Genomic DNA, 46488 nt, shown 5'->3' on the forward strand with positions numbered 1-46488 from the left:
TGAGTTGTCCATAACGATCAAATCCTATTTTTGCTTCAGGAATGCCTGACAAAGCAACACAACAGCCGCAACCAATACACAGACCCTCCTCAATCAATTTTTTAGGGCTTACCCGTTTATTGGAATAGTCCATATTAAACCTTTAATGCCTCATCAAGAAAGGCATTAGATACTGCCTTTAAGAATTCTATTTTATGAATCATTTTTTCTTCAGGTAGATTACTGAGCAAACCATTGAAAACCGTTGAGGGAGTATGGTTGTAGACAATGTGGTTTTCACCGTCTAGTAACTCCATCAAACACAGCAATTTGATGCTGCGATAAGAAGTGGGTTCACAAATAAAAGGTTTATTATTCCTCAAAGCAAAAATACAACCATGGAAAAAATTGGTGGCTACTGCTTTTGCTTTAGCCATAAATAATGCAAAATCATTGGGATTGGCCGTTATCCATTGCTTATCAGCCCAATCATTACGATACCCAATACTTATGAGTGTCATATTTTTTTGTTTTGCCCACTTTCGCAACTTTGCTATAAAAGAATTGGAGAAATGATGACCATATATGGCAATAAAGTTATCTTGCAAAACCGCCGTTTTGCCTCCATCGATTTCTAAAGGAAAAACCAAACACGGGTCCAGTACAATTTCCGGATTAAAATTTAATGCATGTCGAAAAATAGCCTGCGCATTCTCATCTCGTACGGAAATTTGGTCTAAATTTTTTAGCTGTTCTATCCAGTAAGGCTCCAATCCATTCCAGGCACTGTAGTTTCCAAAACTTGCGGCATAAGAGATAATTCGCTTGGCGAATAATCCTTCTCCAAAAAATATCGGGATTTTTCCATACCAAGGATGGGTCAAATTCCACACCTCATCACTGCCTATGACGATCACATCATACGCCTTCATCTCTTCAGGCTTGTTGATATTAAACGGAGACGACAGTGGCAGTGATTGGAAAGCACGAAAGAAACCCTGTATTTTTTCTCGGTACAGAGGATAATCGGCTCGGTTTAATTGAGTGGGAAGGAGAGGGCGATAAGCGCATTTCAATTCCGCAATATTGATACTTGTTGAATGGTGGTCTAGAATCGTGACCTCATGTCCACGAGCCTGCAGTCCTTTAATCAAACATTTGGCTTGCCAATAACTTCCATAATTGATGCATTTATGGAATGTAAGAATTCCTATATTTAAGCTTTCCATATCACTTTTTTATTGTGAGATCTTGGTTTATTTCATCTGAAATAGTACCAAACACGAGATTAGATAGAAAAAAAACAGGATAATATGTCTTTAGCTCAATATCTGAAATTCATAAAAACCTTTTTTGAGTCCTCATTTACCTTGAGCGCTATGGAGGAAAATAAGTGAATCAAAGCATTAAAATCTTGTATCGTGTATTTTTATAAGGAGGACATGTTTTAATCCTGTTCAACTTTGTGGAAGTAGGGCCGTATTTGTGAGTGAATAATCCATCATTATTCGTTGAGTATCCTATAGTCTTTGGATTTGATTTTTGATACGGGTTGGCCAATGTCTCTAATTTTTATGCCAGAGAGTAAATTTTTTTCGATTTTTTCTAAAGAGATACCTGTAGTCTCAGGAACGAATAGATAAATAAAGGTAAATGCCAACACACATAAAGAACCGAATAGGCCAAAAGTGCTGGTAACACCTAAATTTTGGTACAGAGACAAAAAAGAGAGGGAGACGACAAAATTTGCTGCCCATTGCACTACGGTGGCAATACTCATGGCCAGACCGCGAACGGGTAAAGGATAAATTTCAGAAATTAAAACCCAAAACAAGGAACCAAGGCTAATACAATAACCCATCACATAAGTCGATAAAGAACATAAAATCCAGAATTTCTGCCCAAAAAAATCCAGTCTAAATATTATCCCACTGACAAAAAGACTCAAGGCCGCAATCAGGGTACCGCTTAATAGCAAAAACCGTCGGCCTAATTTATCGATGCAAAATACAGTGACTATCGTAAATAGGAAATTGATTACCCCCATCCAAAAAGTAGCCAAAATTGCGTTCGAGATTGGGTAAAAACCCGCTGATTCAAAAATAACAGGTCCGAAATACATGAATGCGTTAATTCCTGTTAACTGTTGAAATATTCCCAAAAGAATACCTACTGCCAGCACCAAGACAATGGGGGCTTTAAACAAACCCCGATTATTTTGCGTGCGCCGGATACTTTGCTGAATTTCAGCGATTTCCTGGTGAATATTATATTCGGGCGGGCGGATACGTTTTAACAAATTTAGCGTTTTCTCCATGCCATATTGACTCATAAGCCAACGCGGTGAATGCGGTGTAAAATGGATTCCAAAAAATAAAATGAGTGCAGGAATGCTTTCGAAACCCAACAGAAAACGCCAACTGTCAGTTGAATAATCGTGTAGGAAGTATCCGATAAGGTAAGCTATTGCCTGACCAAAAGTAATCGTTAAACCATTGAGTAATACTAAAGTACCCCTGCGATTTGGAGGCGCTATTTCTGCAATGAATAATGGTGCAATATACGATGCAATTCCAATACAAACCCCTATAGCGAAACGGCCAATGAACAAGAGAATAAAACTATGGGTTAGGGCACAGAAAACTGTCCCTAAAAAAATACCTGCAGCAGCGATTTTTAAAAGGAAACGCCTACTGATTCGATCTGCAAAATAACCGCTCATCGGAATGCCAAATACACAACCAAGTATGCTAATACTCACTGTTTGCGACCATTGCCATTCGGAGAGTGAGAAGTGAACCATCACCTGGTCTTTCACATCTGCAATTACGCTGGAGTCAAAACCAAATAAAAATCCACCGAATCCTGCGATTAATGCAATAAAAAAAATAAATGAATTGAGTCCGGAATTCATTACTTCTTCCTTGAATGAAGTCTAAATGAAAATGTTACCATTTCCCTCTTCCTAGAAAATACAATCAGAGGCGCTTCAATGAAATGGCTCTCTGCACGGACTCAGATTTTAAGAATTAAAGCACAGTTGTACTATCATTCGAAAGATTTATTTTCGACTTGTGTTGGCAGATTTTTTTTGTCGAGAGATAATCCTTGATGGAATACCATTTGCCATCTGTCTTTATTCTTTCTCCAAATTGAAACACGGCGTGCAAATTTGGCATTTGAAAACGGGTTTGGTCTTATTTCACTGATATAGGCTAATAAAATAATCTCTTCCGACAAGCATTTTGCTTCAAATTCTACCCCTTTTATTTCAGATGAATTTTTTTCTGCTAACCACCGGCCAGCCTCAATTTTATCATAAACTGCACCACTACTGCTGAATTCTATAAACTCATCATCGATCAGATGGATTAAATTTTCAACAGGCTCACTCCTCGCAAGTAACCGTTTTTCAAGATGGATTATTTTATTTATGAGTTCCATTTAAATTTCCTTGGGTATTTTAGGGTGCCAATGGCTGTATTACGGAAATAAGCCGCAACTCCATTAGGAAAATATTGTTTTAAAGTATGATAATATATACATCAAGGAATGATTCAAAGCCCAAGTGTGAATTTTACCTCATAAGTAAATTTCAATTTCTTTTTGAGTGGTTTGAATAATGAGTGAAAAACTTAAATTTTTGGCCCACTCCCAAGGTAAGATTATGAAAAAAAAACGACTCATAATTGGTATAACTGGAGCATCTGGAATTGTTTATGGTATCCGTTTGCTTGAGTTATTAGCCAATACAGAATATGAAACTCATTTGATTGTTTCCAAAGCCGCCCATCAAACGCGTGCCTATGAATCACAACTTTCTGCAAGTGATCTTTACCATCTTGCAGACAAATATTATCCAGTTCATGATGTAGCGGCATGTATTTCCAGTGGGTCCTTTATTACTTCGGGCATGATTATCGCACCATGCTCCATGCGAACATTAGCGGATATTGCTTGCGGTACCACTTCTAATTTATTAACTCGCGCAGCGGATGTTGTTTTGAAAGAACGCAGACGTTTGGTATTAATGGTTCGCGAAACGCCATTGCACCTGGGTCATATTGAAAATATGAAACGGGCTACAGAGATAGGAGCCATTATTGCCCCCCCCGTGCCCGCTTTTTATAATAACCCGCAGACAATTGATGATCTTGTGACCCATAGTGTGGGACGAGTCCTTGATTTATTTGACATAGAAACCCATTGCATTAACCGTTGGAAAAATAAAGAAGAATAAACGGTTCTATAAGGAGATTAGCATGCAAGGAATTCAATCACCTGTGACAGAAGCATGCCCAAATTTACTCAATGAAGCAAATAGCGAACAGTTCATTATCGATGATTTTCAGTTAAATAATGGACAGCATATAAAAAACCTGAAGCTTCATGTGATCACTTTGGGGAAGCCCAAATTAGATGCGCAGGGTGAAATAAAAAACGCCATTATGTTATTCCACGCAACCATCAATGATGCAAGATCATTTTTGAAACCTGCGTTTGCCTCTTTGTTTCAACCTAATGGACTTTTCGATTTAGAAAAATTTTATATTATCATTCCAGATGGAATAGGAGTAGGTCTATCCAGTAAACCATCCGATGGTTTATTAGGTACCTTTCCTGAATATGGTTATCTCGATCAAATTGCTGCTGCAAAAACCGTTCTTAATCTGCTTCAAGTAAATCATCTTAAATTGGTTTTGGGCACCTCCATGGGTGGGATGTTGACTTGGTTGTGGGGAGAAATACACCCTAACTCAGTAGATGCACTCATTCCCATTGTCGCAATGCCATTACCGATATGCGGATTAAATTTTATTTGGCGTGAAATTATTTTGAATGCGATTCGGCATGACCCCTTATGGAGTAATGGTAATTATTCTAATGATGCCAAACCTTATGTATGGCGAAATACGGTGGGACCTTTAAAAGCAATCATGTTAGAAACAGCAGCAATGGTGCAGGGAAAAGAAAAAAACAGAAAATCTTCTTTAGAAAAATATGATGAATTGGTGTCATCTATGGAACATGAGGATCCCTGTGATTTGTACTATATCTTTCAAAGCGCCTACGATTATGACCCTGTTCCTAAATTAGAGGACATCCAAGCTGAAGTATTTGCAATTAACTTTGCTGATGATTTAATTAATCCCCCAGACATGATTCAATTGCCTCAAAAAAAGAACATGAATCATATTGTACTTCCAGGGGGATATGGCCATTTAGGATTGGAACATCCGGAACTTTGGATAGATTCAGTCAAACAATTTTTAGAATCATTACCTGATTGGCCTGTATAGAATTCCATGCTTATATTCAACCTCTTTATTTTAAATTAAGTCTGTAGAAGCCTAGCTATATTGGTAGCAATCAAATAAGCAGTTGCCATAGGTGTGCCATCCATAGCTACAGGTACAATGGAGTCATCGGCAACAATAAGATTTTGTACCCCATAAACATGACCTGTGCTATCCACTACACCTCCTTGATTCAAAGGTGCCATGCGGCAATGGCTTTGGAAACACATATTCGATGCCACTTCCTCTTGAAGAAAATCAGTCAAGCGGTGCGTATCATTCAATATGGATGGGTCGGGGTAAACCATTTGGTAAGAAGGATCGATAGATTGCAACTGCACATTAATATTTTTGATGTAATTTTGAAATGCGCTGACATAAAGATTGAGATCAGCCGCATTTCGAAATTCCCCTAAATCCACATTAGGTTCTGCAAATGGATTGTTACTCTTAATGCGAATCGAACCACGGCTTTGCGGTTGCACCATATCGAAAAAGACAATCGAGATACCTGGTATTGGATTAATTGTCGCGAAACGAAGTGAACGCACTGCAGGGTTTCCATTGGGTGCAGGTAACCAGGCAATTTGTGAAAATAAGCCATTTTGTACATTCAATTCAGCGCCAATATACTTGATGAGTTCCCGGCCAACAGGTGTATTTGCTGCAGCGTTGATAATATTCCCCAGCATGGTTAGGGGAATGCCAGCTGGCGTATCGTTCGGATTTGAAGTGTAAATGAGAATAACATGGGGTTGATCAGCCAAGCCTCTGCCTACATAAGGATTATTATAAACAACCGGAATATTCAGGGTTTGCAATAAGGAAGCCGGACCTATCCCAGAGCGCATTAAAAAAGAGCTGCTTTTAATCCCGGCACTCACAATGACCCCTTTATTGGCATAAGCTTTTTTGATGACGCCATTCTGAGAATAGATCACCCCAACAGCCTTGTTACCCTGCCAAATAACGCGATCTGCAGTTGCATTAAATAAAATTTCTAGCTTGCGTCCATTGACCCCATGGCCCTTTTTATCCATGACATCAGGATTCAAAAAGGTATTTGAACTACTGGCGCGTAGTGCACCATTTAAACCTTTTTGAGTGAATTGAACTTTAGCAGAAGCCCCAATAGGCGTATTGGGGTTATTGTAATCTAAAACATAATTCACACCGGTTGCCTGGACAATTGCTTTCGTGAATTTTGTAGAAACCGGAGTTGGATTGGTTTCCTGACGAATAGGGAGCGGGCCATTATAGCCATGTACCGCAGGATTGGTAGTTTGCCCGTGGTAATTTTCCAATTCATTATATATCTTCTGAATTACTGCTGGAGACCAGTTTGGGCCTGCAATTGCACCCCACTGTGAAAAAATCTGGTTTGTGCCTCGGCACCACACGCCTGCATTAATTGATGAAGCACCGCCTAATGGCAATGCGTACACCCAATTCAAAAGCCGATTATCAATAAATAATTGGTGTATGGTTTCACTCAGCGCATAGAGTGGAGGCCCTATTAAGCCCAGTGGTACAGTGATGATGCTGTTTTTTGAAAGAGCAATCAGAGGATCATCATCCAAATTGGGTCCATTATGCAATGCAATCACTGAAGTTTTAAAATCATCAGTTAATTTTTTTGCCAATACGGCACCCGCAGTTCCTGCACCTATGATAATGTAATCCGGTGCATTGATTTGAATCATTGCAGGTAAAGTATGACTTACTGAGAACATACAAAATCCATTGCTTAAGGGAGCGCAACCTTGTCCCACATTGGCAATAGAGTAAAATGGTGTATTGACTCTAATACCTGCATAAGGATAAGTATGGTTTGCTTTAGTGAGAATACTGAGATTAACAGCAGAAACATCATAGTTTTGACAACTGATAGTTCCCTTGGCATTCAAACATAAGGTGATGTTAACCTCGGCAGGTGCACCACTACTGGTAATTGAAAAAAAATTACCTGCTGCAGCCCAAATATTTTGAAAAATGAAAAATAAAAAAAAGACACTCCCTATCCTGATGCTCATATCTGGCTCATTGTATATTTAGTCCCTCTCAACATTGTGATATAAACGTAATTAATGAGCAATAAATAATAAAAGAAAACCTGCAGGATGATCGCAACACTCCTGTCAACGAAAAAGACGATAAATATCCAGGAACCCAAAATGGCAATGAAAGGATTCAAAAAAATTCTATTTATTTTTTGTTGTGCCGCAGTATTTCTCATTTCTTGTAAAAGCATGTCTCAATCTGATGAGAATGTAAGTACTGGTGAAGAGTATGGTTTAAGTGAGCCAGATTGGCGATAGAAGAAAACTTCAACCACACAACCGAAACCTTTCTATTGGGGTTTTAAATTTCGATTCATCTCAGGATAAATGTTTACGCCGATTGAACCTAAATCAAACAAAAATAAAAATTTTCTAATAAATACAATAATTTACTCTGCAAACCTCCGAATGGGCTTTTTAACCTGAATACGCTCAGAACTATTTATCCTTAGAGGAAGCCTCATTCCTAATTAGGAAAAACTCAATTTTTTCAATATCCTAGAGTGATTTTTTTTGATTGGGCCACCAATAAAAACTGCACAATTTTAAATCATTAAATTAAATATCTTCTATAATAAAAGAAAGATAATGAAGCATCCTTCACTTAAGCTTTACGCTGTAAAATAATGGAAAGGGCTAAATGATTTCTATATCCGGATATGCATTAAGAGAAAAAATGCGGCATAACCATAATATCGATACTTATTATGCCTTGCGTTTAAAAGACAAGCGGCGAGTTCTACTTAAAACGCCCAATAAATTCCATTCGAGCTCTGAAAATTTAGCCATCTTACAGCATGAATTTCATCTGCTAAATACCATTGAAACACCGACCATTATTAAAGCCTATGATTTTTTACAAAATACTTATGCACCGGTTTTAATCCTTGAAGATGTCAAGGGACAATTACTCACCTCTTACCTTTTAATACACCAGCTGAATCTAGATGATTTTTTTAATTTGTCATTGCAACTTGTTGATATTGTTGGTGAATTGCACCAACGGCAGATCATTCACAAAGAAATTAATCCCTCAAATATTGTAGTTGATCCCGATAATATGATTCTTAAGCTCGTAGACTTAAGCGCGTCAACAAAACTTGCTGAAGAGACATTTGACTATCTTAAATTAGGCGAGTTCGAAGAAGGGTTAGCCTATATTTCACCGGAACAAACTGGAAGAATTAACCGCCCGATTGATTATCGTACGGATTTTTATTCACTAGGGGTTACTTTTTATGAAATGTTAGCCAATCAATTGCCCTTTCAAACGGTCGATGCGCTTGAATTAGTACACTGCCACATCGCGAAAAAACCGCCTACAGTGCTCCAGGCAAGGCCGGATACTCCTAAAATGCTTGCAGCAATCATTAATAAATTACTAGGTAAAATGCCTGAGGAACGGTATTCAAGCATTATCGGATTAAAATATGATCTTCAAGAATGCTACCGGCAGTGGCAACTCAATGGATCAATTAATGAATTTGCCTTAGGCACCCGAGACATTCACGACCACCTTAGCATCTCTCGAAATTTATATGGTCGGGAAAAGCAAGTAAGCCAACTTCTGAAGATATTTCATCGCGTGAGCCAAGGGGCTAAAGAGATAGCCTTTGTTACCGGGTATTCTGGAATAGGCAAAACCTCCCTGGTTAAAGAGGTTCATAGACCCGTGATACAGCACAAGGGTTATTATATTCAAGGGAAATTTGATTTGGTCCAACGTAGCATTCCTTATAGCGCCATTGTCACTGCGTTTAAGAATTTGGTGAAACAAGTCCTTTCTGAAAGTGAAGAAAGATTAGAAAAGATTAAAAAACTTCTTATGTACTCATTAGGTAATGTAGGACAGGTGGTTATCGATGTCATTCCCGAAGTGGAATTAATCATAGGGAAACAACCTCCAGTACGTCCTTTAAGTCCTTCTGAGGCGCAAATCCGTTTTAATTTAGTATTTCAAAATTTTGTTCGGGTATTTGCGCAAGCGGAGCATCCATTAGTGATATTTTTAGACGATCTCCAATGGGCTGATAATGCATCTTTGAGTTTTATTGAGAATTTACTTCAGGATCGTGAAACAAATTATTTACTAATTATTGGCGCTTATCGAGACAACGAAATTGTCGAAAATCATCCACTCCAACTGAGCATCTACAACTTATATAAAAATAAATCCAACATCAATACCCTGACTTTAAAGCCCCTTCGGTTGAATAATATTCAAGAGTTGTTATACGACACCTTATCTGGTTCACAGAGAAAAATTCAAACGTTGGCTCAGTGTATTTATGACAAAACACAAGGAAACCCATTTTTTATTAATGTATTTCTTAAAATTATTCATGAACAAAAAATACTCTCTTTTTCATATGAACGGGGTGCCTGGGTCTGGGATTTAGATAAAATTCAACAGCAAAGTGTTACGGATAATGTCATTGATTTATTAACCAATAGAATTCATTTACTTCCTCCCATCACTCAGGATATTTTAAAACTTGCCTCATGTTTTGGCCATGAATTTGATTTTAATACTCTGCAAATAATTAGTGGTGCATCGACCAGTCAAATCGCTGAGCAATTATGGCAAGCAATTAAAGCAAACCTGATATACCCGCTTGAAGAAAGCTATAAAACCTTAGGCCTAATGGGATTAAAAGAAGACGTTACTGCCCTTGATACGAGTTCTCTCCATTATGGCTTTTCTCATGATCGCATTTTGCAGGCATCTTATGAACTTATTTCCATACAAGACAGGCCCAGCATTCATTTAAAAATAGGCCGATTGCTATTAAAGAATAAACCGCTAGCAGAACATGATGATCGTTTATTTGACATACTCAAACATTTTAATCTAAGTATTCCTTTAATTCATGATCCCAAGGAAAAACTCCAATTAGCCCAATACAATTTATGGGCAGGACAAAAAGCAAAATTGGCTTCTGCGTATTACTCAGCAAATGAATATTTAACAGCAGGTATTGAATTGATAAAACCCGATAATTGGGAAAAAAATTATAATTTAACTTTTAATATTTATAAAGAATTAGCGGTATGTAGATACCTCATTAGTGATTTTAAAGCTGCAGATAAATATTTTTCCGAGTTATTACGCAATGCAATGGATCCACTGGATAAAATTGAAATTAATCGATTAAAAATTGAGATGTTATCTACCTTAGGGAAACATACCGATGCCTTGGAAATAGGCTTAGATACATTACGAACTTTTGGCATTAAATTGCCTAAAAAACCCAATATGGTTCATGTAATCATGGCCATATATAAAGTGAAATTGCAAATTAAACATACTCCCATTGAATCGATAGACCTACCTTTAATGAAAGATCCAAAACAAATTGCCCTGGTCAATTTACTGACTCAATTATTAAATAGTTCCTTTATCACCAATCAACAACTGTTTGTTATTTTAACCTGCAAAAATGTGAGCATCAGTTTAAAGCATGGTTATACTGAGAGTACCTCAATGGCACTTCCTGTATATGCATTTATTATCATGCATTCATTAAATCTATATCATGACGCCCTTTCTTTTGTTGCTCTCTATAACAATCTAAAACAAAAATACGGCGCCTCAAATTTTGAAGGGAAGAATCAATTTGTTATAGGATCTTTTATAGAGCCCTATCAAACTTCGATTCATTTATGCAATAACACGATGATTAAAGCATTTAGACTCTGTTGTGAGGTAGGGGATCTCGTCTATAGTAATTACAGTAATATCCTGTTAGTCATTCATTCCTTTTCACGAGGGAAAAAGCTTGAGGAAGCCCAAAAGTACATCCAATCGACATTATCATTTATGTCTCGGGTTAAGATTTCTGATTTTAGTGAAATGGCTAAATTCTGGGACTATTTGAGTCAATGTTTAGAAAAACCAGGCTTCACCCAATTCAATCAAATTTCCTCATTTGAAGAAAAAATCATCGAAGGGAAAAGTAAAACTGAGCTAAGCTTCTTTTATAGCTCCTTAACTTTCTTACATTTTTTATTAGGCAATTTTACAGAGGCAATTAAAGCCGGAAAGAACCATGAACTGGCCTCGGAATATGATAAAGGCTTACTCAGTCATTTAGATGGTAAGTTTTTTTATGCATTGGCCCTATTTTGTCAATGGCCCTATTTACCCAAATCATCCCATCGATCCACTTTAAAGAAATTAAAAAAATTGGCTTCTAACATCAAAAAATATGCCCAATGGTGTCCAGAAAACTTTAATGCGTGCTCTTTACTTCTTACCGCGGAATTATCTCGCACAGCCAAGCATTATGAGAATGCTCTTGAGCTGTATGAGCAAAGCATAGAAGCTGCATTGAATTCAGGTTTTATTTTAATTGCTGCAATTGCCAGTGAACGTGCCGCGTCTTATTGCCTCCATCTTAAATTAAATCAAATCGCAAAAATCTATTTGCATAATGCGCATTGTTATTTTAAAGATTGGGGAGCCGATACCAAGGTGAAATTAATAGAACAAATTCACGAAATGATTCCCTCAGATGCCTCCACTTCTCCGCAAATGCTTGCAACAAATCAAACTAGAGTAAAGAATCACACCATTGATATGCTGGCTGTATTAAAATTCACCCATCTTATTTCGAGTGAAATACGTTTAGACAAATTATTGCAAAAACTTTTAGTCATTGTATTAGAGCATGCAGGAGCACAACGCAGCATTATTTTAACTAAAGATAATGAAAAATGGATTATTGAAGCAGAAGGCGATTTGGAACAACAAATTATTTATCTTGTCGGCTCTGAGGAGAGTAAAAAGGAAATAAAATATCCTTTAACTATTTTAAATTATGTACAACGAACTCAAAAACCTATTATTTTAAATGATGCAATTCAGTCTGAATTAACATTCCAGGATGAATATGTCCAGAGAGAGAATCCCCGTTCACTTTTAATGATGCCCTTGTTCTACAAAGGACATTTATGTCGCATGCTGTACCTGGAGAACAACAGCACGAGTCATACATTTACACCAAGCCACCTTGATAGCCTGCAATTACTTGCATCACAAGCGATGATTTCACTCGAAAATGCCAAACTCTATTATCAAGCCACTCATGATCCTTTAACTGGATTAGCCAATCGAAATATGTTGTATGAATTTTTTCAACAAATGACGAAACAAATGGCCCATTATAATGAGACAATTGCTCTATTATTCCTGGATATAGATTATTTCAAAGTAATCAATGACACCTTGGGGCATGATAATGGGGATAAACTATTAATCCATATTGCAAAAACCATTAACTCCTGTTTGCGGGAATGTGATTTTGCCGCACGATTGGGCGGAGATGAGTTTACTATTATCTTGTCTCATATTACTTCCAAGGATCAAGTCACAGCGATAGTAAAACATTTATTTAGTGAAATTTCTAAACCGGTTCCTATCGATGAACATCTCATTCAAATTGCATCGAGCATGGGAATCAGTATGTTTCCAAATGATGGTAGTGATATTGATACCTTGCTCAAACTTGCAGACACTGCCCTATATCAAGCCAAAGAAAAAGGGAGAAACCAATTTCATTATTATTCCACAGAATTATATGAAGAATACAAACAAACTCACGGCTTAAGTAAGGAGCTGCAGCAAGCCTTTGATAAAAAAGAATTCTTTCTTATGTTCCAACCCTTTTACACCACCGATGGACAAATCATAGGCCTTGAATCATTATTACGTTGGAACCACCCTAAAAAAGGAATCATCGAAGCCTCCAAATTCATTCGCAGTTTAGAAAAAAGTTCATTAATGATTCCAGTAAGTGAATGGATTATCAAAACTGCATGTCATCAAGCAAAAATATGGCAGAAACAAAAAATTCTCCCTGGGCCTATCGCAGTCAATATATCAACCATTCAATTTATTCGACACTCGCTAAGTCAGATAGTGGCCGATGCCCTGGCTGAAAATAATCTGGAAGGTTCTTGCATTGAATTGGAAATTACAGAGTCCATTTTTATTGAATACAATGATACTTTGTATCAAGAAATTAATGCCTTAAAAAAAATGGGCATCAATTTAGTGATTGATGATTTTGGTACCGGTTATTCGAGTTTATCCTATTTAAAAAACTTACCGATACGAAAAATAAAAATTGATAAAGCATTTATAAATAACTGCCACCAAGATTATTTAGATCAAACAATTATTAAAGCCATAGCAACAATTGCCCACAATTTAGGTATTCAAGTGGTGGCAGAAGGCGTTGAGAATCAACAGCAACTTCAATTCTTGTCTGAACAAGGAATTGATAGCATACAAGGGTATTATTATTCTCACCCAATAACGATCGAGGCATGTGAAATGCTTTTAAAAAACATGAAATTTCAAAAAATGAAGAAAAATATGTAATGAAGCAATGCAATTGGAGGAATGAATATGGATAAGGAATCGTCATGGATCAGGCATTGTATGTTTGTTTTACTTTATTAAAAAGAACATCCTATTATCATATAAAGACATCCAAGTTATTTCCGCATTTAAAATTGCTGCCGCAAGAGTATTGACATGGAACGCTACGAATCAACACAGTGGCGATCCATTGGAATTTTAGGGATTGCAATGTGTTCAGGAGTACTGGTAGGGTACGTCACAACAGTCATAGCCGGAGTTCTTCCTCTCATCAACAAGAAATTTCATCTTGTCGTGTGGCAAGAAGGACTTCTAGTCGCCATTATTTTAATAGGAGGTTTTGTTGGTTCTTTATTGTGTAATAAAATAATTCCTGTATTAGGCCATAAAAAAACATTAGTCTTAGTCGCACTTGCTTTTATTGCAGGTTCTCTATGGAGTGCCTTTTCAATTAACTATTTATCACTCCTGTCTGCCCGTTTTTTTAGTGGATTAGCAGTAGGCATTACCACAGTCATAGCACCCATGTATGCCGCAGAAACATCATCCGATCACACTCGGGGATTTTTGGTCAGCAGTGTACAGCTGGCAATTACTGTAGGCATATTATTCGCTTATATTATCAGTTATGTTTTTGCCCCAACGCACAATTGGGAAATGATGTTTGCCGTGGGGGTATTTCCAGGTATTTTATTGTTGATGTTGATCCCTTTACAATTGGAAAGCCCTCGATGGTTATTTCTTAATAATCGAGTTGATGAAGCAAAAAGCGTTTTTTTTAAGTTACATGGCATCCAATGGGTAGAGGTAGATAGAGTTCACTGCCATCACGAAATACAGGGACGCTTTAGAGATCTCCTCCATCCTTATATTTTTCCTGTGCTCCTGTTCACTTCAGGATTATTTTTTTTTCAGAATTTAAGTGGTATTGATGCCATTTTATTTTATGCACCTATCATTTTAAATCAGTCAGGTTTTACAAGTCTACAGAGCGGGCTTGCCGTTGCCATAGTGATTGGATTTATTAATATTTTGGCGACTATTTTATCCATGTGGCTTATCGATCATCTCGGCAGAAGACCGATAGCACTCACTGGTTTGTTTTTTATGGTTGTGTGCCTCATTGGTTTTAGTTTTATTCACCCTTACGTGACAAGTGCTCCCATCATGCCGTGGTTAAGTGCATTGATGTTGTTATTATTTGTTTCATTTTTTGCAGTCAGTTTAGGCCCTATTCCCTATGTTCTAATGTCTGAACTTTTTCCTATTCGTATTAGAACCTTGGGTATGGGGATTGCATCAGCTACTGCATGGGGAATTAATGCTTTGGTTACATTTGCTTATCCTATCCTCACAGAATACATGGGAATAAGTCGCCTATTCTTTTGTTTTTCTATTATTTGCGCGATTGCATTGTGTATTTTCCTGCTATTTTGTCCTGAAACGAAAAATCAAACATTGGAAAACATAGAGGCAAAACTTCAAGGAGGAGAGAAATTAAGAAACCTGGGATCAATTTAATTTCATAGCAGAATTATTATATTCTGTACATTTGCACTAGAACAAAACATCTAATATAGTTAAATTTCAAGTTGGTATGTTGTCCCCATGAATCCAAAATTTTTTGTGTATTATCTTGGACTATGGAGTCTAAGAGTTCGATTATCTTTGCATGAAATAGAGACAGAATTCGTTATTTGATGATGGAAGGGAGTTTCATTAATGATGCCCTAACTTTCAAAAGGAATGTTACATGACAAGACTAGAAGAACTACTTTATTCTTTAGTTACCGTTATCGTTCTTTATCACGACAGCCAACCTAGAACAAAAAAGCTGATTGTAACTACAGACGGAGAAGTGATTCAAGAAAAATCACTTCAACACGCGAAACAAATTATTTTTAATCAAGATTTCAATATCAGCTTAAATGAAATCATCAAACAGTGTCCAGATAATGGCCGAAGGCCATTGTTATATTATCTTTTACATGAAATAAATTTTTTAAAAGAATTTTTGGATAGAGAAAAATCACTTGAACCTGACTCCCTGGATGAATATACAAATCAGATTGTACAGTTATTTCTCAACTTCAAGTTGCTTTTAGAAACTCCGAAACACAAAACATGTCGAATAAACCTGATTAAAACAGAAGACAAGAAACACTCCTCTATTAATTTGTCTGGACTCAAAAACGATGGGTATCTGGGAGGTGATTTATGTAACTCAGGGGAGATATTAAACCATTTGGTTTTGAATCGTTTTAATATCAATGGGGACACTTCCGATGATCGAATCATGGAAATAGCGGAACAAATATGCAAAGAGCATCAGCATACCCTTCTGATACAAGAGCTTAAGATCCAAAATGAACAACAAAAAAAATTAAACTTGGAACAAGAAAGTAAATATGATTCTTTATCTTGTAAAAGTAACCAAATACAAAAATCCATAGAGAGTGTTTCTAAAAAACAAAGATTGGCCCTGTATGTATTTTATTTTCTCTTTATAAGAATACGTGCAAAAGAAGAAAATCAAAGAAAGCTGATTGAGGAGCAAAAAAAAACAATTGAGATAATGGAAAAGAAAATCAGTGAGTTAACCGAAAAAGTTGCGCCAAAGTCCCACTACAGATTTTATTAGTTAACCTCCGGTAAATAATCGCATACATTGCAAGCAGAGATGTAAATTTTATGCTAAATCATATCACGTGCAGGCAGGGCTTCACCTCAATGAAGTGTTTCATTGTCTATAATTTACTTAGGTAATAAAACTCAGATAGGTGATAGTCGTTATGACTCAATCTAAATATTGTCCTGATCCAACTGGGAAAGGGAAAAAAGTGGTCCACAGAAAAGATCCTACACCCCTCTTTCCTAGTAGACTGGAAGTAAATCAGGTTATCCAAGGTACGGGTAATTGCTTTCTTTTGTCGGCTATAAATTCAATTCTTGCACTTGAGGGAGGCGAAGACTTAATCCGCAGACATATGGTTGAAAAAGACGATAAAGTTCATGTTTTGCTTTATGATGACAATTATAAACCTCAATGGATTGTCATTGATAAATCCCTTCCCACTTCAGGATTCGTCAGTAATGGGGCTAATTGGGTTAAATATCTTGAAAAAGCTTATACCGCCTTTCACTCCGGAGATTATACTGAAAGTTTAAGTCATGGAAAAACGTCACATGCTTTGCAAACATTTCTCGGAAGGCCATCAAGTAATCTGGGATTCCCCTATCAATCCCATACGAAATTAGCTGATCTTTATAAAAAAAGTATTGCTGGGGGTAATGGGAAAGACATCTATACATTAATTTTTCTATTAAGACCTACTCCAGGAATGAAGCAGAATTTGATAGAACACGTTTTTGATGGGGATGAGGCCTCTTTGAATGACTGGTGGAAGTGGGTAAAATCTCATAAAAAGGATTGGGAGAAGTTATTAACTCATAATCCATTAACTATGGAAAAATTCCTGGCTCATTGGGATAAAATGCAATTCAATCAAAAAGAGCAATGTCCAAAAGAAGCAATCCAAAAGATAATGGACTGGATTCAGAGAAACAAAATATTGCCTTCAGAAAATAATTACAGCTATGAAGAAGAGCGTTTATTTGATGAAATAAAAGATGCCATTCAGAGCAAGCAACCTTTAACCACCGATTCTAAAGACAGTCCCTCGCGAGGAATTGTGCCTGGACATTCTTATGCCATAATTGGTGTTCGTGAAAATCCTGAAACAAATAAAAAATTTGTTGTTTTACGAAATCCCTTCCCTGAGGAGCGCTCTTTTTTTTCTCATTTCCTGCTTTCAGGAGGACGGCATGCCACCGAAAAAATCGATCCCAAAACTGGTGAGACGAGATTGTCTATTAATACCACAAAAAGTTCTACTTTTGTAATGGAACTTCGTGATTTTACGCAAACGTTTCAATATTTAGATAAAGGAAATGCCTTAAATGAGGTACTGGAACCAGAGGAGGACAGTGTATTATTAGCAAGCAAAAAATAATGAATCGGGCAGTTCCACAACAAGCATCTCGTTTATTTCGTTCAGAGCCTGAATAAGATACCTATTCCTTGAAAGTTATCTATCAGATCTTCATATATCATTTTTTTCTATGCATTGAGCGCACAATCCTTTAATTTCCACAGTACAATTAATAATTGAAAATTGAATGGAGTTTGCAAGCTCGGTGACGCATGAAAAATCAATGACACATTCTAATTCTTTGACAAAGTCACAATGATTACAAATTAGAAATTGGGCCTGCCCTAAATGGTGTCCATGCAAGCAGGCAACATAAGATTTAAGGCTATCAATACAATGGATAAACCCTTCCTGATGCCAAAATTGAATCGCCCGGTACACTGTAGGCGGTTTAGGATTTTCAATTTGCTGGGATAATCTTTGCAAGATTTCATAAGCGCCAAGAGGTTTTCTTTCATTCACTAATATTTTAAGGACACGTTCTCTCGGTTCTGTAAACCGATAGCCATGCTTGATGCAATGTTTATAGGCCTTGTCCAACAAATTATATTTCATGAATCATTTTTTCAATTGAATTACTTTATTGTACCACAGCCTTATTTTGCTGAAAAATAATTCACAAATGGCACCAATATCAGGTATAAACTCTTTTGGCTTAAAATTTATTAAATGTGACTTGTTCTTTGGCAACATAATGTTACAATGTAACACTTTTGAAATATCCATAGTGGGCTTTACGAAAGTGGGACAATAGTCCCCTTTCATGTGTTTAGGTCCTTTAAGTGGAGAAAACCCCAAATGTACTTAAATAACTATAGGTTCTACCTTTCAGATGAAACGCAAGTTATTGATCCAGAAAGAACTGCGGCAAGAATTGAAAGAAATTTCATTGCAACAAATCAGTTAGAATTGGTACGCGTTGCAATAGATTTCGACAGCAAAAATAAAAGCATCAGTTTATTAAGTAACAATAAAAACTCTAAAATCGTCCAATCGATATTATGTCAATTATTGCTGCAAGAGGGAATGACATTACAAGAGGCGTTTGAAGAAGAAAGTTTATATTTTGAAGAAGAAACCGAACGTGGAGAAGTAGATAAACTTGATCCTGTCCATTCTCCTGACTCCCTTAAAAAGAAAAGAAAAAAGAAGAAAAAGGATAACAATCACGCACATGGCCATAGCCATGCCCATGACCATGACCACTCTCATGCTCATGCACACGCCCACCATTCCCATAGCCATACTCATGGCCATGGCCACGATCATACTCATGGCCATGAAAATCATTGGCTTAAAGCAGCACTGGGATTACTTTGGGGTGTCGGCCTGCTCATTATTGCCATAGGAAGCTTTAATATACCACTCATAGCCTATTACATCATCACTGGGCTAACAACCTTAATGACTCTCTATTTGGGCTATACCATTTATCAATCCTCATGGTATTCCTTACTCGAAAAAAAATGGGACACGACCACCCTATATACGATTAGCACCTTAACCATTGTTGTTGTATCGATTGCGAGTATGTTTATTCCTGGCCTTCCGATGATGTTTGAAGCAGCGCCTTTGGTATTGGGTTTTTGGCACTTGGGAGAAGGTATTGAACATACTTTAATTGGGAAAATTTCCAAAAAACTGGATGTCAGGGATTGTATCGAACCAACGGTTACATTAAAAGGTAAACCCAACAGCCAAATATCTGTTAAAAAATTAATTCCCAACGATATTATTATCATTAATAAAGGTGGCGTTATACCCACAGACGGCGTATTAACGCAAGAAGCATTTCTTTTTACGACACGAATTGATGGTTCTTCCGAGCTCAAAAGATTCGGACCAGGCGATGAAGTTAAGTCTGGGATGCAATTAGCAGCTCATAGTTCTGAAGTCGAAATGCGTGTTAAGAAAACTTATCAAAGTTCATACCTTTCACTATTGGCACAAAAAATCAACAAAGCCGATGAAGAAAAAGCACCGGTTGAGCTCTTCGCTGATAAAGTGTTGAAATATTTTATTCCCGGATTACTGGGTATCGCCCTCCTTTCCGGGATTATCATAGGCTGCTTTTTTCCTCCCGCGCTCGCCATTCAATGTGTGGTCGCAGTTCTTGTGAGTGCTTGTCCTTGCGCATTAAGTTTGATTACGCCAATGGCAGTAAAAATAGGTATGAAGAAAGCATCTGAAAATGGAATTGTTTTTAAAAATGGGAAGGCTTTACAATCAGCGGCTGATATTGATACGGTTGTTTTTGATTTAAATGGGACACTCACCCAAGGAAAAGTAGAAGTCCAGTCTTTTTCTATTCAAGATAAAAGCTTTTTGAGTTCTATCGCATTGTTGGAGGAACATGCGGATCACCCTGTGGGAAAAATAATTGCTTCCTACATTCGAAATACAGAAATTACCCAAGAAGAAACAACTTTAGAACTAGACTGTTTGGATAAAAGCCATCATTCGGGCATAAAAGGCATCATCAATAATGAAGTCTTTATGGTGGGTAATAAGGATATGCTTTTAGCTAATGGAATAACCCATATTAGTCCACCTTATGATAATCCTGACAATGGTGCCATTTATATAGTGCGCGAGGGAGCAATAATCGGCCAAATAGCCTTAGCCGACCCTTTGCGCGAAGATGCTGTGGCAACAGTGAAACAATTACAACACCTTGGGAAAAAAGTACATATTTGTACTGGTGCAGATAGAGCCACTGCAGTCAAATATGCCAAGCTATTAAATATCCCTGAACAATATATTTTTGCAAATACTGTGGGTGTGATTACCCGATCCGGAGAAAAAGAGAAATCCAGTTATATTGAACAGTTAAAACACGATGGTCATAAAGTAGCTATGGTAGGCGATGCAGCCAATGACCTTGCGGCTCTTGCGTGTGCAAATATAGGAATAGGCGTAGAATCATCAATTGGTGATACCATTACCCAACAACAGGCGGGTATTGTAGTTCAGAAAGGTTCACTCTTTCCAATAGCCACTGCATTTGATATCGCAGGAAAAACGAAAAGCAATATTTTTCAAAACCTTTGTATCAGTTTGACTTATAATTCAATCATTACTTTAGTGGCGGCAGGATTATTTGTAGCGATAGGATTTGCGCTTAACCCTGCTCTGGGTGTTGCCCTGATGGTACTTGAATCTGCACTGGTTTTAGGCAATCTATATCGTTTTAAGCAACAAGAAATTGTTACTTCGGCATCAGCGACTAACCCTGCAGAAATAGAAGCTTCTAAAGGGACTACCAACGGTTTATTGAACTCGTTAGGCTATAAGTTTCAACCTAAAGCCTATCTCTCACAAGAATCAGAACCTCAAGACGTGGGTTATCATGATTTATTCAAACCGAAACGGAGTAGCTCCACCCCTTCGAATCATGCCACGCAACTTAAGGATTCATTTCAAATGTGTTAATTAATTTTAATTAAAAAATACATTGTTTTAGGGTTTTGCCTACTCTCGTGATCCTTTCGATAATCAGGGCGTTTGATTCATGGGACTTGCCAAAGTAAAGATTATTGCTTTATTGTTCTGATTCAATAGAACGAGGATGGCTGCGCTGTTCAGTAAGCCCTCCCAAATTCCGATTTCCCTGAATGAACCCAAGGTCCCTATGGAAAATAGTTTTTATCGAAACATATTATTTATTCATTAAGGAATTTATGTGCTGGTTTTTATTCCGAGTTTGCTATGATTCATGCATTCCCCTCTTTTTGAAATGAGACATTTGTAAAATTACACCCATAATTTAGAAATGGACATTCACATGAAAAAACTGCTTAGCGGTGTATTTTTGATTTTTATTGGTCTTGGTTTTCTGTATCTGGTTCAACCATTTTTTGGATTTAATATCTCTGCCTCTGAGTTGTTTGGTCAAGCTTTGCCTTTTTTAAAATCTAAAACACCATTACATCCTGAACTTCAGAATCATTATATTCTAAAAACCTATATCCAGCACTTGGATAAACCCCGTTTTATGCTGGTCACTGAATCAGGGGATCTACTTGTAACCGAACCGGCAAAAGGCAACTTGCTTCTCATCCCTTATAAAAAACCAAATCAAAAAAGAATACTCTTGAATGGTTTGAAAAATCCGCACAGCATTGACATTTTTGAGCATTATTTATATGTCGCAGAAGAAAATGCGATTGGCCGTATTGAATATAATGCCCTTGAAGGCAGAACCCTAGGACATTATGAGAGAATCATTACAAACCTACCTGATGATGGGGGACATTGGACTAGAACAATTAAATTTGGTCCTGATGGCTATGGTTATGTTTCTATAGGTTCATCGTGCAATGCCTGCATTGAAAAAAATCCTTTGAGGGCTTCTATATGCCGGTTTAAGCCAGGAGAGAATCATTTAAAGGTTTATGCAAATGGATTAAGAAACTCTGTGGGATTCGATTGGTCGCCAACAGATGGCGGGCTTTATGCAACAGAAAATGGTCGTGATTACTTGGGAGACCATTTTCCACCAGATGAATTGAACTTAATCCAAGAAAATCAATTTTATGGATGGCCTTATGCCAATGGAGACCGGGTACCTGATCCAAAATTTGGAAAAGGACAAGAAAAAAAAATCAGTACCTCACAAAAACCCGTTTTTAATTTCGCAGCCCATCAAGCAGCATTAGGAATTACCTTTATCAAAGATCCAGGCTCTCCATTGTATAAAAAAGCATTGGTTGCATTTCATGGTTCTTGGAATAGCTCCGCTAAAGTAGGTTATAAAGTAGTCAGTTTAACTTTTAAAGACGGAATTATCTCACAAAATGATTTTATTACCGGTTTTATAAAAAATGGGAAAGTATTGGGAAGGCCTGTTCATCTTGTTGAAGGTAAGGAGGGCGAGATCTACTTATCAGATGATTATAATGGGACAATTCATCTTATTGAACAGCAAAAGGAAGATAAAAAAACGCTTTAACTATGAACTAAATGACTTTATATATGTATAAAAAACGTGCATGAAGGTCATTTTTGTGCTAAATTAGCGCTCATTTTTCAATTATTGGTTTATAAAAGATGAAATTTTCTCGTTTAGATTTATTATTTATCGCATGTGCATTCATGATATTCCAACAATCCGCGCACAGCCATGGACTTATAGAAAAGCCCATGTCTCGAGAATATTTTTGTGGCAAAATCACCCAGCCTCATCACATTGAGCCTGGAAACAAGCTTCCTTATGAGGCCTGTCGTCCGGTCTTGACCAAATCAGATGGTAGTTACAATCATGACGTCTATCAATTTATGAGTGTATTAAGCCATACCCGTGGTTACTATCAAAATTCAAATCTGCCAAAGCATGTTTGTGGTTATGATAGCGAAACATTTAAAGGAAAAGCCACGCCTTGGGATGCCCCAATTAATTGGCCAGCAGACAAGATAACAACACACAACCAGGAATTTATATGGGATGTCTCCTATGGACCCCACTTCAGTGACACCGAGCATTTCCGCTATTGGATAACGAAACCGGATTATCAATTTAACAAAAATAAACCGCTTCAATGGAGTGATTTCGAAACGGAACCGTTCTGTGAATACGCCTGGGATGACAAATACCCGCCACAAGATAAAAATACAATCTGGGCAGACAAGATAAAAAATAAATTTCATATGACCTGTAGTGTACCAGCGCGAACAGGACATCATGTCATCTATGCGGAATGGGGAAGAGATCAAAGTACTAATGAAAGATTTCATTCTTGCATTGACGTAGCTTATTCATAAACACTCCATTCAATTAAATAATGGGCTCCATTTTAATGTGCCAAGAAATGTTGAGCCATTTTTTTACCTCTTGATTTTTTCCCGCCTCAAGCGGGAATCCATACTCAATCAAATGGATGCATCAGAAACAGTATTTTCGTTCTTCGTCGAATTTAAATTAGACCTTATTGTTGTTTTGAAGAGATCTGGTATCACCAAGTTTAATTCCCTTGAGTGCTTTTTCGAATACCTCAAAATTACGCGCGCTTTGCGTGTCGAGAATAGGAAACATGAGGTGTTTAAAAAAGCTGGATCTTCTTTCAATTTCTTCCCCATAAATATCGGATACCAGTTCAGGCTCATTATGAAATTCTCCACATCCCCACGCGCCTAAAATAGCATTAGGTTGATCTGCAATAATCAGGGTGTCTAATTGAGAAGAAATGCGTCGACGCATTTCCATAATACGTTCATTAATCGGTACCTCATGCTGAGATTTAGTAATATGTTCAGGGGCAGCTGACCTTAGCTCATAGAAAGGGAAAATCTGGTGTGTAGGAAGAAACATGAAGCTTAATTCAGGATTTGGGGTATATCCTCTTACCATGAATTCATCTGTAGAGGAGGGTAAAAAATAAACTTCAGGACCTCTAAAGCATATTCGTGGTTCTTTACTGTAGAAAGTTTTATAAGCTATCCTGGTAGAAGAGAGTGCATTAGGACAGCGCTCGCTTAAAATATCAAGTTCTGCCTCTGTCATTTTTATTTTACCCTCTACAAACGCCCTTCCTTCTTTGGTATATAAAAAAGTTTTCGTATAGTCCTTATCAAATTTAATCCATTTATCCATTAATGAAAGGGGACAGGTACTACGATGCCACATACTTTCTTCTTGAGCATTACCTCCTTCAAAAACAGCCCCGCCAGGGAAATGGGAATTGGCCATGTTTAAAACCATATAAATTTTCCCAGCTTTTTTAGTAGCCTCCAATGCTGCTACGAGACAGTCTTTAGCGACAACATCGACTGAAAGTGGAAAATCTGCTCGAGCTTTTGACCAGTTGTGCATATTTGTTTTAGAGTGATTCTTTAATGTCTTATATTCTTCTGGATCTGTAATTGCGCGTACGGTAAGACCCATACTTTCATATCGATGTCCATTCCCTGATAAAGCTCCTTGAAATAAACCAGGTTTTTGAGCCATGTAGGCTTCGCGAATTTTATTTGAGCTTGAAGGAGGAAGCCGTCCGAAAAATGCTCTCATAATGCAAATCCTAAATTATTTTATTTATAACATTTAAAATTAAAGGTTCTTTTGTTAATCATTTTGATTGTATTTTGATCATAGCGAATATCAGTGAAAATTCAAGGTGTCGTGAAAACTCACGAAAGATCATCATGGTAATTAGCGGACTTTTAATGATTCACTCTTTTTGGGTGATCTATTTGTAATCTTTATGGTATTATTATGCACTGTTTATTCTTTTTTTAAGATTTCCTTAATGTATTCAGTTTATCATGGTGCCCAAAATTACTACAAATTATCATAAAATTTTAGAGAGGGTAATCTGTGTTTAGCAAGCCTGTAAAAACCAAAACGGATCAAGTCAACGAAAAAATAGCACGTATCTCATCTGCCACAGAGGTACAAGACGTACGATCCATACCTAATTTTAAGGAAATATTGAGCCAGAACCCTGGTTTAGATAAGGTTCTGGGATATTTTGTTGAAATTCCCCTATCAGAGTATGCAACTTGTGTGCCCAATGCTCCTAAATTCCCTGATAGAGAAGGGAATTATTATGAAGAAGGTCAATTTGATGCGCCACTATTTACATTAAAGGAATGGCGTAACAACTGGCCCAAAGTACATCCAGGTGCTGCCCAACCCGATTTATTAGTCAATGCGAACTGGTTTAATGTCTGGGATAGTGGCGTTGCAAATGTTGGACAAAAAATCAATCCCAGAACACAACCGCGCACCTATCTCATTGGATTATCAATAAGTGACGGCGAGCTAGTCTCCACCCATAAAGTGCTCGATCAAAATAATGTTGGTTTGGATGCAGTTGTTTTTGAAAAGAGATTAAAGACAGCGCAATTTATTTCACATGACGAAATCGATTTACAATTGCAAGATTCTAATTTCTATGAGAATAAAGATGCCGTATCCGGGTTTTTAATTTTGAAAAATTCAAACAAATTAAAAACACCAGATCTAAATAATAATCATTTTAATCGATTACCACGAAGTGGTATTGGCTATAGAAATGATTCAAACACTATCATACTGATGGTAATACATAATCCTGATAGGAGCTGTGGCGTTACGGCAGAAGAATTTGCGAAATTATTTGAAGAGCTCGGTTGTACAGATGCAATCAACTTGGATAATAGTGGTTCCGTAGAGTTATATTACGAAGGACTCGGTTCATTTGGTAAACAAGAGGTCACCGTTCAAACACAAACTTGTGATGCCGGAGCAAAAACTGAACGCCCCAAACCCAATTGTTTGGGTTTTAAAAATGTAAGCCGCCCTACTTTCTTTGCGAAAGATGATTCTGATCTGCCTAAAAGAGCCAAAACGGCTCCGAAAGAAAAGCCATCAGCAAAGGGTGATGAGTCTATCGATTATACCTATTATATTAAAAGCTAGATTGGCCATCCAAAATTACTCTCAGCTGTTTTCATTTTCTCCTCAGGAGACATTGCATCGGATGAACAGACATCCGATGCAATTTTTAGTGTTAATTCAATAGGAAATCTTTCCATGCTAAAAAAACTATTCCGATCCCGGTAGCTTTGAGCCAGCATAAGGGAAGCGTGACGAATTTGATAATAGCTATTGAAATACGGACACTGGATGGCAAAGTAAAATTTAGAAGCAGTATCAAGGATCCGTCTATCATTCACATATAAAGAACAATCATTATAAGATGAAGAAACGAGTTTTGTTTTCGTTAAGTTGAGAAGATGAATAAAGGATTCTTTTATTTTGACAGTTGGGAAAGTAACAACTAATCGTTGGTTTTCCGAAAGAGATGCTGGGAAAAAAACCTGATTCTCGTGAATCACAAGCACTCCCCTCTTTTGATATATACCGAGATTCTTCAAAAAAATATTTCGAATTTCAGAATTAGGAAACGCAACAACCAAGTATTTTCTTTTGTCTTCAATCGAAATCGATAAGTTGATGACAGGGCCAATTGTACGTTGAATAAATTGATATAAGCGTTCTTTTAATTTCAAATCATCACTACAATTTCGATCAACAACGCGTGTGAACCAAGTTAAACCATAATTTTCTGTGAGTAAGCTACGTAGTTTTTTACGAAGATCCTGGATCGAACTTAATTTTTGAGGATAGGCTTGATCTGATGCATGATAATAACGTAATGAATGTTGCTCAGAAATTATTTGTCGTAAGCATTGTATTACCCCACGCAGGCTCAAATAACTTGTAGAATGTCGCAATAAACGCCGGGATAATGCAAGAATATCCTTTTCGTCTGCAATTAATGCTTTTAAAGTCTCATTTTCCATCATTGACCTTGTATTCGTATTATCAATCCGATGGAGCCACTTTACAAAACTGTATCAATAATGTCTACCCTGCAATTATATTTCGCAAAATTTTTCCTACTGAGAGGCCACCCAATGCCTGGCGCGAAATCATAATAACTCAGGTTACCATCCTGTTATGGTTTGAGTTTATTTACTGTAATATTTTGTCCTGTACCATAGTAGTCATCAATAATAACGAACTCTTTCTGTTTGGGAGCTACTGGTGAAGACGCATGTTGCGCTTGTACTGAAGGAATATAATCCTCAATTAGATTGAATTCGGCTCTTTTAGTTACTACAGACTTTGAGCCCTCGTGAGTTTTATGAAATATTTTACGAATCAAAAAAGCAATGGAGGAAACCAAGCGGTGAGACGACATGATAGAAAGATGGCCATGGCGATCTAAAGTAGTAAGCGAATCAGGGAATTTATCAACATAATCTTTAATGTAACCGGAATCTCCTGGAACGATTGCATCTTCGGTGGCTATAAAAAAATGATAAAGAGTTGTTAAATTTTCCATAATTTTTTTCTTTAATTGGATCAGAAAATCACTGCCTATTTCCATTTCTTTAATGGAGTCAGAAAACCAGGTTAACGGACGCATTGCGAGATAAGAACCATTAAATGGAGTACCTACAGTCATGACAAGAGACACTTCTATACCGGCAACTTTGGCTAAATACTCTGCAAAATAGGAGGCAACTAATCCTCCTCGGGAATGAGCGATTAAAATCACACGACGATGGCCGTTTGCTTTAATTTTTTCCCTAAGTTGCTCCGCAAAAAATTCAATGCTTTTTCCAAGATAGCGTTGCTCAAAGGAAGGCAAGTTCAAGGAGGAGATTTCATTCGGAAGACCCTCTTGAATCAAACGTTCGACGACTCTCTGGAAAGCCGAAGATTGATCTGCGGTACCATGAATAAAATAAATCACAGTTTCTGCGTCCTGGCTTATTTCTTTGTTGAAGTCCGGATTATGATAAACATGATCCCCCGAAGGGGAAGTGAGCCAATAATAAGTGTGCGCGAACATACCGGTTGTAGAAATAGGTTGACTCGTTTTTGCATTTTTTACTGCTCGTTCCCACATGAGTATGCTCCCTTTGTGTACTCTTTAAAAAAGCTCATATCCATTTAATTGATATTTATTATTCTAACTGTATATAAAATCATACAATGAAGCGAAACATGAATCAAAAAGAAATGAGCCTTGGGTAGCCTTATCCATGAAAGAATGTAGGTGGAAACCCCACCTTCTCATGTTTTTTATTTCAATACAGAACAATAAGCGTTGTTTGCAATTTGGTGCACCACATTCTTCTCCAAATGATTTCCGCCAGTATACTCAGCAATTTTAATCATTGTATCCTTGCACATGACACTCACTTTTTTATGCGTTGCCTTCTCAAGTGATTTTACCTTTTCTGAATCCGGTAATGGCATGAAAAATCCTTGTCTTTGGCCTTGCGCTAAAATCTTTGCCGCTTTTCTAATTTCTACAAAATCTTTTGCCCCTGCATCGATTTCATGTGGCAAGGAAGGTGATGTCGGAGTTCCTCCTAAACTTTCTGCCAAGGCTAAGGAATTGGCAGGATCCTGGATTAAATTTTCAAAATTTCTTTGATCCAATTTATTCCCATTGGCCAAACATCTTGTTGCGCTGCTTAGTGTCTTAATGTACTTTAATTGATGCATTAACTTTTGAAGATTAAGAGGATTTAAAAGATTCACTTTTTTCATGATGTCGAATAGTTTCAGCAAAGAGTCATCCGTTAATCCAGCTTTACATACCGCAGTGATCATCAAATCAGAAGCTTTTTTTACTGTCCCTTTATAAGGTGCGGGTTTGGCTTTCAAAAGCTCTAAAAGAGAATGCTTTTGCAAGTAATCAATCACCCTTACTGCCTTATCGGCACATTGCGGCCTTTGAGCCAGCGCATCAAATCCTGCACGGGCAGTATAGTTTACTTGTTTGAACAGAACAAAAGCATGCGCTAATTCAACAGCATAATCAGATTGAGCGCAAACTAAATTACGTGTTTGTTTGTCGAGACAATTTTCCTTCCTGAGCGCTACTATCGCAGCAGCGGCTCTGTCGGGAAATTTCGATGCAAAAACTATTTTCAATAAATCTTTCCGTACATTCTCATCATTTAAAAGCGCCACAGCTTTCACTAAGGCAACACACTTATCCGGATAGGTAAAGACTGATTCTAAAATCATCGGAAGTAATTCAGACTTAATAGGCAACTCTTTAAGCCTATCGGTAGCTTGCCGCAAATTCTCCCCATTTCTATCGACGCTTAAAATACGGTTTAAGTAAGGCGCTAACTCCCATCCTGCGCTTTTAAAATTTTTAAGAATTTGCTCTGCGCCGACACATTTATCGAGTATCCCATCCACTTCAATCAAATGGTTCAAACTCTCAGGCGTATTGGGAAGAAGCTCAAGGATTGGATAAAAATATCCAGGATTTTGTAACTTCATTATGGCAACCAAAATATTATGATTGAATTGAGAATTAAACCGATCTAGTACCATCTCTAGTGTATGCTTTATATTTGCAAGCTGTTTCACATTGTTTAGTAGCGGAACAACATCATCTGTATTGATTCCATGAACATTCAGAAAATGGATGATTTCAAAATAGAGATCAGCATTTTCATTAAATGCAAACTTGGCAAAATAAGTAAACATTTCTAACAGCTTCTCTTTTTCAGAAAGCATTTCGGCAGCATAAAACATTCTTTGTTTATAAACAGGAGCTAGTTTTTTCCCAATAGAAACTATGAGTGGCGCCAGTAGATCGGCTTGTTTATGGTTTTTCTCTAGAAAAGTAATATTCTCTTCGGACAATTGTCCTTCTTTTTTTAAACATTCTAATGTTGGATATCCACCGAAATACCGCACAAGTTTTCTAAAAATCTGACTGCTGATTGAATCACTATCCCGATCATTTTTGCCCAGTAAAATACCCGCTAATTCAATTAGTAAAGCAGGAGTCAGAGTATCAATACCTTCAAGCCTGGTATTACAAAAATCTCTTAGCTCTTTAATATGGGGCTCATCTTTAATTATTCTAAAAAGACCTTTATTTTGGTCATAAAAGGCTATTTCGTTTTTTATAGTTTCTGCTTTCATTTTTCAATTCCTTTTTTGATTACTCCTTTTTCACTTTAACAATACTGCAGCAACAAATAAATAAATAGACAAAAAGAGAGGGAAATGAGCTTAGATTATCTACTTGTCTAATCGTGTTCCGATTATGATCCTCGTTTATATCGCTTGAGGGGATATATCATCTTCTTTTTTTCGGACTTAGGTTATTGCGCGGTTTTACTCTATTATCCTGTAACTGTTTTGCTTGTTGTGGTTTATTATCTTTTATTAATAAGTTTGAATATTTTCCAAATTGATAGTTTCAGCTGATAAATCTGTAAGCTTCATTATCCTTTGTTAAAAATAATCAGCGTAATCATGCCTTTAATGATTTCTTTTCCTAGGGGTAGATTACGTTCTGCCTCTACGGGTGTAGATCCGCCCTTAGAACTTGTTGGGTACATGCATGTACAGTATCCGTTAGAGAGATTAGGCAAGTCCTATCACTAAAACACCTGTGAATATTAAAAGCCCCCCTATTATTACTGAGAGGTTCACATGGACTTGGTTAAACAAAAACCAGGTAAAAATAATCGTAAAAATGGGATAAGTTAATTCAACAATTCCTGCAATCGTCGCATTTTTAAGGTTAATGGATGCTGCGATAAAATAGCTGGCGATTAGGACAATGGCTATTTCAGCAATAGTGATGAATAATAAATTTGAATCGCTAGTCAATAATGCAACGTCTCTTTTCATGGTGGTAAAGAAAGAGATGCACCCAAACAATATCGCCCCAATTATCATTTCCAATGCCAATAAGGTAATGGGTGAAATGCTGTTTAATATCTTTTCAGCTAAAGCGTAATTAAATCCCCACAAAATGGCCGCAAAAATTGCAAATGTAAACCACATGATACGACTCCTGACAACAGCTTTATTATTATTTTTTTACATTATATTTTTGTAAATCCGAGCTTTTTAGACATTGAATGGGACTCAGAAGAAGTGAGTATTATATCATCAATTAGTTAATTAATCAATCAGATATGGAGGGTATCAAGAAACTCAGACGCGCATTGAAACGATAAAGCCAGGAGGATAAATACCCAGATTCAAAAAAATTTTTAGATATTCGTGCTTTTTAGCTTATTCGATAATACTCTATATATGGTACTTATATTTATCACCCAGTTTGAATGCATTAAGTGAAAAAACTATGGACAAAAGGAAGTTCAATTTAATTTTCGATTTTGATGGAACGTTAGCAGACAGTCTTCCTATAGCTATTGAAAAAATGAACCTACTGGCTGATAAATTTAATTTGCGCAAGATAGACTCTCTTGAATTCGAAACATTAAGAAATTTAACATCAACAGAGATTATCCAATATTTAAAAATTCCTTTTTATAAACTGCCCCGTATCATGCATCAAGCACGAGAGTATATGAAGAAAGAAATTCCTCTTCTTTCTTCATTTATTGATTTACCCGAAGTACTTACTGAATTAAAGCATTTGAATTGCTCCATGGGCATTGTTACTTCAAATTCATTGTCTAATGTTTCAGCGTGGCTTGAGCAACAACATATGGAAAACTTATTCCATTTTATTCACGCAGAATCAAGTTTTTTCGGGAAGAAATATTTATTAAAAAAAGCAATTAAATCCTATGCTATGAATTTGAATGATACTTTTTACATCGGCGATGAAACGCGGGATATCGAAGCCGCGAGGAAATGTGGTATTCAATCGATTGCAGTAACATGGGGATTCAATTCAGAAGAATTACTTACCCGTTATAAACCTACCCATATCGCTCGTAATCCCAAAAATATATTAACTATTGTGGAACAGTTAAATTAATAAAATTCACTCTTTTAAGTACATTGAATTGCGTAAATAAAAAAAGTCGTCATATTTTTAGAAGATATAATATTTAAATTTTTGTTCATATGCTCAGAACAATAGTTTTTTATAAGATTCAGGTGTCCTGGAATCGCAATCACATTGAGTATTTTTCCTGATTTTAAAAGGTTACTAAAACTTTTGGATCCAAATGCATAATGATGGCTTATTCTGCTCGGCATATAATAGGCCGTTCCAAAAGCATAGAATTTAGTATTAATATGCGGCGGCTTCAGTGGCAAAAAAATATACTCATAAGGAAGCGACGCACCAAATACGTAATAAAGGTCCTGATTTAAAGATTGCCTGGCCTCTTTCACGGCCATATTTGCAATATGTGCACGCTGATCATTTAAATTTTTATTATTTCTAATGACAAAAATTCCCAGAAAAATTAAAACCAGGGAAATTACCTGTTTGTATTTAAATTCTTTAAAATCAATAAATATAAAAGGTACAAGTGCCAAAAAAGAGATGATTGGATAATAAACTCTTAAGACAGAAGGTCTGCCCAATAAAGCAATAAAGACAATAATGGCCATAAAAATAGACCAGGAAATCAAAATCTTTATTTTTTTTCTGGATAGTAAAGTACCAAAAATTGAAATGATTATAAGCAGCTGTAGGGTAGGATGATTAATCGATTTAAGGGTTTCTATGGCTAAAGGAATATTATCATGCAAACGTGTGGTGACTTTAAAATGGGTTAATAATTGTTTCAATCGTGAAGGATCGGCAATCAAAGGATCAGCAAAAATAAAATTACTTAATAAACTGATGTCATTTTCACTATATCCATAGTTTTTTAATATTTCTGGTCGTTGAATAAAATAGGCTCCCGCGTGGTAATCATTAAAAGGAACACGCGTTTGGGACAATGCCTTATAATGAGAATATGCTTCTCCATTAAAAGCAAGAAAGTTAGCATACTTAGCCCCAATGCAACTGGTAATTAGAATAAAAAAAGCAATTATAAATTTACGGTTGAATAAATTTCGATTTAATAAGAATGGTAGGGCAACTAAATATACAAAAAAGAGTTCTTTATCACGGATCAAAAAACTATAAAATATTAGTAACATGCCTATAAGGGCATATTTAAAGCGCAATGTCGCAATATAAACGAGGATTGCAATCACAGAAGCTGCTGCCAATAATCCAGCATTTACAGTAAACTGGGGCATTGCTATTGCCCGAATCAGGATTATTACAATTAAAGGGATGGAAATAAGTTTCTTTATGGCTAAAGCATCAAAACAAGATAACAAGGTAAACGCAACAACGAATAGAGCAATGAAGGTCATGTAGAAGTAAGGATATATATCTAGAATCGTCGGCAAATGTTTGATAAACCATCCATAAATGATATTAGAAAAAAATATATGCGCGGAAGAATACAAGGCTGCCCCATACCCATGAGCTGTCATTGACATACCAACATCATCATTTCCTTCGTATATGGGGGTATACAGGATGAATAACATAAGAAAAAGTAAACTTAATGCAAAAAAATTAGTAAAATTTTTATTTTTAAAGACAAACAACATGAGATAAACTTCCTTATAATTCAGCGCTAGATTTCCCGCGTATTTTATAACCCCCCCTCTTCCTTTTTCAATTACCCTGTTCACATAGTACGAAAATAATATGCCACGCACGTTCGTTGGAGGTACGGGAGCTTCAAAACTCATTAAGAATAGGCTTTCTATTTTCTGTATATTCCATTAGTATTTCCCAAATTATGGAAAATACATTGGTTCATTCATCTATGTTAATTGATAAAATAATAAAAGAAAAAGGCAAGGATTTTGGTTTTATTCAATCCGTGAATCCCTTATTTCTTGAAAATTGTCATCAAACCTCTTTTTCCTGGACAAAAAATTCTAATTCCATTTGTTTGGCCATGGGTAAAGATTACTTAAAAATGGCCATGGATAATCCAAATGTGCAAGGGATTATCACCTCACCCAAAGTCATCGCTCGTGAAAATATAGATATCCCCAAAGCCTTCCTCATCTTGGACCTGCCAGACCAGTTTTTTTATTATCTGCATAATTGTAAAATACACGAACAATTTCATGTTCCGAAATTTGTACCCTATATAGACCCTTCTGCACAAATATCACCCAGAGCCATTGTTTCTCCCCAGGTTTATATTGGCGCAGGGACTGTGATTCATGATGGGGCTATTGTTTTAGACAATTCTATAATTGGTAATAACTGTACTATTTTTCATAATGTTACAATAGGTACAATCGGCTTTTTCTCAAAACATGTCCTGGGTAATAAAATACAAATCCAACATTTTGGCGGTGTGAAATTAGGTGAAAACTGTATTGTTCATACGGGTTGTAATATTTCACGCTCAGTTAATTTTAGTGAATATACCCAATTAGGAAATAATACCCATGTCGGAATTCATACTAATATCGCACATGACTGCCAAATAGGCGAAAACTGTGACATTTCGTCAAAAGTGTGTTTAGCAGGCCGAGTTAAAATAGGTGATAATGTTTGGATAGGTGCTTCAGCCACAATATCCAACAATATTTTTATTGATGATAACGCAAATATTAAGATTGGTTCTGTAGTCATTTCTGATGTCCTGAAGGGGGACGTTGTTTCGGGAAATTTTGCAGTAAACCATAGAAAAAATATGCGTGTATTTCTGAGTAATGCAAAAGATGCAAACACATAATTTTTCCTTGTCTTTTAAAGAAAATCGTAACTACATCCAAGGACCCGACATATTCAATGAAATGCTGCGACATTTCCCAGACAAAGGATTGGCAGAGATCGATTTTTCAATTCATAGATTGAGTTTAAATCATCAAGGTCACATTTTCTTTACCCAAGACCTGGATGAGTTTAAATCACAAGCTCATTTGGGGCATGCTACCGCCAGCTTAAGTGCGAATAATCAAAAATACTGGATTTCCTTTTTTTTCGAAAAGGAACCTTCTCAAAATGTAGTATATCAACCTTATGATGAGAGTATTCTTATTACTAAATGCAGCATTTCTGAGCAAAATATTTTATTGAATGAAGAAAGTCCTTATACCTTTGCAGAAACAATTGTAAGTATGCACAAAAAACTATTGCAAAGCATGTTTCCCAATAAGGGTAAGTGGTTGTTCACTAAATTAAAATTATTCAATTACCCTACGAATAATCCTAATATAATGATTTCCTTTAAAAGAAATTTTAATTTCAAGCTCGTTCAATCCGACATTTTTATCAATAATCAATTGGTTGGTGAAATTTATTTTTCTTTGAAGCAGGAAGAACCAATATGATATACCTGGAACAAATCGGATATTACTTACCTTCTACTGAAATTTCTAATTTTTCCAAGTTGGACAAGTTCGATATTCAGGAAGAATTTTTAGTGCAAAAAATTGGCGTGACGCAGTTACAAATCAAAAATTCGGATGAAGAAACTTCGGATATGTGTGTCAAAGCGTATATGGATTTACAATCTAAAGCCAAATTTAGCCATGATGACATCGATTGTTTGGTCGTATGCACGCAAAATCCTGATAATTTTGGTCTGCCTCATACCTCAGCAATCGTTCATGACAAACTTAAATTAAGACAGGATTGTGCTGTTTTCGATATATCTTTAGGCTGCTCTGGTTATGTATATAGCTTATCCATTTTAAAAGGCTTTATGATAAACAATGGATTTAAGACAGGCATTTTGATTACCGCAGATCCCTACTCAAAAATAATTGACCCCTCAGATAAAAATACGTCTTTACTTTTTGGAGATGCTGCAACCGCTACCTTATTAACCACCTCGACAGATAATACATGGAAAATAGGACATTTTTTATTTGGAAGTGATGGGAGTAAACATGGGGCCATCCATGTTGACTCTCAAAGAACTTTTGTAATGAACGGATGGGAAGTTTTTAATTTTACAGCCAAATACATTCCCCAGCATATTCATCAAACGCTAGAAAAAAATAATCTAACCCTTGAGGAAGTGGATCAGATTCTTCTTCATCAGGGCAGTAAATATATCGTCACAACAATCCAACAAAAACTTAATGTTTCGGAAGAAAAAATACCCTTCCTTGCACAAAAATATGGCAATACCGTGTCGTCATCCATTCCTATGCTCCTAAAAGACGTTAATTTATCATACAACCGGATCTTAATATGCGGATTTGGTATTGGATTTTCCTGGGGAAGCTGTATACTCGAACGTAATTGAATTAAATAGGATATTTAATATGCAAGCATCTTTAGAAGATATTAAAGGTATCAGTGCAGAAATATTCCAAACCGTGGATGTCCATAAGATAGAAGAAGATCTCAGTTTCTCAGAAGCCGGTTTAGATTCACTTGACGCTTTTACCCTCTTGATGAAAGTAGAAGAAAAATATGGTTTTTCAATACCTGAAAAAGACGTCAATCAAATCAAAACTTTTAAAGATTTGATTGAGTACTCCAATAATAAACTAACTAAATAATTATTTTTTTACTAAATCCAATTTATCATTGTTATGAAGCCAGCTTATTCGATAGTCATTCCCGTTTTTAATTCAGCTAAAACGCTTGAAGAACTCTATCGACGCATTGTTTTTGTCATGGAGTCTTTAGGGGAGCTGTTTGAAATAATTTTTATCGAAGATTGTGGACCTGATAACTCATGGCAAATTCTACAAAAACTGGCGCAAAAAGACAGCCGCGTCATCTCCATACAGCTGTTAAATAATGTAGGACAAGGATCTGCTACTCTGGCTGGAATGAAACAAGCCCATGGAGAGTTTGTCATCACGCTTGATGACGACCTGCAACATCCTCCGGAAGAGTTGCCCATCTTAATAGGAGCATTGAGAGGTAATGAAGATTTGGACGTGGTTCTTGGTGCGCCTAAAGTGAAACATCACCATTTTTTTAGGCGCTTGGGAAGTTCGTTCATCAATCAGCTCAATAATTTCTTTATTAAAAAAAATCCTGAGCTGAGACTGACTGCTTTCAGGGTCATGCGTTACCAAGTTGTAGATGCCTTACTTAAAAAGAATGTCCCTTACCCTTCCCTGGGACCTATGCTTTTGTCTGTAACACGACGAATCACCAATGTCATTGTAGCGCACCACCCCAGAAAAGAGGGTAAAAGCGGTTATACCTTTTGGGGACTGCTGCGGCATAGTTTAAGTAATATAGTCGGCTATTCAGTAATGCCCTTGCATCTACTGGCAGGAATTGGGTTTTTGGGGATTCTTTTTTGTACAGTGCTCGCGCTGTATTTCCTCAGTCGTTATTTTATCATTGGGGTGAATGTTCCCGGATGGATGACCTTGCTCTTTATGATGATTATTTTTTCATCTTTCAATTTTCTCGCTTTTTCCCTTATTGGAGAATATGTATTACGAATCATGCGCGTTTCGACAACACCAATTCAGTGGACTATTCGTCAGCAGGTCCGGCAAGAGAATAAAAGCCTGATACAAGATGGTGTTCCCATTAAAGAAGAAAAATAATGCTTTTTAATTTCGCACACAAAGACAAACTGTTTTTAATTCTTCGCTGGATCATTCTCTTAGGCACTTTTACTTATGTTTTAGGGACCATTGATTGGTCGCAAGCCAGTTCTATTTTTAAACAGATGCATGGCTTCTGGATTGGGCTGGGTTTTTTAGGTTCGTTTATAACGCTCATTCCCATGGCCAAACGATGCGCCTATCTTCTAAGTGCAGCCACTGTCTCTTACTCTTTTCTTAAGTCCTATTCTGCTTATATCTCAGGAACATTTGTGGGTCTTGCGTTACCTGGCGTCATTGGTGGGGATGTATTTCGCATTTTTTATTGCAATCGGAATTCATCAGCCACATTATTGCTTGCTTCAGCTGTTATCCTCATCGAACGGATTCTTGGTGTCGCTGCGCTTATTCTTCTTTTAAACCTGGGTATTCATTCTCTGCATTCTGGAAAAATTATTCAACTTAAAATGATGATGTTCTTTTTGGCCATTACAGCTGTGGTTACTATTCTATTTCTTCCGCAACTGCTACAGCGGTTACCTTCGGCAAAAAAATCAGAAAAAAAAGCCTTATTGCATTCTATTCAAACCAAAATTGGTCAATGGAGTGAAAAGCTTTCTTTCTTGAAAAGTATGACAGCATATCATTTGCTCACCGGATTAGGGTTGTCTGTCATGGCGCAGTTTATGGATGTGTTGGTAACCTACATTCTCTCTCGGGGTCTTGGGTTTGATATCCCTTTTCCAATTCTTTTGGTTATAGTTCCCTTTTCCTATTTACTAACCATTTTGCCGCTCACACCGGGTAGTCTTGGAATCCGCGAAAGTGTGTTTGTATTCACGATGAACCATTGGTTTGATATTTCTGCTTCTGACGCAGCGCTCATGGCCTTTGTCGTATTCCTTACCCGCGTTGGTATTGGCCTGGTTGGGGGAATCCTCCTTATCCAAACAAAAAACATCAAAAAAGATTTAAAAAATAAAATGATGCTCAAGAATTATTTTTTAACAAAAAAAATAAAACAATTGTAACAAGCCAATGAACTGGCTCTTAATGTATATGGAATCCTAAATGTTATTTCGACAACTCTTTGATAATGAATCTTGTACTTACACTTATCTGCTTGCATCAGGAAAAGGTAGAGAAGCCATAATAATTGACCCGGTTAAATCAAAAACACATCTTTATATCCAATTGCTTAACCAATTAGATATTAAATTGGTTGCATCTATAGAGACACACCTTCATGCAGATCATCTGACTGCTGCAGGGGATCTTTACCATCAAACAGATTGTCAGTTGATGATGGGCATGCAAACAAAAGCCGAATGCGTTTCAGTAAAATTTCAGGATAATGAAACTTTGGAATTTGATGGGCTTAAGTTGAAAGCAATCTATACGCCAGGCCATACAGATGATTCTTACTGCTTTATCATGAACGACATAATCTTTACAGGAGATACTTTATTAATTCGTGGCACTGGCAGAACAGATTTCCAAAATGGTAGCCCGAGCATGCAATATGATAGTTTGTTTGAAAAAATTTTGACCTTGCCCGGAGATACCAGGGTTTATCCAGCACATGATTACCATGGTATGACTGTAAGCACCATTGCCGAAGAGAAACATTTTAATCCCAGGCTACAAATCAAATCCCGCGATGAATATATCGAACTCATGAATAATTTAAATTTACCCCCTCCTAAAATGATCGATGTGGCCTTAAAGGGTAATTTAAAATGTGGTTTAACAGACTAATATAGGATTTATTTCCTCCATTTGTGAAAATAACGAACCCAGGATATGAACAAAGTCTATATGTTTGGATTTTGTGTCATCATCATCAGTCTATACTTAAAGGAAATAATTTCAAGAATAGAAACAATGGTGCGAGTGCTGGTTTTACAACATTCTCCTTTTGAACCTTTAGGTATCATAATTCATACCTTAAAGAGGATGAAGTTACGTATTCGTTATATTAATTTTGCCAGAGATCCCCATCAACGTGTAGATATCAACCGCTATCATGGGATTGTCGTTCTTGGCGGAGCAATGCACCCAAGTGAAATTAATTTATACCCTCACCTGATACATGAAATAGAGTTATTGCAACAAGCCATAACGAAACAAATACCTGTTTTAGGTATTTGTTTGGGCTCACAATTATTAAACCTGGCGTTAGGGGGAAGCTGTTATGAACTGGAAAAACCTGAGTTTGGATGGGTACCAGTAAACCAATGCGGCCAACATGAATTATTTGGATCATTTGTTGAGCCCCTACATGTTTTTCAATGGCATCAATTTGCAAATCACACTGTCCCTGGGGCTCAAGTGCTTTTAGAAAATAACCGATGCGTTCAAGCTTTTTGTTACCATCAAAACACTATCGGCCTGCAGTTTCATTTGGAAGTCGACATGCGTTTGGTTCAGCGATGGTTAGAGCATCCCAACTATTTAGAACACCTGCGCCGCCACCTTTTACCCCAGGACATTCATACCATTCACACTGGAACGCAACTTTATTTGCACAAATCCATGATGGTGGCGAGAAGTTTTTTTACTAATTTCTGCCGCCAATTTAATAAGAACTCCTATGCATTACCCTCATGGACCGCAGGAAGAGACTTGTTTTAAATTCAATGCAAAGCATTATCCATTTCTCGAACTTCCGATTCTATACTGGGGGTTTATTTTACTTAAAGGGCATTGGCGCCTGATTGTTTCAGTTTATTCTATTGATTCGGCTTCCCCACAGAGGTCATTGCCTCACTCCAGATCTGATGTGCAACATCCTCTTCCGATTGAGGCACATTATTCTGTCTTTTTGATTGGTGCAATTGTTGCTTTATATCTTTCTGGTGTTGTGGCGACACTGGAGCCATCACATGATTCCATATTTCAGAAGACACATGCGCATGGGCATAATTTTTATGCGTTGCATTCTGCTGTTGTGGAAGTACTGTCCCCCTTATCATACTATCCACTTCAGCATCTAATTTAAGCGCTTCATCCATATTTTCATCTAGCACTTGGGGTATAATTTTATGAGCGCCCGACAACATGCTTGGTTCCATCGTATTAAGGACGTTGGCCACAGCAGAGACACAGTTATTTCCTAATAGCTTATAATCTTTGGTATTGAAATCACTGGCGCTTGATTTAACCTTATCGAATAATTTTTTTGTTTCAATGGCTTTTTTCCGCACATCGGCATCTTTTGATTTCATATGTTCAAGGACTTGATCGGGCAGCTCTACTTTTGCCATTCGATGAATACCTACCCTGTAATAAATAACATCAAGGCCATGGACTGAAAAGGCCGTGGATTTGACTTGCGCATGGTAGAATTTTTCACATTCAGTGAGTATGCCCTGGAAAGAGTTCTTGTTGGTACTCAATTGCGATGAGGGCCCGCCATAATTGACTAGAAAACTGGGCATGAGGATCTCCTTGTTCTTCTTCATTCCTTTTTTAAAGATATTAGTCTACTCCCGTCAAAAAGCTATCTTTTTCTTTCTCAGGGTTAAATAAATGGTTGAATATCTGTTCTCATGCGGACGGGAATCCATCCCTGGCAGGCTCTAACAAATTATTGTCAGATTAAGGCGCTAGGGATGGGTATAACCGCAAAAAGTAGCTACATCCATATTACTGCCACAAAAAATTATGCCTACTTTTTTGCCATCAAGTTGATCTTTTAGAGGATTGAGTAGGGCAGCTAATCCGGCTGCACAAGCTGGTTCCACCATCATTTTGAGTTCCTGGGCAATGATTTTCATGGCTGCAATAAGTGCCTCATCCTCGACTGTGACCAATTTATCCACATTTTTCTTACATAATTGAAAACTATACGGTTCAGCTTTTGGCGCACCAAGACTATCTGCGATGGTTTGTACTTTATCAATGGCCATGGGCCGGTTTGCAATAAAGCTCCGATTCATTGTATCGGCGCCAGTTGGTTCAACTCCATAAATATGACAGGAAGGTTGGGCTTGGCTGAATGCATTTGCAACTCCTGCACATAGGCCACCGCCACCGATTGCGACAATGACAGCATCTAAATTTTTTGTTTGCTCTGCGAATTCCAGACCCAAAGTCGCAGTGCCTAATGCAGTGTGATACCCTTCAAAAGGATGAATAAAAGTTCGCGCCTCATCTGCTGCAATTTTTTGGACCTGTTCAAATCCTTCATGTACGGTGTCACAATAGATTACCTCGGCCCCATAGGATTGGCACCTTTGAACGCGAAAGGGATTAGCAGTTTTCGGAATGACTACTTTGGCATGTGTCCCTAAAATCTGCGCCGCATAGGCAACAGCAATTGCGTGATTGCCTGCACTGATTGCGACAACTCCTTTTTTTAATTCTTCTGATGATAATGCCATCATATTCAGTAATGCACCGCGAAGTTTAAAACACCCCCCATATTGTAGTGTTTCAAGCTTTATAAATAATTCCGTTTTCTTTCCAAAGAGGGTGTTTTTTTCGGGGCTCTTCCATTCCCAGACTGGTGTCAGTAAAATTTTATCACTAAGAATCTTTTGAGCTTTGCGAATTTCATTTAGATCTGGAATTTCAATGTTTTGATTCATAACCATTCCCCCAAAGATGAGTTATCCTATCTAAAGAGGATTGGGCTTCTTACAGATAAGATACATTTAAAGAATACTGGATTACTTTAATAGAATGTCTGCCATTTTTCTTCTATATTCACTTAATACTTATTTTTAGGAGAAACAAATGACTAGGATTTTAATTTGTTTATGCCTTACTTTAATCAGCAATGTACTCATTGCAGACTCAAAACCCCAATCCGATTCGAACCTAACCCCATGCTTTAATATGCACGAAATAGAACAAATCGGAAAACAAACCATGGAACTGTTACAGCAAGAATTTTGCGAACACAAAGTCAACCCCAAGGAGTTTGCTGCTATAAGTCAAAATATATTACCCAAAATCATGACGCAATCATTTTTAGGAGTGGCTCCTCCAGAAAATTGGCAGCAACTGTCTGATGATATCATTAAAAACTGCATTGACAATAAAAATTTATGTCAAAAGCAAGCACGTAAAGACTTTGCAACCTGTATCCAACCTAAAATTCCTTTGCTTTTAGTTCAATTCGGACCCTGGCTTGCGCAAAATTGTACTGCATTAAATAACTCATTCATTCAGCAATGGCCGGAAAAAAAAGAACGGCTCAAAAAGACAATTAATGAAAATAAAAGAACAGCGCCAGCTTTTGTGCAATAAACTTTACTCCTGGTTGCAAGCAACCAGTTTATTCTATGACTATGGCGATCAGATTGTTAGAGACAGGCTCTCTGTTTTCACGCTCGCTTCTTTTTCCTTTTTAAAGAAATTATGTATCTTCCAAGAGGGTATTTCCAGCAGAAAATATTTTATCGGTTAAACTTAAATCTATTCTCATTTTCAAGGAATCGGACTGTATTGATGTCGTCAAAATCATTCACAATCATTTGCGAAAAAAATAAAAGTATATAATTTTCATGCCCCAAGTATTGTCTCATTTTAAAAATTTTATTAGAGAGTCACCATCATTCTCTATAATTCCTATAAAATTTTATTGGTTTGCTGAAACGATGCTGGATTCAGTTTGCTCCTTATGATCGGGTTGTTGCGATTGAGATACCGATTTCCAGAATACATTTCTTGACAAAGAACTAGAAAGAAGAGGACATCTTTTTAAAGTTCCTTCTTCTTTATCGACGAGCAGGTCAATTAATTTATCACTTGGCCTTCCTTGTGGACGACGCAGATCAGCATGTTGGGCGGATTCTCTTATTTTTTCATTTAAAGGTTGAATTTTGTTAAAATAATACTCCTGGTATTTTTCAACATTCGACTTATTTGCTAAGGAAGATATTAGAAACTTACCCAAACAGAGATCGGAATCCAGTTCAAGAAATACTTTTATATCAAATTGTGCGCGTAATTTGTCATCTAAGAAAATATCCGGGCCATAAACAATTACATCTCCCCGTGCATTCTGAATAGCAAATAGAAGCGAACTCATTGAATTATAATCCGCACTGTGAATCAATAATGTATTTTCTTTATTTAATAAAGAATAACATTGTCCACTAAATTCTTCTAAATCACTTCCTATAGGACCGCAAACAGCTAATATTGTCATTCAAACACCATGATGTGTAAAAAAAGGAAATTATACACATCAAATGATCAATTAGAAACTGCCTTACAGGCTATTTGTCTGCGAAATCCTGGAGTACTCAAAAGAGAATTCATGCACAGCCATAAGCCTGCCATTCCTATTTATTGCCAGGATTTTTTATGAGGTTCTTATAGTGATCTTCATCAAAACCAATGGCAATGACCCTGTTATTTTCCACCAGGACCGGTCTTTTAATCAGTGAGGTATTCTCGATAATGAAATCCATTTTTTGCGGGGCGCTCAATGATTCATAAAGATCTTTATGTTTTCGGTACGTGGTTCCTTTTTTATTGATAGGAAGTTCTCCCACGTCATCTGCCCATGCTTGTATTTGTGCTTTGGTTGGTGGATTTTTTTTGAAATCTATAAATTCATAATTTATATGATTTTTTTCCAGGAAAATACGTGCTTTTTTTACCGTATCACAATTGGGGATTGCATACATTGAAATCATTTTTTTTCTAAAAATTTGCTTAATTACTTATTATATCCTACCACTAAACGGAGACAACCCTCTCTGGGCTCAACAATTATAAACCTGGTTTAAATTCACCACATTTTCGCGCCGGCGAGAATTCTTCAGGATTCCTACCTGGGAAGATCCTCTTTTCGATGGCTCGCTACGATTACCGGTAGCTCAGACCAACGCGTTGTATAACAAGGTGATTTCATTTGTGAACGCATCGCCCAAGGTTTACTGTATCCCTCTGCTGCAAGCTTGATCGTATGGCTTCCATAGCGGGAATTAATGCCATCGAGTATTCCCATGAGCTTGTCCTTTTTCAACAGCGTGGCATCGCTGGGTTGATGGAATAAATCCATTTGCAGCGGTGATTTATTGATTAAACCGACCAGCATCACACCCACTTTTTTATAATGAATTCCTGGCTTAAATATCCTTTTTAAGCAGAGTTTTGCTATCTGGGTAATTACTCGCGTATCATCCGTAGCATTCACCAAACGGCATTCAATTCCATTCGCATAATAAGGTAAATCCTCCCGAAAAGGATTACCTCGTATAAAGACATGAAGTCTTTGCGCCACGAGATTTTGTTGCCGGGCTTTCTCACAGGCTCTCGCACAATGGCTGCTGATCGCTTGAGCAATCGAGCTAAAATGAGTTTGCATTTCCCCAAAACTTTTGGAGGACATAATGCTTTGTTTGGGTTCAATCTCTTCCAACCCCCCGCAAGCAATCCCTTGTAGTTCCATTACCGTACGCATTAACACCACATTAAATTGCTTTTTAACGACGTGTGGATTCATTGCCGCTAAATCCGCCGCGGTACCAATTCCTTTCTCCATTAACTTTTTTTGCCATTGTCTTCCTACGCCCCAGACATCCCCTACCGCAATCCGACTTAACCAATGAGATTGCTTGCTCCCATCAAAAACAGGAATTTTTAATTCTTTTTTGCATACATGATTGGCTATTTTGGCCAATGTTTTAGTTTGCCCTATACCAATTGAAGTAGGAATACCGACATGCTTTAAAATCTTTTTTTGCAATTCAATGCAAAATGATTCACGTAAATTAGGATTCATTGAAGTCAAGTCAAGAAACGCTTCGTCGATAGAATAAATTTCCACCTCATTCCAGGATTCTTCGATGACCGCCATGACCCGTGCTGATAAATCGCCATATAAGGCATAATTTGAGGAAAATACCTGAACCTGATGTTGTTCAATAAGCCCTCTAATTTTAAAGATAGGCTCGCCCATTGCGATACCTAAAGCTTTTGCTTCATTGGAACGTGCAATGACACAGCCATCATTGTTAGAAAGAACAACAATGGGCTTATTTTTTAAATCCGGACGGAACAAGCGTTCACATGAAGCATAAAAGTTGTTGCAATCGATAAGAGCAAACATGATTAACCCGCCGCATGAATGATGTAAGTCACAACACCCCAAATGACTAAATCCTCTTCTTCAGTAATATCAATGGGCTTGTAATGCGGGTTTTCAGGTAAAAGCCTGACCTTCCCACGAATTTTTGAAAGCCTTTTTACGGTTAGTTCTCCATTAACTGCAGCAATTACAATTTTTCCATCTGTTGCCTCAAGGCTACGATCTACAATGAGCAGATCTCCAGAATGAATTCCCACCCCCTTCATGGAATCACCTGAAGCTTTGACAAAAAAGGTAGCCGCTGGGTGCTTGACAAGATAACTGTTGAGATTAAGGAGTGATTCAATATAATCATCCGCTGGCGATGGAAAACCTGCTTGAACAGAGCAGGTATAAAGGGGGATTAAAAAGTCCAATCCTTCACTGGAGCGGGGTTTTATCTCGCCCTGTATAAGGAGGAGATGAAGCGCTTCGTCCGGTCTTTGTTTATTGTTTTGGTGTGCATTTAATTGGTTCATTTTTTATTTGAATTTTGTACATAAATCAAATACTAGATTGAAATTTTAAAGTTGTAAATCACAATAAAGGAAAAAAGAGGATTATATTAAGCTAAGTTTAGGATACTAATTGAAATATTTTTTTATAAAAACAGGTGTAGGCAGGTGGAAGATAATTTATAAAAGGAGAGACCTGATTGGCGTGAGCTATAGGAGAGAACGTTGCCATTAATTCAGTGCCCGTTAGATGCCGCGAACAAGTCGCGGCACGTAGGCAGGGAGAGTAATGCACGTAGGCGCTGAGATGTTTGTCCCGTCCTCTCTCCTACGCGCCGCACTTTTTTTTCCCGCCCTACTTGCCTCCACACTCCTGCCGCACTTCTCCCCGCCTACTTGCCACACCGTCTTCCACACTCTTGCCGCA

Annotated in this window: 39 protein-coding genes (1 of these 39 running past the window's edge); 21 read left to right on the plus strand and 18 right to left on the minus strand. The window is 37.1% G+C overall.

Annotation, left to right across the window (positions count from 1 at the left end):
* From BU07_RS0105130 to BU07_RS0105145, 4 genes are all read right to left on the minus strand, one after another.
* On the minus strand, window positions 1-133 hold the beginning of the coding sequence (locus BU07_RS0105130) for a Coenzyme F420 hydrogenase/dehydrogenase, beta subunit C-terminal domain (RefSeq protein WP_031564027.1). It extends 1280 nt beyond the left edge of the window; 133 of the gene's 1413 nt are visible here — the first part of the coding sequence; its start codon is at window positions 131-133; its stop codon lies off the left edge, out of view.
* Window position 134: 1 nt separating this feature from the next.
* Window positions 135-1208, minus strand: coding sequence for a polysaccharide pyruvyl transferase family protein (locus BU07_RS0105135; protein WP_031564028.1), 1074 nt, complete (start codon window positions 1206-1208; stop codon window positions 135-137).
* 275 nt (window positions 1209-1483) lie between these two features.
* Window positions 1484-2893: a sugar porter family MFS transporter gene (locus tag BU07_RS0105140; RefSeq protein ID WP_031564029.1), complete on the minus strand. Its 1410-nt coding sequence runs from the start codon at window positions 2891-2893 to the stop codon at window positions 1484-1486.
* Window positions 2894-3027: 134 nt separating this feature from the next.
* Window positions 3028-3423 (minus strand): DUF4440 domain-containing protein, encoded by a 396-nt coding sequence (locus BU07_RS0105145; protein WP_051635472.1) that lies wholly within the window; start codon window positions 3421-3423, stop codon window positions 3028-3030.
* 223 nt (window positions 3424-3646) lie between these two features.
* Here BU07_RS0105145 and BU07_RS0105150 point away from each other — a divergent pair, with 223 nt between their 5' ends.
* Together BU07_RS0105150 and BU07_RS0105155 are read left to right on the plus strand one after the other, a co-directional pair.
* Window positions 3647-4219: a UbiX family flavin prenyltransferase gene (locus BU07_RS0105150; protein WP_031564031.1), complete on the plus strand. Its 573-nt coding sequence runs from the start codon at window positions 3647-3649 to the stop codon at window positions 4217-4219.
* A gap of 22 nt (window positions 4220-4241) precedes the next feature.
* Window positions 4242-5279: an alpha/beta fold hydrolase gene (locus BU07_RS0105155; RefSeq protein ID WP_051635473.1), complete on the plus strand. Its 1038-nt coding sequence runs from the start codon at window positions 4242-4244 to the stop codon at window positions 5277-5279.
* A 35-nt stretch (window positions 5280-5314) separates the two neighbouring features.
* Here the strand turns inward: BU07_RS0105155 and BU07_RS0105160 are convergent, their stop codons facing one another.
* Complete coding sequence (locus tag BU07_RS0105160) at window positions 5315-7309, minus strand: GMC family oxidoreductase (RefSeq protein ID WP_051635474.1); 1995 nt, start codon at window positions 7307-7309, stop codon at window positions 5315-5317.
* 141 nt (window positions 7310-7450) lie between these two features.
* Between BU07_RS0105160 and BU07_RS17375 the strand changes: the two genes are divergently transcribed.
* From BU07_RS17375 to BU07_RS0105190, 5 genes are all read left to right on the plus strand, one after another.
* The gene (locus BU07_RS17375; protein WP_154659364.1) at window positions 7451-7594 is read left to right on the plus strand and encodes a hypothetical protein; all 144 of its coding nucleotides are present in this window, start codon (window positions 7451-7453) and stop codon (window positions 7592-7594) included.
* Between the two features lie 382 nt (window positions 7595-7976).
* A complete protein-coding gene (locus tag BU07_RS0105170) occupies window positions 7977-13721 on the plus strand; it encodes an EAL domain-containing protein (RefSeq protein ID WP_031564034.1) in 5745 nt (1914 codons plus the stop codon).
* Window positions 13722-13877: 156 nt separating this feature from the next.
* Complete coding sequence (locus BU07_RS0105180) at window positions 13878-15242, plus strand: sugar porter family MFS transporter (protein ID WP_031564035.1); 1365 nt, start codon at window positions 13878-13880, stop codon at window positions 15240-15242.
* A gap of 232 nt (window positions 15243-15474) precedes the next feature.
* Window positions 15475-16362 carry a hypothetical protein gene (locus BU07_RS0105185; RefSeq protein WP_031564036.1) on the plus strand — a complete coding sequence of 296 codons (888 nt, stop codon included), beginning with the start codon at window positions 15475-15477 and terminating at the stop codon, window positions 16360-16362.
* Between the two features lie 151 nt (window positions 16363-16513).
* A complete protein-coding gene (locus BU07_RS0105190; protein ID WP_051635475.1) occupies window positions 16514-17734 on the plus strand; it encodes a C2 family cysteine protease in 1221 nt (406 codons plus the stop codon).
* Between the two features lie 90 nt (window positions 17735-17824).
* Here BU07_RS0105190 and BU07_RS0105195 read toward each other — a convergent pair whose 3' ends face one another.
* Entirely contained in the window at window positions 17825-18268 is a 444-nt protein-coding gene (locus BU07_RS0105195; RefSeq protein WP_031564038.1) for a Fur family transcriptional regulator, read from the minus strand.
* A 243-nt stretch (window positions 18269-18511) separates the two neighbouring features.
* Between BU07_RS0105195 and BU07_RS0105205 the strand changes: the two genes are divergently transcribed.
* From BU07_RS0105205 to BU07_RS0105215, 3 genes are all read left to right on the plus strand, one after another.
* A complete protein-coding gene (locus tag BU07_RS0105205; RefSeq protein WP_031564040.1) occupies window positions 18512-21145 on the plus strand; it encodes a heavy metal translocating P-type ATPase in 2634 nt (877 codons plus the stop codon).
* A gap of 352 nt (window positions 21146-21497) precedes the next feature.
* Window positions 21498-22664: a PQQ-dependent sugar dehydrogenase gene (locus BU07_RS0105210; RefSeq protein ID WP_051635476.1), complete on the plus strand. Its 1167-nt coding sequence runs from the start codon at window positions 21498-21500 to the stop codon at window positions 22662-22664.
* A 98-nt stretch (window positions 22665-22762) separates the two neighbouring features.
* Complete coding sequence (locus BU07_RS0105215; protein ID WP_031564042.1) at window positions 22763-23473, plus strand: lytic polysaccharide monooxygenase; 711 nt, start codon at window positions 22763-22765, stop codon at window positions 23471-23473.
* Between the two features lie 157 nt (window positions 23474-23630).
* Here the strand turns inward: BU07_RS0105215 and BU07_RS0105220 are convergent, their stop codons facing one another.
* Window positions 23631-24716, minus strand: a complete 1086-nt coding sequence (locus tag BU07_RS0105220; RefSeq protein WP_031564043.1) for a poly(ADP-ribose) glycohydrolase domain-containing protein — start codon at window positions 24714-24716, stop codon at window positions 23631-23633.
* Between the two features lie 306 nt (window positions 24717-25022).
* Here BU07_RS0105220 and BU07_RS0105225 point away from each other — a divergent pair, with 306 nt between their 5' ends.
* Complete coding sequence (locus tag BU07_RS0105225) at window positions 25023-26108, plus strand: phosphodiester glycosidase family protein (RefSeq protein WP_031564044.1); 1086 nt, start codon at window positions 25023-25025, stop codon at window positions 26106-26108.
* Here BU07_RS0105225 and BU07_RS0105230 read toward each other — a convergent pair.
* The 4 genes from BU07_RS0105230 to BU07_RS0105245 all read right to left on the minus strand — a co-directional run bounded on the left by BU07_RS0105230 (window position 26105) and on the right by BU07_RS0105245 (window position 31034).
* The gene (locus tag BU07_RS0105230) at window positions 26105-26998 is read right to left on the minus strand and encodes a hypothetical protein (protein ID WP_031564045.1); all 894 of its coding nucleotides are present in this window, start codon (window positions 26996-26998) and stop codon (window positions 26105-26107) included. The two genes, BU07_RS0105225 and BU07_RS0105230, sit on opposite strands and share 4 nt — an antisense overlap.
* A 152-nt stretch (window positions 26999-27150) precedes the next feature.
* Entirely contained in the window at window positions 27151-28110 is a 960-nt protein-coding gene (locus tag BU07_RS0105235; RefSeq protein ID WP_115262307.1) for an alpha/beta hydrolase, read from the minus strand.
* Window positions 28111-28286: 176 nt separating this feature from the next.
* Window positions 28287-30161, minus strand: a complete 1875-nt coding sequence (locus BU07_RS0105240) for a hypothetical protein (protein ID WP_031564047.1) — start codon at window positions 30159-30161, stop codon at window positions 28287-28289.
* A 447-nt stretch (window positions 30162-30608) separates the two neighbouring features.
* The gene (locus BU07_RS0105245; protein WP_031564048.1) at window positions 30609-31034 is read right to left on the minus strand and encodes a DMT family transporter; all 426 of its coding nucleotides are present in this window, start codon (window positions 31032-31034) and stop codon (window positions 30609-30611) included.
* A 304-nt stretch (window positions 31035-31338) separates the two neighbouring features.
* Here BU07_RS0105245 and BU07_RS0105250 point away from each other — a divergent pair, with 304 nt between their 5' ends.
* The gene (locus BU07_RS0105250) at window positions 31339-31983 is read left to right on the plus strand and encodes an HAD-IA family hydrolase (protein WP_031564049.1); all 645 of its coding nucleotides are present in this window, start codon (window positions 31339-31341) and stop codon (window positions 31981-31983) included.
* 14 nt (window positions 31984-31997) lie between these two features.
* On the opposite strand, the gene BU07_RS0105255 is transcribed toward BU07_RS0105250, so the two are convergent.
* Complete coding sequence (locus tag BU07_RS0105255) at window positions 31998-33572, minus strand: hypothetical protein (protein ID WP_133134482.1); 1575 nt, start codon at window positions 33570-33572, stop codon at window positions 31998-32000.
* A 206-nt stretch (window positions 33573-33778) separates the two neighbouring features.
* Between BU07_RS0105255 and BU07_RS0105260 the strand changes: the two genes are divergently transcribed.
* From BU07_RS0105260 to BU07_RS0105295, 8 genes are read left to right on the plus strand one after another with little or no spacing between them, the layout of a single operon-like run.
* Window positions 33779-34723 (plus strand): DapH/DapD/GlmU-related protein, encoded by a 945-nt coding sequence (locus tag BU07_RS0105260; RefSeq protein WP_165482419.1) that lies wholly within the window; start codon window positions 33779-33781, stop codon window positions 34721-34723.
* On the plus strand, window positions 34710-35321 hold the full coding sequence (locus BU07_RS0105265) for a hypothetical protein (RefSeq protein ID WP_031564052.1): 612 nt from the start codon (window positions 34710-34712) through the stop codon (window positions 35319-35321). The genes BU07_RS0105260 and BU07_RS0105265 overlap by 14 nt, the downstream gene beginning before the upstream one ends.
* A complete protein-coding gene (locus BU07_RS0105270) occupies window positions 35318-36244 on the plus strand; it encodes a ketoacyl-ACP synthase III (protein WP_031564053.1) in 927 nt (308 codons plus the stop codon). The genes BU07_RS0105265 and BU07_RS0105270 overlap by 4 nt, the downstream gene beginning before the upstream one ends.
* A 19-nt stretch (window positions 36245-36263) precedes the next feature.
* A complete protein-coding gene (locus BU07_RS0105275; protein WP_031564054.1) occupies window positions 36264-36503 on the plus strand; it encodes a phosphopantetheine-binding protein in 240 nt (79 codons plus the stop codon).
* 33 nt (window positions 36504-36536) lie between these two features.
* A complete protein-coding gene (locus BU07_RS0105280; RefSeq protein WP_051635478.1) occupies window positions 36537-37517 on the plus strand; it encodes a glycosyltransferase family 2 protein in 981 nt (326 codons plus the stop codon).
* Complete coding sequence (locus tag BU07_RS0105285) at window positions 37517-38548, plus strand: lysylphosphatidylglycerol synthase transmembrane domain-containing protein (RefSeq protein ID WP_031564056.1); 1032 nt, start codon at window positions 37517-37519, stop codon at window positions 38546-38548. The genes BU07_RS0105280 and BU07_RS0105285 overlap by 1 nt, the downstream gene beginning before the upstream one ends.
* A 40-nt stretch (window positions 38549-38588) precedes the next feature.
* Window positions 38589-39275, plus strand: a complete 687-nt coding sequence (locus tag BU07_RS0105290) for an MBL fold metallo-hydrolase (protein WP_031564057.1) — start codon at window positions 38589-38591, stop codon at window positions 39273-39275.
* Window positions 39276-39320: 45 nt separating this feature from the next.
* Window positions 39321-40151, plus strand: coding sequence for a type 1 glutamine amidotransferase (locus BU07_RS0105295; protein WP_242601904.1), 831 nt, complete (start codon window positions 39321-39323; stop codon window positions 40149-40151).
* Between the two features lie 98 nt (window positions 40152-40249).
* Here BU07_RS0105295 and BU07_RS0105300 read toward each other — a convergent pair whose 3' ends face one another.
* Together BU07_RS0105300 and BU07_RS0105305 are read right to left on the minus strand one after the other, a co-directional pair.
* A complete protein-coding gene (locus BU07_RS0105300; protein WP_031564059.1) occupies window positions 40250-40957 on the minus strand; it encodes a DUF778 domain-containing protein in 708 nt (235 codons plus the stop codon).
* Between the two features lie 168 nt (window positions 40958-41125).
* The gene (locus BU07_RS0105305) at window positions 41126-42109 is read right to left on the minus strand and encodes a threonine ammonia-lyase (RefSeq protein WP_031564060.1); all 984 of its coding nucleotides are present in this window, start codon (window positions 42107-42109) and stop codon (window positions 41126-41128) included.
* A gap of 148 nt (window positions 42110-42257) precedes the next feature.
* On the opposite strand from BU07_RS0105305, the gene BU07_RS0105310 reads away from it, so the two are divergent.
* Window positions 42258-42773 (plus strand): hypothetical protein, encoded by a 516-nt coding sequence (locus BU07_RS0105310; RefSeq protein WP_031564061.1) that lies wholly within the window; start codon window positions 42258-42260, stop codon window positions 42771-42773.
* Between the two features lie 331 nt (window positions 42774-43104).
* Here BU07_RS0105310 and BU07_RS0105315 read toward each other — a convergent pair whose 3' ends face one another.
* The 4 genes from BU07_RS0105315 to BU07_RS16690 all read right to left on the minus strand — a co-directional run bounded on the left by BU07_RS0105315 (window position 43105) and on the right by BU07_RS16690 (window position 46085).
* Window positions 43105-43677, minus strand: a complete 573-nt coding sequence (locus BU07_RS0105315) for a nucleoside/nucleotide kinase family protein (protein WP_031564062.1) — start codon at window positions 43675-43677, stop codon at window positions 43105-43107.
* Between the two features lie 136 nt (window positions 43678-43813).
* Window positions 43814-44170: an arsenate reductase family protein gene (locus BU07_RS0105325; RefSeq protein ID WP_031564063.1), complete on the minus strand. Its 357-nt coding sequence runs from the start codon at window positions 44168-44170 to the stop codon at window positions 43814-43816.
* A 134-nt stretch (window positions 44171-44304) separates the two neighbouring features.
* A complete protein-coding gene (locus tag BU07_RS0105330; protein WP_051635479.1) occupies window positions 44305-45588 on the minus strand; it encodes a Y-family DNA polymerase in 1284 nt (427 codons plus the stop codon).
* A 2-nt stretch (window positions 45589-45590) separates the two neighbouring features.
* Window positions 45591-46085 carry a LexA family protein gene (locus BU07_RS16690; RefSeq protein ID WP_035898987.1) on the minus strand — a complete coding sequence of 165 codons (495 nt, stop codon included), beginning with the start codon at window positions 46083-46085 and terminating at the stop codon, window positions 45591-45593.
* Window positions 46086-46488: the final 403 nt, after the last annotated feature.

Origin of the sequence: Legionella wadsworthii DSM 21896 = ATCC 33877, from assembly GCF_000701265.1 — a bacterium.
Taxonomy (GTDB): Bacteria; Pseudomonadota; Gammaproteobacteria; order Legionellales; family Legionellaceae; genus Legionella; species Legionella wadsworthii.

Bases quoted from the DNA above. Each gene is read 5' to 3' on its own strand.
- BU07_RS0105135 (WP_031564028.1), bottom strand. From the start codon at position 1,208: ATGGAAAGCTTAAATATAGGAATTCTTACATTCCATAAATGCATCAAT.
- BU07_RS0105140 (WP_031564029.1), bottom strand. From the start codon at position 2,893: ATGAATTCCGGACTCAATTCATTTATTTTTTTTATTGCATTAATCGCA.
- BU07_RS0105145 (WP_051635472.1), bottom strand. From the start codon at position 3,423: ATGGAACTCATAAATAAAATAATCCATCTTGAAAAACGGTTACTTGCG.
- BU07_RS0105150 (WP_031564031.1), top strand. From the start codon at position 3,647: ATGAAAAAAAAACGACTCATAATTGGTATAACTGGAGCATCTGGAATT.
- BU07_RS0105155 (WP_051635473.1), top strand. From the start codon at position 4,242: ATGCAAGGAATTCAATCACCTGTGACAGAAGCATGCCCAAATTTACTC.
- BU07_RS0105160 (WP_051635474.1), bottom strand. From the start codon at position 7,309: ATGAGCATCAGGATAGGGAGTGTCTTTTTTTTATTTTTCATTTTTCAA.
- BU07_RS17375 (WP_154659364.1), top strand. From the start codon at position 7,451: ATGGCAATGAAAGGATTCAAAAAAATTCTATTTATTTTTTGTTGTGCC.
- BU07_RS0105170 (WP_031564034.1), top strand. From the start codon at position 7,977: ATGATTTCTATATCCGGATATGCATTAAGAGAAAAAATGCGGCATAAC.
- BU07_RS0105180 (WP_031564035.1), top strand. From the start codon at position 13,878: ATGGAACGCTACGAATCAACACAGTGGCGATCCATTGGAATTTTAGGG.
- BU07_RS0105185 (WP_031564036.1), top strand. From the start codon at position 15,475: ATGACAAGACTAGAAGAACTACTTTATTCTTTAGTTACCGTTATCGTT.
- BU07_RS0105190 (WP_051635475.1), top strand. From the start codon at position 16,514: ATGACTCAATCTAAATATTGTCCTGATCCAACTGGGAAAGGGAAAAAA.
- BU07_RS0105195 (WP_031564038.1), bottom strand. From the start codon at position 18,268: ATGAAATATAATTTGTTGGACAAGGCCTATAAACATTGCATCAAGCAT.
- BU07_RS0105205 (WP_031564040.1), top strand. From the start codon at position 18,512: ATGTACTTAAATAACTATAGGTTCTACCTTTCAGATGAAACGCAAGTT.
- BU07_RS0105210 (WP_051635476.1), top strand. From the start codon at position 21,498: ATGAAAAAACTGCTTAGCGGTGTATTTTTGATTTTTATTGGTCTTGGT.
- BU07_RS0105215 (WP_031564042.1), top strand. From the start codon at position 22,763: ATGAAATTTTCTCGTTTAGATTTATTATTTATCGCATGTGCATTCATG.
- BU07_RS0105220 (WP_031564043.1), bottom strand. From the start codon at position 24,716: ATGAGAGCATTTTTCGGACGGCTTCCTCCTTCAAGCTCAAATAAAATT.
- BU07_RS0105230 (WP_031564045.1), bottom strand. From the start codon at position 26,998: ATGATGGAAAATGAGACTTTAAAAGCATTAATTGCAGACGAAAAGGAT.
- BU07_RS0105235 (WP_115262307.1), bottom strand. From the start codon at position 28,110: ATGTGGGAACGAGCAGTAAAAAATGCAAAAACGAGTCAACCTATTTCT.
- BU07_RS0105240 (WP_031564047.1), bottom strand. From the start codon at position 30,161: ATGAAAGCAGAAACTATAAAAAACGAAATAGCCTTTTATGACCAAAAT.
- BU07_RS0105245 (WP_031564048.1), bottom strand. From the start codon at position 31,034: ATGTGGTTTACATTTGCAATTTTTGCGGCCATTTTGTGGGGATTTAAT.
- BU07_RS0105250 (WP_031564049.1), top strand. From the start codon at position 31,339: ATGGACAAAAGGAAGTTCAATTTAATTTTCGATTTTGATGGAACGTTA.
- BU07_RS0105255 (WP_133134482.1), bottom strand. From the start codon at position 33,572: ATGTTGTTTGTCTTTAAAAATAAAAATTTTACTAATTTTTTTGCATTA.
- BU07_RS0105265 (WP_031564052.1), top strand. From the start codon at position 34,710: ATGCAAACACATAATTTTTCCTTGTCTTTTAAAGAAAATCGTAACTAC.
- BU07_RS0105270 (WP_031564053.1), top strand. From the start codon at position 35,318: ATGATATACCTGGAACAAATCGGATATTACTTACCTTCTACTGAAATT.
- BU07_RS0105275 (WP_031564054.1), top strand. From the start codon at position 36,264: ATGCAAGCATCTTTAGAAGATATTAAAGGTATCAGTGCAGAAATATTC.
- BU07_RS0105280 (WP_051635478.1), top strand. From the start codon at position 36,537: ATGAAGCCAGCTTATTCGATAGTCATTCCCGTTTTTAATTCAGCTAAA.
- BU07_RS0105285 (WP_031564056.1), top strand. From the start codon at position 37,517: ATGCTTTTTAATTTCGCACACAAAGACAAACTGTTTTTAATTCTTCGC.
- BU07_RS0105290 (WP_031564057.1), top strand. From the start codon at position 38,589: ATGTTATTTCGACAACTCTTTGATAATGAATCTTGTACTTACACTTAT.
- BU07_RS0105295 (WP_242601904.1), top strand. From the start codon at position 39,321: ATGAACAAAGTCTATATGTTTGGATTTTGTGTCATCATCATCAGTCTA.
- BU07_RS0105300 (WP_031564059.1), bottom strand. From the start codon at position 40,957: ATGCCCAGTTTTCTAGTCAATTATGGCGGGCCCTCATCGCAATTGAGT.
- BU07_RS0105305 (WP_031564060.1), bottom strand. From the start codon at position 42,109: ATGAATCAAAACATTGAAATTCCAGATCTAAATGAAATTCGCAAAGCT.
- BU07_RS0105310 (WP_031564061.1), top strand. From the start codon at position 42,258: ATGACTAGGATTTTAATTTGTTTATGCCTTACTTTAATCAGCAATGTA.
- BU07_RS0105315 (WP_031564062.1), bottom strand. From the start codon at position 43,677: ATGACAATATTAGCTGTTTGCGGTCCTATAGGAAGTGATTTAGAAGAA.
- BU07_RS0105325 (WP_031564063.1), bottom strand. From the start codon at position 44,170: ATGATTTCAATGTATGCAATCCCCAATTGTGATACGGTAAAAAAAGCA.
- BU07_RS0105330 (WP_051635479.1), bottom strand. From the start codon at position 45,588: ATGTTTGCTCTTATCGATTGCAACAACTTTTATGCTTCATGTGAACGC.
- BU07_RS16690 (WP_035898987.1), bottom strand. From the start codon at position 46,085: ATGAACCAATTAAATGCACACCAAAACAATAAACAAAGACCGGACGAA.